Below are 57,671 nucleotides of genomic sequence, written 5' to 3'. Positions count from 1 at the left end.
TATGATATGGTCAACTGCATTCTCATATATCTGTGCACACAAGATTCGGGACAGAAAAAACATGCAGCCCAGAGAAGACTGAAAATTTAAACAATTAGAAGAAAGGTGTGCTTTTGTTGAATCAACTGATTGAAAGACGTAAGGTCATAGCTAGAAAAGAAAAACCGGATTCCGCTTCATTGGGATTTGGCAAGTACTTCACAGATTACATGTTTGTCATGGATTACGAAGAGGGGAGAGGGTGGCATGATCCGAGAATCACACCTTATGAACCGGTCCATCTGGATCCTTCCGCATCGGTTTTCCATTACGGGCAGGCCGTATTTGAAGGGCTTAAGGCTTACAGGTCAGAAGACGGACGGGTGTTGATGTTCCGTCCTGACCAAAATATAAAACGGCTGAATAAATCGTTACGGCGGATGAGCATGCCGCCTCTTGACGAGAAGCTGGCGCTGGAAGCATTGATACAATTGGTGGAGCTGGAGCAAGAATGGATACCGATAGAAAAAGGAACCTCTTTATATATCCGTCCGTTTGTGATTGCGACTGAGCCTTCTTTAGGCGTCCGGCCTTCAAAGCGTTACAAGTTCATGGTTGTTTTGACGCCGGTCGGTTCGTATTACGGCGATCAGCTGAAACCGATCCGTATTTATGTGGAGGATGAGTATGTGCGCGCCGTCACCGGCGGAGTGGGCGACGTCAAAACGTCCGGAAATTATGCGGCCAGCTTACAGGCTCAGCGGAAAGCCGAAGAACTGGGGTATGATCAGGTGCTTTGGCTCGACGGAGTGGAAAAGAAATATGCCGAAGAGGTAGGCAGTATGAATATCTTTTTCATCATAAACGGAGAGGCCGTAACGCCGGCGTTAAACGGAAGCATTCTCGGGGGCATCACACGCGCATCTGTGATAGAGCTGTTAAAAAGCTGGGGCATCCGTGTCAGAGAAGAACAGGTCGCCATTGATGACATCTATGAGGCTGCAATGAGAGGCGAGGTGTCGGAGGTATTCGGTACGGGAACCGCGGCCGTCATCTCGCCGGTCGGCGCGCTGCATATTCACGGAGAAACGATTGAACTGAATAACGGTTTGATCGGTGAAGTGTCAGAAAGGCTCTATGAAACGATTGCCGGCATCCAAGTCGGGAAGGTGCGGGATTCGTTCAGATGGGTCGTTGAAGTATAAATGAAAAAGAACCCTTGCGCCGCAGGGTTCTTTTTTTGGTTATTGGGATTTTACGGCTTGCACGCGGGCTCTGCTTTTCCGGTTTTTCAAGTAATAAGCGGTGTAGCAAACGGCCATAAATACAATTCCGCAATAAAGGGCGATGGCCTGGTTCGGATCAAAAGCGATGCCGATACAGGAGGCGAGGCATAGGAGAAAGGCCGCTATCGGTACGGCCGGATATCCCGGCGTCCTGTATTTCAAGTCTGAAAGCTGGTGCCCTTCTTTAAGAAACCGTCTTCTGAACAAAAATTGCGATGCGGCGATGCTCATCCACACAGCCACTACCGCAAATCCTGAGACGGAGACGAGAACAAGATAGACTGTATCCGCTGCAAATACGCTTGACAACAACGACAGAATGCCGCCGATCATACTGAAGATCAGAGCGTTAAAAGGAATGCCTTTAGAGGTCAGCCTGGCAAAGGCGGGATGAAGCTCCCCTTCTTTAGACAGGGACCACAGCATACGTGATGACGCGTACAGCCCTGAATTGGCCGCGGACAGAAGCGCCGTTAAAATGACGAAATTCATCAGATCGGCCGCATAAGGCACGCCGACTCTGTCAAATACCGTGACAAACGGGCTTTCAATCACACCGGCTTCCTTGATGGAGATCATCCCTGACAGCACAAAAATCGTTCCGATAAAGAAAAGCGCCAGCCGCCATACTGTGGTCTTAATGGCGCGCGGAACGGTTTTTTCCGGATCGGCGCTTTCCCCGGCGGCGATTCCGATCAATTCCGTCCCTGAGAAAGCAAAGTTTACTGAAAGCATCGTCATCAGTATCGGGAAAAAGCCATTTGGAAAAAGGCTGCCGCCATCCGTAAAGTTCGACAGCATAGGGGCGGCCTCACCGCTTTTCATCGGGACGAGGCCGAACATCGCCGCTCCGCCCAATAAAATAAACAGTAAGATGGCTAAGACTTTAATGCTTGAGAACCAAAACTCCGATTCAGCAAAAAATTTCACGGAGAAGGCGTTTAATAAAAAGATGAAAAGAGCGAATACCGCACTCCACATCCAAACTGAAGTATGCGGGAACCAGCGCTGCATGAAGAGCCCGGCCGCCGTGAATTCAGAGCCCAGCGCCACCGCCCACGTCAGCCAGTACAGCCATGCGACCGTAAAGCCCGTCGCGGGCCCGATATAGGTCTTCGCATAGGTGTGGAATGCGCCCGTCACCGGCATGGCCACTGACAGTTCACCGAGGCAAAGCATGACAAGATAGACGATGCCCGCGCCCAAAAGGTAAGCGAAAATGGTGCCCGCCGGACCCGCCTGATGAATGGTATACCCAGAGCTTAAAAACAGCCCCGTTCCGATCACACCTCCGAGTGATAGCATAAAGAGGTGTCTGCTTTTCATACTTCTCTGAAAATTCGTCTCGTTCTTGTTGTTCATTGTTTTCCAACTTTCTGCGAGGGCCGTTCTAATAAAAAATCTCATGCCGGCGAACGGCACGAGATTCCGGCGAACCGGCTTTTTGAATAGAATATACAAACTATTCCGATTAGTCAAGTTGTTTTTAAGGTCTTGGCCCAATCGGCAATGGCTTGGATGTCCGCGGGTTTCGTCCGGCAACAGCCTCCGATCAGGCTCACGCCGTTTTCGTACCAGCTTTGCGCGCTTTTTCCGAAATGGTTTTCGCACGCTGCGCCTTTCCAGGTTTTTGTCACCGGGTCATATTGTTCGCCGGAGTTCGGATAGGCGATAATCGGTTTGGATGCTGCCTGTTTGATTTCTTCTATCAGCGGCGGAATATATTCGATCGGTGTGCAGTTGATGCCGATCGCTGCGATTTGGCTGCAGGAGTCAAGCAGGGCCGCGCATTCGGAAATAGGCGTGCCTTCGCTGATATGCCGCCCGTCTTTGGCGCTGAAGCTGATCCATGCGTAAGTGCCGGGGAATTCCTCCAGCAGCCTTGTGATCGCTTTTGCTTCTGACAGGCACGGAATGGTCTCACAGGCCAAAAGATCGGCGCCGGATTCTATGAGGGCTTTCATCCGGGGGCGGTGAAAGCTGATCAGCTCATCTTCCGTCAGTCCGTAATGCCCGCGATATTCAGAGCCGTCAGCGAGGCTCGCGCCGTAAGGTCCGATAGAAGCGGCGACCAAAGGTTTGGGCCGGTGTAAACGGTTTTCTTCATGCGCCCAAAATTCATCGCGTGCTTGTGCGGCAAGTTCAACAGATGTCTGAATGAGACGTATCGCATCGGTTTCCGGGATGCCGCGCGCTGCAAATCCTTCAATTGTTGATTGATAACTGGCGGTGATCGCGCAATCAGCGCCGGCGGCAAAATATTCTGCATGCACCTGTTTGATCAGTTCGGGTCTCTCCAAAAGAATTTTGGCCGACCACAGATCGTCATGTAAATCACAGCCCATCCGCTCAAGCTCGGTTGCCATCGCGCCGTCTATGATCATAACCGGGTATTCATTTAATATTTGTGTAATGGGATTCATAGGCCTTCCTTTCTGACTTTACTGAAAATATATAAAAAGGGTAATGGACGCTATTCTCTTTGTCAATGAACCGGCGGAAAAAAGGTGTTCAGGACGCTGCCCGAACACCTTTTGTTTAGGAAATGTTTTTGCCTTTCGCGCTTTTCGCGATATCTGAATACTCCCAGCATTCGATCCCGTCATCATCAGGGAGCACATCTCTGTAAAAGACGGGGTCCTTTCCGGCTTTCTTTTGCCGGGCATAATCGCTCAAAGCGGCAAACGCTTTTTTCGACAGAAGGAAAATCGCGATTAAGTTCACGACCACCATTAAACCCATGAACAAGTCAGCCATATCCCACACAAGCTGGACTTTGGAAATACAGCCGAACAGTACCATTCCGAGCACGCAGATGCGGTAAATGAACAGCCACTTTTTGTTCTGGCTTAAAAATCCGATATTGGTTTCTCCGTAATAATAGTTGCCCATCAGAGCGCTGAAGCCGAACAAAAGCATTAAGACGGCAAGGAAACCTGACGCCCACGCGCCGACATGATCGCTCAAGGCGGCCTGAGAAAGCGCGATGCCGCTCAGTCCCGGCTGGTGATAAGCGTCTGAAAATAAAATGATAAGTGCCGTGCTTGTACAAATGACGAGCGTATCCGTCAGGACGCCGAATGCCTGAATGAGCCCCTGTTTCACCGGGTGGCTCGTCGTAGCTGTCGCCGCCGCGTTCGGAGCGCTTCCCATACCCGCTTCATTTGAGAAAATCCCGCGTCTTACACCTTGCATCAAGGCCGCACCTAAAGCGCCGCCCGCTGCCTGATCAATGCCGAACGCATTTTTTACGATTAGCGACAGAACGCCGGGCAATTGGGTGATATTCGTCAGAATGACAAAGAAAGCGACACCGATATATAAAACGGCCAAGACGACTACGATGTATTCCGCCATTTTCGCAATTCGTTTGACGCCGCCGAAGATTACGCCGCCGAAAACCAAGATTAAAATAATGCCCAATGTAAGCCGGCTGGTGCCGAACGCGTTTTGAAAGGCGACGCTGATCGTATTGGATTGAACGGAATTAAAAACAACCCCGAATGACAGTGTGATTAATACGGCGAACAGCGCGCCCATCCAGCGTTTCTTCAGGCCTTTTTCCATGTAATAGGCCGGGCCCCCGCGGAATCCGTTTTGATCTTTTACTTTATAAATTTGGGCCAGCGTGCTTTCAACAAAGCTTGAAGCCGAACCGATGACTGCGATGATCCACATCCAGAAAATAGCGCCCGGACCGCCGAGTGCGATCGCAATGGCGATTCCGGTAATATTCCCGGTTCCGACACGCGCCGCCATACTGATGCAAAATGCCTGAAACGGGGAAATGCTGTTTTTTGTCCGGGCGGCCGCGCCTTCCTTCAAAACCCGGATCATTTCCTTCAGCATGCGGACTTGCAGACCCTTTGATCTGAACGTAAAAAACAGTCCCAGAGAAAGAAGCAGTACGATTAACAGTTTTGACCATAAAAAATCATTTGCCGAGCCGATTACATTTTCAAGGAATTCCTGCATCCAATCACCTCTTGGTTCATTTGATTAAAAAATACTGAGCTCCCACTCCTGTGCGATATGTTTCAGCAGCATGCCGCCGGTCAGGCTGTTGCCGTATTCATCAATGGCCGGACCGTAAATGCCGATGCCGCAGCCGTTATGAAAAGGCTGCTCTCTTCTGGCGCTTGGGGGAACCAATGCCATGATGCCGCCGGATACCCCGCTTTTGGCCGGGACGCCGACGAAAGCCGCATATTTGCCTGACGCATTGTACATCCCGCACGTCAGCATCAGGGCTTTGGCGAGTTTCGCGACATCTTTCGGAATGACCTGTTCCCGTCGGATCGGATGGTAGCCGTCATGGGCAAGTATCAATCCGATTAAAGCGATGTCCTCGGTTGTACCCTCCATGGCGCACTGCTTTAAATACACTTCAAGCGTTTCTTCCACATCCGCCTCGAGAAAGTTCGTTTCTTTTAAATAGTAGGCGAGCGCTCTGTTCCGATGCGCGGTCTGCCATTCAGAACGGAAGACCTCCTCGTGAATGTGAGGCCGTTTTCCTATTAATTTTTCAAAAACGGAAAAGAGATATTCTAATTTATTATGCGCCGTTTCACCCGGAAGCAGCGAGGCGACGGTAATGGCGCCGGCATTGATCATCGGATTGAAGGGCTTCCCGGGTTTATGGATTTCAAGCCGGATGATAGAATTAAACGCATCACCCGTCGGCTCCACGTCCACACGATCGAGCACATAAGGAATGCCTCTGGACATGCAGGCGGCAATAAAGCTGATGACTTTTGAGATGCTCTGCAATGTGAACGGCACATTCCATTCACCGGCATGAATCATTGAGCCATCCGGCTCTAATATGCAAATGCCCAGCTGAGAGTCGTTGATTTCTCCGAGGGCGGGTATATAATTTGCGCTTTTTCCATTGACGGAAAACGGTCGGTAATGCTCGACCCAATCTTGTAAAAGTGAAGCCAGTTCCTCTTTTTCAAGGCGCTCTCTGACCATATCTTTCATAACATTCCTCCTCTATTGCAAGCCTGTCCGAAGCGGAAACCGGTCTCGGAAAACGTTTTCAAAAATAGCGTGTTCCATGTTAATGTATAATGACATCTACAGAATCATACAAAATACGACAAAATCATTCTTAAAATAAGCCGATAGATTTATAAATCAGCCGGAGTGTCCCGCCATTCGGGTCTAAAGAAATTTGCGGACTGTATCGGTCTTGTTCAAAATAGACAGAAGAAGGAAGTGATTATGATCAGGCTCGACTATTTACTGAAAAAAGACGGCTATCTTTTCGCTCTTATGCTGATCACCGTGCCGCTGGCGGGGGAACTGAAATTTTACCCCCTGAATGAGGTATATCGGATCAGCTTCGGCGCCCCGGCTTTTTTCTTTTTTCTTCTGCTGCTTCGGCATGTGCCGGCGGTATTGTCAGGGCTGTTGACAGGTGCAGCCGTTGTGGCATTCCGGATCGGCCTGGCGTGCTGGGGAGGAGAGCATGCCGGATTTACGGCGGCTTTTTTCAGCCAATATCCCAGTTTCTTTTTTTACTTTACATATGCCTGTTTGTTTTATGTGCTGAAGGTCAGGCTTTTTTGGGATCGGCCGCTCATGATCGGGTTTCTCGGTTTTCTCATTGAAATGGCGTCCGATGCCGTTGAAATGACGGTTCAGTTTTCCGGCGGCAAGCAGATTATGATGCCGGACAAGCTGGCGGATATCGCGGTTATCGCTGTTTCTCACACATTTATTGTGCTGAGTTTTTTCAACGTGATGAAGCTGCACGAATCTCAGGTCAGGGAAAAACAAACGAGAAAGCAGCATGAGCACATGCTGATGATTGTGTCTAACTTATATGAAGAAACGATTCATCTGAAAAAAACGTTAAAAACGACGGAGCATGTGACGAAAGAATCCTATCAGCTGTATCGGGAAATGAGCGGGAACGACCGGGAGCTCGGGAGCCGAATGCTGCGCCTTGCGGGAGAAATTCATGAAGTGAAAAAAGACAATCAGCGAATATTCGCCGGCCTGTCGAAGCTGATTTCAAATGAGAGATTCCGGGATTACATGAAGGCCGCCGATCTGGTCGGCCTCGTTATCCGCATCAATGAAAAATACGCCGAATCTTTAGGCAAAGACATTCAATTCAAAAGCGTGATTGAAGGAGAACACCCCGATTATCACGTCTTTACCGTCCTGTCGATCTTAAATAACCTGACCGCCAATGCCGTCGAAGCCATGGGTGACAGGGGTGAGATCCGCCTCGCGCTGCGCAGGGCGGAGGGGGGGATGGCCGAATTTGAGGCGGAAGATGACGGTCCCGGCATTCCGGGAAAAATCGGAGAGGTAATCTATGATCCCGGATTTACGTCCAAATACGATGAATTCGGCACACCTTCAACGGGCATCGGGCTTTCATACGTGAAGGAAATCGTAACCGAACTTGACGGAGACATTTCCTTTCATAACAAGCCAAAAGGCGTCATATTTACGATTAAGCTGCCGGTGAAGCATTTGATTGCAGAAAGGATGAACTCATAATATGCGTTTTTTTATAGCTGATGATGACCGGGCGATCCGTTCCATTTTAAAACAGATGATCGAGGACGAGGACTTAGGAGAAGTCGTCGGTGAGGCAGAGGACGGAAGCCAGATTGAAGGGCATTATCTCCATTTTAAACAAGTCGATATTTTATTAATTGATCTGCTGATGCCGGGCCGGGACGGGATTGAGACGATCCGGCATCTTCAGGGGGCGTACAACGGAAAAGCAGTGATGATATCGCAGGTGGAGGCAAAGGAAATGGTGGGAGAAGCTTATTCTCTCGGCATCGAATACTTTATCCATAAACCGATCAACAAAATCGAGATCGTCACCGTTTTGCGAAAAGTAAAAGAGCGGATTGAACTGGAAACCTCGATCGGCGACATCCAACATTCGTTAAGCCGTCTTATTCAGCGGAATGAACCGAAAAAAAGCGGGCCGGGGGGGATGCACGAGAAATCAATCAAAGAAACAGGAAAATTTCTTTTGTCGGAATTAGGCATCGTGGGAGAAAGCGGGGCGCATGACCTCATGGCCGTCCTTCACTATTTATTTGAGGATGATCAGGCGGAAAGAAACATCCCGTCTTTAAAGCAGATGTTTACAAACGCCGCCATTCGGAAGCTGGGACCTGCGGCGGCACAAACCGAGGTTAACAGAGAAATCAAAGCCTCGGAACAGCGGATCAGAAGGGCCGTCATTCATTCGTTAAACCATTTCGCCTCATTGGGCACAACTGATTTTTCAAACCCCAAATTTGAATATTACGCCTCGAAATTCTTTGATTTCCCCGCTGTCAGCAAGAGAATGAAAGAAATGCAGGCTAAGGAAACCGTGCCGCTTTCTCCGGTTAAAGTGAATATGAAAAAATTCATTCACGTCTTTTTTTTGGAGGCGAAAGATTTACGCGAAGGATCAAAATTTGTCAGCGGAGGCAGCCGGTAAGCTGATAAATAGAGTTTACGTATATAAGGTTTTTGTGTAAAATAATGTTAACTAAGAAGGAACGGAGGGATCCTGATGGCTGATCAAATTCCGGTTTTCGCACTAATGAAATAGTGTCAAAGTCTCTGCCTTGAGCGCGGAGGAAACCGGGATTGTCTGCCTGAATAAGGAACCTGACAGTAATAGTGAGGGGGCGGCGATTATGCCGCCCTCTTTTTGGCGTCTTCACACATCTCTTTCTCCTCCGCCTAAAGGAGAAGCTCTGTGTCAGTCAATAAGGGAAATGGGGAAACAAGATGACAAAAAAACAAAGGGAAATAGAATCCGTTTTGAACATCGCAAAGGAAAATGGCTTACGGTTAAAATATGAAGGGGCGGACATAAATGAAACGGGTATGGACTTCCAAGTCGTATTTGCTGAAGATGACAGCGGCGTGACATGGGTGCTCCGAAAGCCGCGCCGTCCTGATGTTATCGAAAGAGCGGCTGCAGAAAGCGATGTTCTCGCGTTTCTCCGCAGCCATGCCGCGGTATCAGTCCCCGATTGGCGGATTCATACACCGGAACTGATCGCTTATCCGAAACTGGACGGAATACCGGCTGCCGCAATTGATCTGGATAAGAAACAGTATGTCTGGAATATGGAACACGAGCCGCCTTCAGACGGTTTTGTCGGCTCGCTTGCCGCAGCATTAGCCGGGCTGCACGGGGCAGACCCGGATGCGGCCTCCAGATCCGGAATTGAAATCATAAAACCGGATGACGTCAGGCAAAGGGCGGCGGAATCAATGGATCATATAAAAAAAGAAATCGGGGTTTCAGAACAGCTTTGGAAAAGATGGCAAACGTGGATAAATGACAGCTCGTACTGGCCTGATTTTTCTGCGCTGATCCATGGCGACTTGCATCCTCCGCATATTTTGATCGGCGAAAATCAGCGTGTGACGGGTCTCCTCGATTGGACGGAGGCAAAGGTTGCCGATCCGGCCAAGGATTTTGTCCTTTATCAAGTGATATTAGGAGAAAAAGAAACAAAACGGCTGATGAAGAGCTACGAAGCTGAGGGCGGGCGCGTCTGGCCGAAAATGCAGGAGCATGTGTCAGAATGGCAGGCCGCTTACCCTGTGGAAACGGCGAAGTTCGCGCTTCAGACGGGGCAAGAGGAGCATATGCAAATGGCGCGGGACATGCTCGGACTGTCCGATCCGAAAGGTTATTGACTTCCGCCGGATGACAGCGTATGATACATTTTAAAATCATAGAACGGATGAACAATGCTGAGGAAGAGTAAGTACGCATCAGCGCGCGGGGTTCAGAGAGTCGGTGGCCGCTGTGAACCGATCCCCGTCCGGTGCCGAATGGGCTTCTGAATTGCTGCGCTGAAATAACAGTAGGCGGTGCCGGGATTCTTTCCCCGTTATCAAGATAGGAGTATTGAAACCCTGAGTTTCTGTACTTTTTGAGAGAAGGCTTTACAGCCGTTAATAAAGGTGGCACCGCGAAAACCTCGTCCTTTGATGGAAGGGGCTTTTTTGCGTTGTTAAGGAGGTGATGGCCATGGAAAGTGACTGGAGACGGACAGACAATCAAAAAAGGAGGGATATTCATGGTGATCGCAACCGACGATCTTGAGCTCACATGTCCGCATTGTGAAGGAACCGGCGAGGAGAAAGAAGGGACGCCCTGTCCGAAGTGCGGCGCGAAGGGCGTCATATTGACCGCTCAAGGAAACACGCTGCTGCATTTTATCAGAAAGCATATGGATCAGTGAAATCAAACGAATATGTAAAGAAACAGTACAAAACAAAAAAGCTTGTAGAAAAAACATCGTTTTCTCTACAAGCTGCTTTTTCATTCTTCAAAATAAGGATTCACATGGATGAGCACTTCTTCAACATCTGAAAAGTGTCTTTTGATTTCATTTCGGATTTCCCGGGCTATATCGTGTCCCTGCTTAATCGTCAAATCATGATCCAAAGATAACCGGACATCAAGCAATTTATAGTGGCCGTGTTCTCTCGCTCGGATTTTATCGAGCCGTTTGACTTGAGGGCAATCCAAAATAACCGCTTTATATTCCTCTATCAGTTGGGGATCAACACTTTTTTCCATGAGAACGTCAACAGACGGCCTGATTAATTCCATTGAAATCTTAAAAATGAGGTACGCCACGATGACACTGGCAATTGCATCGGCGTACAACAGATAGGACCATCCGCGTGTGTTCCCGATAATCGCCAATAGGACGCCGATAAAAGCGGCAAGAGAGGCAACGATATCGCCTTTATGATCGTATGCAATCGCTATAATCGCTTTACTGTTCCATTTTTCCCCTTGTTTGATCGAATAACGATATAAGATCTGCTTAGCCACGTAGGATATCAGAGCCGCAAACAATGCGCTGTATTGCGGGATGCTTGGACCTTCAACAAAGGACGAAATCGCTTCTATCAGAATATACACGGAAACGAGCACTAATATGATTCCTACAATCGCTTCGCTGATGACCTCAGCTTTGCCATGCCCGAAAGGATGGTCTTGATCGGGCGGCTTATTAGAAATGCCGATGACGGCCAGGACAGCAATTGAAGCCACGACATCCGCTGCAGAATGTATACCGTCGGCAAAAACTGCTTCACTATCGCCTATCAGTCCAAAAAAGATCTTTCCTGCCATTAAGATCAGATTGGCTATCAATGCAATCAAAGCAACTTTTTTGCTTATTTGTTCTCTTTCACTTGTCATTTTTTCCTCCTATAAAACTGCACAAAAAAATAGGAGCGCTCTTGATTCGCTCTCCGTATCCTTTCTTGTGTAATCACTTTGCTTATCATATCAATTCAGTTTCGAGTGGGTCTATAGCAAGGTTGTTTCCTGTTTACTAATAAATAAGGTGACAGAAAAAAAGTTGGAGCAGGGCTAAATAGTACATAAACAAAATTGCGCTGAATTTAAAAATGAACTGTTGACATTTGAGTATTTATCTTTTATTATTATCTTGAATTCAAGATATTTTAATTCGAGACAATTTAATTAGAGTGCAGGATAAGAACCTGCCGATCGTTTTGTTTTTTGATCATACATTATTTGATTTTTTATACCATAATATCTCGAATTCGAGATAAAGGGGAGTGCGAGAGAAATGGCTGAATTTGTACAGCTGGTGAATGAAAGAAGATCTGCAAGCAACTTTCTTCCAGAACATCCAATCACAAGAGATGAGCTCAACGAAATGTTTGAATTGGTTGCGTTGGCTCCATCAGCTTTTAATTTGCAGCATACAAAATATGTGACGGTTCTTGACCCGGAGGTAAAAGAAAAGCTGAAGCAGGCCGCAAACGGACAATATAAAGTGTTCAGCTCATCAGCGGTTCTTTTGGTTTTAGGGGATAAGCAGGCATATCAGCAAGCGGCTGACATCTATGAAGGATTGAAGGTGCTGGGGGTATTAAATAAACAAGAGTATGATCACATGGTTCAAAACACCGTTTCGTTTTATGAAAACAGGGGAGAACTGTTTAAGAGAGATGAGGCGATAAGAAATGCTTCACTTTCTGCGATGATGTTTATGCTGAGTGCTAAGGAAAAAGGCTGGGACACCTGTCCGATGATAGGGTTTGATCCTGAAGCCGTGAAACAGATTTTGAATATAGATGATCAATTTGAGGTCGTCATGATGATTACAATCGGGAAAGAAAAAATAGAAAGCAGAAGGCCGCGCGGCTACCGAAAGCCTGTGAATGAGTTTGTGGAGTATATTTAAATATTTATAAAGGAGCGCATAAAAATGGCTAAAAAAACGATGGGAATCCATCATATTACAGCAATTGTCGGCCACCCTCAAGAGAATGCTGATTTCTACGCTGGAGTGCTGGGGCTGCGATTGGTCAAGCAAACGGTCAATTTTGATGATCCGGGTACGTATCACCTTTATTTCGGGGATGAAGGCGGGAAGCCGGGAACAATCATCACATTCTTTCCGTGGGCGGACGCCCGTCAAGGCATCATTGGAGACGGACAGGTTGGCGTGACATCTTACGTCGTGCCGAGAGGTGCTATGGCATTTTGGGAAAAGAGACTTGAAAAGTTCAACGTGCCATACACAAAAATCGAGCGTTTTGGGGAACAATATATAGAATTTGATGACCCGCATGGCCTGCATTTAGAAATCGTGGAAAGAGAAGCAGGGGAGGCCAATACGTGGACTTTCGGAGATGTAACCCCGGATGTTGCCATTAAAGGCTTTGGCGGTGCAACCCTGTTATCAGCACAGCCTGAAAAAACAGGTGAACTGCTGGAAAACATCATGGGGCTTGAGCGAGTCGGCAAGGAAGGAGACTTCGTTCGTTATCGTTCTGCCGGTGATATCGGGAATGTGATTGATCTTAAATTAACGCCGATCGGCCGCGGACAAATGGGTGTCGGCACAGTGCATCACATCGCTTGGCGGGCTCAGGATGACGAAGATCAATTAGATTGGCAAAGATTCATTGCTGCGCACGGATATGGTGTGACTCCTGTTCAGGATAGAAACTATTTTAATGCGGTTTACTTCAGAGAACATGGGGAAATCTTATTTGAGATCGCAACTGATCCGCCGGGCTTTGCCCATGATGAGTCACAAGAAACAATGGGCGGAAAATTGATGCTCCCTGAGCAGTATGAACCGCACCGGGCACAAATTGAACAAGGGCTGCTGCCGTTTGAAGTAAGAGAATTAGATTGATTTGACACATAAAAAATAAAGAAACATATAGTCAATTGATGATTGCTGGATGGTACCGTCCAGCAAAGAATCAGATGAAATCAAAGATGAGGAGAGATAAAAATGGAAGATGCAGGACTATTACTTATTCGAATCATGATTGGTGTGGTGTTTCTGTTTTATGGATCACAAAAATTATTCGGCTGGTTTGGCGGATACGGAATTAAAGGAACCGGACAATGGTTCGAGTCAATTGGAGTTAAACCAGGCAATGCCGCGGCCGCTTTATCAGGTCTCGGGGAACTCGCAAGCGGAATTTTATTTATTTTAGGTGTATTCCTCCCGCTTGGAGCTGCTATCATAACGATCATTATGTTAGGTGCCATTGTAAAAGTTCATGGAGCGAAAGGGTTTGCGAACGGTGCCGGCGGTTTTGAATATAACGTGGTGCTGATTGCAGTCTCCATCGGAGTTGCACTCATCGGTTCAGGAGCTTACGCTTTGCATTTTTAATATAAGTATCTAAGAACAGTTACTGAAAAGCGGTAACTGTTCTTTTATTTTTCAAGCACGACGTTAAGGTGCTCTGAATCGCAAAAAAGCGGATATGATCCATATAAATGTGTATAGTGAATGTACGAGTATTGATGAGCTTGGTCATGAAAGACGAGCCGATTTGAAGGAGGGTTTTGATGAAAGAGCTGACAGACTTACATTCATTAGATTCTATCGAGAATTTTATTAAGCAGCATCAATTCAGTTTTATCTACATTTCAAGACCTGCCTGTACAGTATGTCACGCTATTCTGCCGCAGCTCAGAAAAGTTTTGGATCAGTTTCCGAATATCAAATTGGGGCATACCAACGCTGACGAGGTAGAAGAGGTAGCCGGCAGATTTTCAGTCTTCACTGTGCCCGTGCTTCTTTTGTTCATTGATGGGACTGAGTTTCTGAGAGAAGCCCGCTTTGTTCATTTTGAACAGCTCGAAAAAAGGCTGAAAAGGGTTTATCAGTTATATCAAGATGTATAAAGCGTTTATACTTTACAATGCGGGAGTGCTTTTTCTGCACCTGAAATAGATGAATATGTAAAGAAACAGCAAAAAACAAAAAAGCTTGCAGAAAAAACATCATTTTCTCTACAAGCTGAAGGCCGTTATCCGGCCTTTTTTACATTATTCGGACCGGGGTTCTAAAAAACGGGACCCTCCCAAGTCTTTTCTCATCAGATAGATATGGAAAAAATATTCTCCGACGGCGATGATGACGGCGGAAATGAGAGCGGCAAACGCCAGTCTTCCTCCGGAAATGCCCATGGACAGCGGCATTCCCATCAGCCAGACAACAAGAAACGCGATTCCGAAATCAGCGGACGCCGCCGTGATATTATTCCATCTCGGAAGCACGTACAGGTCGCCCGTAAAGTAGGAAACGGCTCCCAGCACAATGGTCATCAGCAGCACGTCACCGAATGTAAAGCGAAAACCTAAGCCGAGTATCAGATACAGAATAATGATGGTCATAATGCCTTTAATGGCAAGCGCTTTAATGTGTTCCATTCGAATTCCTCCTTATGGAAATCATGTTAGTATGTTTCCTCATAACGTGAAATATAAACCCTTTTTTCGTGAACATTTGTTTTCTGGCTTTTGGCTGTCATCACTGGGCCGCTGCTGAATATGATGAAAGGAGAAAATACGGGAGGTGTCATGATGGCAGTCGTAAAAGCGTCGAGCGCCGATGTCGATCTAATGGCAAGGCTGCTCAGGGCGGAAGCGGAAGGCGAAGGGAAGCAGGGAATGCTTTTGGTCGGCAATGTGGGAATCAATCGGGTGCGGGCGAATTGTTCTGATTTTAAAGGCCTGCGCACCATCAGGCAGATGGTGTTTCAGCCGCACGCGTTTGAAGCGGTGACTCACGGATACTTTTACCAGAGACCGCGTGAATCCGAGCGGAGGCTTGCCCGCAGGAACATTAACGGAGAACGGTTTTGGCCGGCTAAGTTCAGTCTGTGGTACTTTAAGCCGCCGGGCAACTGCCCGCAGACTTGGTATGGCCAGCCGTTTGTCGCCAGATTCAGATCCCACTGCTTCTATCAGCCGACAGGTGAGACGTGCGAAAACGTGTACAATACATTTTAATCCCGGGGGCACCGTTCTTAAAATGAACGGTGTTTTTTTAATGTTTTATGAAGAAAAATAGGAAAAAAGTGCGCTTGACGGATGACAAGCCAAAAAGAAACAGAGGGGGTTTTCTTCCGGCGGGGCAAGGTTTGTCGAAACAATGTGAAAAATGTCTCCCGCCGTTCATTTTTCAGCCTTACAAACCCTTCACACTTCTTCATAGCGGTTTAACATTTCTTTTTTATAATAAGGGCGATCAATGAGACGAAAGGGGAACTGACATGACACATGACGGCCGTTTAGATGAATGGATCAAGGAATTGGAGAACAAAAGCTTTCAGAACAATACGTTTGACCGCCGCGCATTTATACAGGGCGCCGGGAAAATCGCCGGTCTTTCCCTCGGGTTAGCGATCGCGCAATCCATCGGCGCGTTTGAAGTGAATGCCGCTCCGAAATTTTCAAACTATCCGTTCACCCTCGGCGTAGCTTCCGGCGACCCGCTGTCTGACAGCGTCATTCTCTGGACGCGTCTTGCCCCTGACCCGCTGAATGGGGGCGGCATGCCGAAGCAGGCCGTGCCGGTAAAATGGGAAATCGCCGCAGATGAACATTTCCGTCACATCGTCAAACGCGGAACGGAAATGGCCAAGCCGAATCTCGGACACTCTGTCCATGTCGAGGCGGACGGGCTCAAGCCCAATAAAGTGTACTATTACCGGTTTAAAAGCGGGCATGAGCTCAGTCCCGTCGGCCGGACGAAAACGCTGCCCGCTCCCGGCGCTGACGTATCGGCCATGACGTTTGCATTTGCCTCATGCCAGCAGTATGAACACGGCTATTATACGGCGTATAAACATATGGCGAAGGAAAAGCTTGATCTCGTATTCCATCTCGGAGATTACATTTATGAATACGGACCGAACGAATATGTGTCAAAAACGGGAAATGTCAGGACGCACAGCAGCGCCGAAGTGTACACACTGTCAGATTACCGCAACCGTCACGCCCAATACCGCTCTGATGCCAATCTGAAAGCCGCCCACGCCGCATTTCCGTGGGTCGTGACGTGGGACGATCATGAGGTGGAAAACAATTATGCCAATGTTATCCCTGAAAAAGGCCAATCCGTTGAAGCGTTTGTGCTCAGGAGGGCCGCAGCTTATCAGGCTTATTATGAACACATGCCGCTCAGGCGCATGTCATTGCCGAACGGTCCTGATATGCGGCTGTACAGGCAATTTTCTTATGGCAATTTAGCATCGTTCAATGTGCTTGATACAAGACAGTACAGAGATGATCAGGCCAACGGCGACGGGAATAAGCCGCCTTCTGATGAGTGGAGAGACCCGAAGCGCACATTGATGGGGACAGAGCAGGAGCAATGGCTCTTCGGCAATTTAGCCGCCTCAAAAGCGAAGTGGAATGTGCTGGCGCAGCAAATCTTTTTCGCGCAATGGAATTTCGGAACAACCGCCAATCCGATATACAGCATGGATTCATGGGACGGCTACCCGGCTCAGCGGGAGCGGGTCATCAATTTTATAAAAAGCAAAAACCTGAACAATGTCATCGTGCTGACGGGTGATGTTCATGCAAGCTGGGCGTCAAACCTGCATACCGATTTTAATCAAACGAATTCAAAAATTTTCGGAGCCGAATTCGTCGGGACTTCCATTACATCTGGAGGAAACGGGGCGGATAAACGGGCCGATACGGATCAGATCTTAAAACAAAACCCGCATATTAAGTTTTTCAACGATTACCGCGGCTATGTCCGCTGTACGGTGACTCCTGCCCAATGGAGAGCGGATTACAGAGTGGTGCCGTACGTGACGGAGCCGGGGGCTGAGGTATCCACGCGGGCTTCATTCATTTATCAGAAAGACCAGACGGGGATTCGGAAGGTCTCTCAAGCGGCGGTTGCAGGCGGTTTAAAGCAGTCAAACGAGGTGGAAGAGGATCGTTTCTTCGCCCATAACAATGCGCATGAAAAGCAAATGAGAAAGAAACGGGCCAAAATCTCACAATAAGGAGGCACACTCATGTTTTCAAATATCGGCATTCCCGGGTTGATCCTGATTTTCGTCATCGCTCTCATCATTTTCGGACCTTCAAAACTTCCGGAAATCGGCCGTGCCGCCGGCCGCACGCTGCTTGAATTTAAAAGCGCCGCAAAAACATTGGTCTCAAATGAAGAGCCGGACAAGCAGACGGCTGAGAAAGACAAAACGGCAGGCTGAATCCTGACATGGGGGCAGACGAATCCGCTTCTGCCTCTTTCTCTATAAGGAGGATGTACGATTGGATAAAAAAGAAACCCACTTGATCGGGCATTTAGAGGAAGTCCGGCAGCGTCTCATTAAAATCGTTATCGCCTTTCTCGTGTTTTTTATCGGCGCCTGCTGGTTTGTGCAGGATATTTATGACTGGCTGATCAAGGATTTGCATGGCAGGCTGGCCGTTTTAGGGCCGAGCGAGATTTTATGGGTGTATATGATGATTGCGGGAATATGCGCCCTTATGGCAGCGATTCCGGTTGCGGCCTTTCAGCTCTGGCGTTTTACGGCGCCGGCTTTGACCCCGTTCGAACGCCGCGCCGCTTTGCTTTACATTCCGGGGCTTTCGCTTTTGTTTATTATCGGAATTTCCTTCGGGTATTTTGTGCTGTTTCCGATTGTGCTCGGATTTTTAACACAATTATCCGCCGGCCATTTTGACATGGTATTTACGGCGGACAAGTATTTTACCTTTATGCTGAATCTTACATTGCCGTTCGGATTTTTGTTTGAAATGCCTCTGGCCGTCATGTTTCTGACACGGCTCGGAATCGTGAATCCAACCCGGCTGGCAAAGGCGCGGAAGCTTTCGTATTTTTTGCTGATCGTCGTCTCGGTGCTGATTACGCCTCCGGATTTTATGTCTGACTTTCTCGTCATGATTCCGCTGCTCGTCCTCTATGAAATCAGTGTGACGCTGTCCCGCATCGTTTACCGGAAGAAATGGGCCGAGGTGTCTGCCGCTTAGTGAAGCTCGCCTCCGCCGGTCTCAATATCGTCCTCATGCGCCGCGGCGGTCACCGCGGCGATTTTGAGTGCTTTTGTCACGAGATCCAGGCTGAGGCTCGGCGCAGACTTCTGCAAGGTTTGCTCCGGAATGTACGGGATGTGTATAAACCCGCCGCGGATGTGCGGATGATGGCGGGCGATTTCATCCATCAGCCCGTAAAAGAGATGATTGCATACAAACGTCCCCGCCGTGTAGGATACAGCCGCGGGAATGCCTTCCTTTTTGATTTCCTCAACGATCCGTTTGATCGGAAGCCCGGTCCAATAGGCCGCGGGACCGCTTTGAGAAATGTTTTCCCCGACAGGCTGGTTTCCTTCGTTATCCGGTATGCGCGCCTCATTCAGATTGATCGCGACCCGTTCCGGCGTGATCTGCATTCTGCCGCCTGCCTGTCCGACACAGATGATAATGTCAGGCTGATGCTTTTTGACCGCTTCGCGCAGCACGGCAAGAGACTTATAAAAAACGGTCGGCACTTGTTCAGATACGATAGAGGCAGGGCCTTCATGGGAACCGTCCAGCCGTTTGACCGCTTCCCATGAAGGATTGACCGTTTCCCCGCCGAAGGGGTCAAAGCCTGTCAGCAATACTTTTTTCTCCATATAAAACCCTCCTTTTCTTTTTACCATACTCTATAATGGACATATATTCCTGCCGAAGGGGGAAACATGTCTTGAATTCGCCTCTGGTGCAATACCGAACTTTATTTCCGGCGCTCCGCACACATACGATGCTCGCCAGCTGCTCTCAAAGCGCTCTTGCCCTGCCGGTTTCAAAAGCGGTCAATGACTATCAGGAAAGCCTGCTTCAGCATGGCGGAAACTGGGAAGAAGCCATTGGACGTACGGAGCAGGCAAGGTGTGAATTTGCGAAATTGATCGGCGCCCAACCTGAAGAAATCGCCGTTTTACCTTCAGTAACGGCTGCTGTCTCTGCCGTCGTTTCTGCTTTACCGGATTGCCGAATGAAACAGGCGGTGTATACGGAATTGGATTTTCCGGCGATCGCCCACATTTTGAAGGCACAGACTGAGATGGAGCTTTCAGTCGTGCCGTCTGAAGATGGAATGATCCCGTTAGAGCGGTATGAGACGTACATATCGGAGCAGACGCTTTTCACCTGTGTGCCCCATGTGTCATATACGTCGGGGTTTGTCCAGGATATAAAGCGCATTGCCGAGATATCCGCAAAGAAGGGATCGCTTCTTTTTGTCGATGCTTATCAATCGGCGGGGCACATCCCGATTGATGTAAAAGAATGGGGAGTTGATATGCTGGCCGCGGGTGCGAGAAAGTATATGCTCGGCATACCGGGAACGGCGTTTCTTTATGTCAGAAAGGAACTTGCCGAACGGCTGAAGCCGAAAGTCACCGGATGGTTCGGGCAGCAGCGGGCGTCGATGCCGGATTTAACCCGTTTTTCTTATGCGGACGGAGCCAAACGCTTTGAGACCGGGACCCCGGCATTTATCAGCATATATGCGGCACAGGCGGCTTTATCTCTATTAAACGATGCCGGCACAGACCGCATTCACCAAGAAGTAAAAAAACTCAGCGCATTTGCGTATGAATACGCTTCTGAAAAAGGACTGAATCTCACAGGGCCGCAGTCTGCCGATGACAGACCCGGCATGATTTCCATACGGGATGAAAAAGCGGCGGAAACGGCTGCGCTGTTGAGGCGGAAAAACATCGTATGCGCATCCATCGGACAAATCATCCGGCTGGCGCCTCATTTCTATAACACGGCTGACGATCTGATCTATGCGATTGATGAACTGGCTGAAGCGCGCGGTATATAAAAAAACAGCAGACCCACGGGGAGCCTGCTGTTTTCTTATGAATGATTCACTTTGACCCGTTTCATAAAGAAAGCGCTGATCAAGCCGATAACGGCGACAATCATCGCGAAGATAAAGGCATGCTGGACGCCCGCAATCAGCGCGTGAGAGTATGCGGAAGGATCATTCGGGTTTTTCGCGGTGCTCATATAATTCTTCTGGCCGGCAGCCATGATGCTGACCGCCACCGCAGTGCCGATTGCGCCGGCCATCTGCTGGAGCGTATTCATAATGGCTGTTCCGTCCGGGTAAAATTCCGGCGGCAGCTGATTTAAGCCGTTCGTTTGCGCCGGCATCATGATCATGGAAATGCCGATCATCAGGCATGTATGAAGCGCGACAATCAGAAGCGCCGTAGAAGCGCCGTTAATGTTTGAGAAAAACGAAAGCACAGTTGCCGTGATGACAAACCCGGGAATGACAAGCCACTTCGGCCCGTATTTATCAAACAGACGCCCCGTCACCGGAGACATAAAGCCGTTTAAAATACCGCCCGGCAGCAGGATGAGCCCGGACGTAAACGCCGTCAGCATCAGTCCGCTTTGTAAATACATAGGCAATAGGAGCATTGTCGATAAGATAACCATCATACAGATAAACACAATCACGACACCGAGAACAAACATCGGATAGCGGAAAGCGCGCAGATTCATCATCGGCTGCTTCATTGTCAGCTGCCTGATGGAAAATAAGATGAGCGCGATCGCGCCGACAGTGAGCGAACCGATAACCGTCGGGCTTGACCAGCCGTCTGATCCTTCGCCTGCATTGCTGAATCCGAATACGATGCCGCCGAACCCGATCGTAGACAGAATAATGGAAAGCACGTCAATTTTCGGTTTTGTAATGTCAGACACGTTCTGCATGTAGGCGATGCCGAATAAAAGAGCCAACACAAGAAACGGCAGGGAAATCCAGAAAATCCAATGCCAGTTCAAATGCTCTAGCACAAGCCCTGAAAATGTCGGACCGATCGCAGGAGCGAACATAATGACAAGCCCGATCGTCCCCATCGCCGCTCCGCGCTTATGCGGCGGGAAGATGACGAGGATTGTATTAAACATCAGCGGCAGCAGCAGCCCGGTTCCTAAAGCCTGCACGATTCTTGCCGCCAAAAGAAACGGAAAGCTCGGCGCAAGCGCTGCAATCAGCGTGCCGATAATGGAAAAAACGAGTGAAACGATGAACAGCTGTCTCGTCGTAAACCATTGCAAAAGCAGACCCGATACCGGCACAAGAATACCGAGAACGAGCAGATAGCCCGTCGTCAGCCACTGGACGGTCGCAGGAGTGATATGTAGCTCCTTCATCAGATCAGTCAGGGCGATATTCAGCGCCGTTTCACTGAACATGCCGATAAACCCTGCCGTCAGCAAAGAAATCATGATCGGCATGACTTTATATTGTTTGGAAGGCTGAGCGTTTTCCAAAATCATTCTCCTCTCTTTCTATACGTAAATGTCTCTCGTATTTTATGTCTTCAGCAGGTTGGGGATTTGTTTAGAAATATGGAGGATCGGCATTTTGTCTTTTTTGGCTAAGGACACAATGATGCCGCCTTCTATCATGGCATTTAGAACAGTGCTGATTTCCGCCGCTTTCTCATCAGAAAAACCGGCTGATCTTAATTTGCCCGCGAACAGATTCTCCCATTCCTGATAAGCGTTTTGACAGGCCTGCCGGAGCTTTTCGCTCTTTAAAGCAGTCTCGGCAGCCAGTAAACCGACAGGAAACCCTTCAAAGTTCTCCGGACATGTGAATTGCCGTGATAAGTCCTGTAAAAACGCTTGAATGCTTTCCGCCGGATCAGGATGGGCATCAAGGCTTTCTTTTATTTTCATACGGATATAATGGCTCATTTCATTGACAGCCTCAATGGCGAGCTGCTCTTTGCCGTCCGGAAAATGATAGTAAAGAGAACCTTTCGGCGCACCGCTTTCTTTAATAATCTGATTCAGTCCCGTGCCGTAATACCCCTGAAGCTGAAACAGCCTGGTTGCTGCGGCGAGGATTTTTTCACGAGAATCTCCATAGCTCATAATGTTCCCACCTTACTGATTTGTGACAAATTTAAAATATAGTGACTGGTCTATTATCTTGATTTCGCATGACGGTGTCAAGGTTTTTTAACGGTTATTTTCTTCGGAAGAATGCCTGACAAGCGCGTTGACCGGTGAGAGGAAAATCATCATAAATAAAGAAAAGGAGAGAAAAGAATGAAAAAACAATTCATGCCCTTCATTACATTTATCACGGCTCTGCTCTTCATCGCGGCCGGCTGCTCCCAATCTCCTCAAACGAAAGAAACACCGCCCCAGATGGCAGCCGCAGCCTCTGCGAAAAAAGACGGACTTCCGAGTATTAAAATTCTTGCCACCGGCGGCACAATTGCAGGCGCTGCTCCTTCAAAGACGTCCGCTACGGAGTACAGGGCGGGGGCAATCGGAGTTGATGCCCTGATTCAGGCCGTTCCGGAGATAAAAGAGGCCGCGCATGTGAGCGGAGAACAGGTTGTGAATATCGGCAGCCAGAATATGAATAACGAGACACTGCTGAAACTTGCAAAACGGGTAAACAAGCTGCTCAAGTCTGATGATACAGACGGCATTGTCATTACACATGGAACAGACACACTTGAGGAAACCGCCTACTTTCTCAATCTGACGGTCAAGAGTGACAAACCCGTTGTTGTCGCCGGGTCAATGCGGCCGTCCACGGCGATCGGAGCGGACGGGCCGTCCAACTTATATAACGCGGTAAAAACAGCGGCTGCGCCTGAGGCGAAAGGCAAGGGGACGCTTGTCGTATTAAATGACAGAATCGCTTCGGCGCGTTATGTGACAAAAACCAATACAACCGCGACCGACACTTTCAAATCGGAAGAAATGGGTTATATCGGAACAATTGCTGATGACGTCTATTTTAATAACATCATCACCCGAAAGCATACGAAGGATACAGATTTCAAGATAGATAAACTTGATAAACTGCCGCAGGTCGATATTATATACGGCTATCAAAATGACGGAAGCTATCTCTTTGAAGCCGCCGTAAAATCAGGGGCGCAAGGCATTATTTTTGCAGGCCCGGGAAACGGCTCAATGTCTGATGCGGCGCTAAAAGGCGCTGTAAAGTCGGTCAAAAGCGGGCTGGCGGTCGTCCGCTCCACAAGGACGGGAAACGGGGCGGTAACACCGAATCGAGAGTATGAAAAAGACCATTTGACAGCTTCAAACTCTCTCAACCCTCAAAAAGCGCGGATTCTTCTCATGCTCGCGCTGACAAAAACGCAAGATCCTAAGCGGATTCAAACCTATTTCAATGAGTACTAGGAGTAGAGAACCGGGTGTTCTCTCCTTTGTCGGTATGCCGTATTAAAGCATAAGCGTGCTTTCGGGAAAGGGGCGTCTTTCTCATTTTTCCGCTCTTTTTTAATTGTTGAAAACAGTAAAAAATACACTATTTTTTCCTTTTCTTCTCTAATAGAATGAAAACTGCAAAAATATTACATAGCAGGAGGAAAGTTCATGAAACATATAAAAAGCAAAATCCTAGTCATCCTTACAGTTTGTATGCTGTCCGTCATTTCCGTATTTGCCTTCCAGCCGACCGTATCGAAAGCCTCCTCAGGGCATAACCCTGTTGTCATGGTTCACGGAATCGGCGGGGCGTCTTTTAACTTTGCGGGAATTAAAACATACTTGGCATCCCAAGGCTGGTCAAGAAAAGAGATGTACGCTATTGATTTCTTAGACAAAACCGGAAACAACAGACACAATGCGCCGAGACTGTCCAATTACGTGAAAAAAGTGCTCAGCGAAACAGGTGCGAAAAAAGTCGATATCGTCGCGCACAGCATGGGCGGCGCTAACACGCTCTATTACATTAAAAATCTTGACGGCGGAGACAAAATCGCCAACGTCGTCACACTCGGCGGAGCGAACGGCCTTGTGACCAACCGGGCGCTTCCAGGGACTGATCCGAACCAAAAGATTTTATATACATCGATTTACAGCTCAGCGGACTTGATCGTTCTGAACCCGCTGTCACGACTGATCGGCGGGAAAAACGTGCAGATTCACGGTGTCGGACACATCGGACTTTTGATGAACAGCCAAGTAAACGGGCTGATTAAAGAAGGTCTGAACGGCGGCGGACAAAATACAAATTAACAGTTTCAAAGCCCCGGAGAATGAGAATATCCCGGGGTCTTTTTTTCTTCCATATTCTTTTTTCGCCGTAAACCAAGCCCTCTGAAGTTATTTTTGTTAAAATAATAAAGTTATATCAGAATTCGGAGGGTTTATTGTGGGAAAAGTGAAAAGAAATGCCCCTTGCCCATGCGGCAGCGGGAAGAAATATAAAAAATGCTGCGGAAGCAAAGAAGCTGCCATTCCGGCAGACATCGCGGCAAAAGAAGCGAAACAGATTCAGGAAAGCTTAATGGAGTACGCCTTTACAGCACATAGAGACGGCATATCATCATTTATTAACCAGCATGAGTTCATTACGGAGCTGGACAGACAGACTAAAGACATCGGAGTCTTCAACCTCGGTATCTGGGGAATTTTCTTCCGTCCGCTGGCAGGCGGCAAGACGATTTTTGAAGAATATCTTCAGAAAAAAGCCGGCGGCATCAACCGTCCGAAAACACGGGAAATCGTTGAATCATGGAAAAGCATGACACCAGCGGTTATGGTGCTTGAAGATGTGAAAGAAGGAATGATTCACTTTGAAGATGTGATGACAAAGAAACAATTCAAAGTGGAAATGGACGTCAGCCAGCAGGATCTTCCGCCGGCGGGAAGCCTGATTCTCGGCTATCCGATCCACGAAGCGGAAAAAGCGGAGTTCTTCATGCAGTTTACGATCTTCCCTGTGAAGCGGACCGAAGCTCTAATCAGCAAAGTGAAAAAGGCGGCTGCCCCGGCCCTTGCGGAAGGAAAATCGCCTGAGCGCTTTATGCAGGAGGACTTCGACACTGTGCTGGCCGCTCTTTTAGGAACGGCGGAAGAGCCTGAGCAGGCTGCTGAAGAAAAACAGACGGAGTGGGCGAACGACATGGAGAAGGAAACGGCGGACGCTATTGAAAAAGGCCTGAGCGGGGGTGAATACCCGGCTGAGCTGGTTCCGGCCGTTATTGACCTGTGGAAAACGTTCTGTGTCAAAAAAACACCGACGATCAGAAAGCCGGAAGCTTTCGCGGCGGCGGTCGAATATTACGTAAACAGTATTTCTCTGAACGGCGCGTCCGTTTCTCAGGCTAAGCTGGCGAAGAAGTACGGCGTCAGCGCCTCAACGATTTCCAGCCGCTATAAGGAAATCGAAGGTGCTCTCACAGATGAAGCCGAACGCTTCGCCGCAGCTCTGACATCTTAAGACACAGCCAAAAAACCTTGAAGGGCACATGCTTTTCAAGGTTTTTTCTGCAGAAATGCTCTCGGGGCAGGATAATTCTTACCGGTTATCTAATACTAAACAGAGCGATAAAAGGAAGGGAGCCTGAGCCATGGATGAGACACGTACGCTGGGCAGGACGGATTTACGGGTAAAGCGTATCGGCTTTGGCGCTAATGCGGTCGGAGGACATAATCTGTTTCCGAATCTTAATGATGAAACGGGAAAAGAACTCATCCGCACAGCGTTGGACGGCGGCGTCAATTTTATTGATACGGCGTTTATATACGGTTTGGGGCGTTCCGAAGAGTTAATCGGTGAAGTTGTCGCAGAACGCGGCGTGCGGGACAGCCTCGTGATTGCGTCAAAAGGCGCGCACAAAGAGGTCAACGGACAAATCGAGCTGGACAACAGCCGTGAATTTCTCCGTAGTGAGGCGGAAAACAGCCTGAAGCGGCTGAAAACAGACGTGATTGATTTGTATTACGTCCACTTCCCTGACGGCAAAACACCGCTCTCCGAAGTGGCGGGCACGCTAAAAGAACTGAAGGACGAAGGGAAAATCAGAGCAATCGGCGCGTCCAATCTCAGCTTCGGGCAATTGCAGGAGTTTAACGCCGACGGTTATTTAGAGGTTTTTCAATCAGAATATTCACTGATTCAGCGTGAGGCGGAGCATGATCTGCTGCCTTATTGTGAAAAGAACGGTATTTCTTTTATTCCTTATTTTCCGCTTGCTTCCGGCTTGCTGACGGGAAAGTTTACAAAAGACACAGTCTTTGAGGACAGCCGAAAAAACAGGCCGCCGTTTCAGGGAGAAGCTTTTCACCAAAACCTGGAGCGAGTGGATAAGCTTCGGGCCGTTGCGGAAGAAAAAGGGGCGCAGACAGCGCATATCGCACTCGCGTGGCTTCTGTCGCAGCCGGCGGTGGATGCGATCATTCCCGGAGCCAAACGCCCCGGCCAGCTGAAACACAATCTGGGCGCGCTTGATGTGCAATTGACCGAGGATGAGGTTCAATATATCAGTGACATCTTCAAGTGAAAATAAAAAAAGGAAATAGCCTGCGCTATTTCCTTTCTTGCTGTCAGGACGTTTTTAAAAACGCTTCTGTCAATCCTTCCAGATCGGCGTCTGTATCCAGATACCACTGGCCGCGGGCGTTTTTCTTCATCTCGATTTCTCTTGTTACGGAAGAAGAAGCCGGTTTCAGGCGCATAAACTCTTCCGGATAGACAGAAAGCAGGTGGCTGACAATTTCGTTTTCATCAGCATCGGGGTGCTTTCCGGCATAGTCTTGCACGCGGTCTTGCAGCTGGCCCGCGAGCGGAGACATATCAAGCGGCGTCACTTTTGCTTCAAGGACGGCTTTTTTGCCTGACATGGATTTGGTATGCACCTTGAGCTCTGTGTTATCCCGAAGCGCTGATGACATGGCGTCAATAATAGCGGAAATGGCTTTTGAATCCGCCTGTTCTTGTGAAATGCCTGCAGAAGCGATAAAGCTGGCTTTCGCCGATTCCTGATATGCGGCGGCCGTCATTTTTTCATTTACACCGGTCAGGCGGGTGAAATCTTTATTGTGCTTGCCGTACAGCATCACATCAATGTATGCGGATAATGCGTCCGCCGGGTCAGGTTTTGCGTTTGAGGCTGTGCCTTTGACTTTCAGTTTATAAGATAAAGGCTTCGCGTCTTTTGCCTGCGGCTGATATACCAATTCATATGATTTGCCTTCGTCAGCCGTGAAGTACAGATTGCCCGTCACTGTCTTGCCCGCATGAAGCGTGCCGCTCTGCATCTGGTCATCCTTATCGGCCGCCGCTGTTTTCGCGTCATCCTGATAAAGCGAGAAGTCGCTGCTTTTGACGGTAAGCGGGTCTTTGCCCGTATTTTTGACGGTGACCGTTACTTTCAGCGCGGCCGGATGTTCAGTATCGTCTGAAGCGGCCCATGCCGTCTCTTTTATTTTCACTTTCGCCGTGCTGCTTTCCTGGCCGCCGCTCGTTTCGCTGCTGCATGCGGCGGTAAATGCCGTGAGAAGCAGTATGAAAAACACGGCGCTCATTTTTTTGATGGACATCTGGTTTACCCCCTGTTGTTATAATGATTAATTCAATAGTCATGAAGACAGACAGGTTAATTATACTAGTTTTGTATAAAAGAGTCTTGGTAATCATCAATCTTTTTGGAAGAAAAGGAAGTGTTATGATGAAAAAAGAAGAATTGAAACAGCTGGCTCTCCGGATCGGTAACGTACCTGCCCGCTACGAGAGTAATGTGGAAGAATACCAAGAAGATGAGGTTTTGTTTTGGTGGGAAGATAAGAATGATCCGGAAGCCGGCATCATGGTCGAATTGGACCGGGACGGAAAACTGAAATCCTTATCCCGTCCGGCTTTCCGGACTGATCTGCCGGCTCTTTCGGAATCGGACATAGAAGAACGGATGCGGGTGTTTGTAGAAACCCATCGTCCGGGGGCATTGGCTGAGTTCGAATTGGAAAACAGCGGCTCCGCAAATGATGGTGATGTGAGATATTCCTATGTTCAGATGGCTGACGGTCTGCCGCTTCCGCTGACCGGGTTTTACGCCGACCTGTCTTTGACAGGGGAAGTAACCGGCTTTTCTTACCATGGGAAGGCTGATAATCTCTTAAGACCCGGAACAATTGCGGACAAGCGGGAAGCATTGGCTCACTTTATCAAACATATTGAAGCGGAGCTGTTGTTCACCGTACTGCATCAGTCCGTCTATGTGCAGGGGGATGACAAGCCTCATCTCGTCTATGAAATCGTGTCTCCGACGCGGCCGATATCGGCTGACCTGAAGGAAGAGAATGCAGAAATAGACGAATATGAAGGGCTGGAAGACGACATGCTGCCGTATGTCCCGATTTCACGCCCTGCACCTGAAGCGGAAAAGATGAGCATCAATGACATGATCGGGCTGCACGACGGTTTTTATAAAGAGAGGGAAACTGATCTTGGAGACGGCCGCATCGGCATTGCATGGCGTCCTGAAAAAACAAAATCCGTCCGGAAAGATAAAAGCTTAGAAAGTCTGTTTAAAGAACGGAATGAACATGTATTGAAAACAATGCATGATAAAGAATCGGGCCGGCTCGCCGGAGTGATGTCATTTATACATAGTGAAGGCGAACCGGAGTTTTCCGAGGAAGAATGCCATCACATGGCCATCCGCTTTTTATTCGCCATGTTTCCGGAAGCGGATCAGTATTTCCGGGTTCAATATGATGAGCCGGATGATGAAGGAGAAAACGTGGGACTTACATATAAGGCTTGTTCGGGCGGCGTTGATTTGCGATTCGGAGAGGGGAGAATCTGTGTCAGCAAAAAGACGGGTCTTGTCACTGTATATATGCCGCCGGAAATTGATCCGAAAGAGCTGGAGGAAATCGATCCCGTTCCTTCATTGACAATGGAAGAGGCGAAGGACGCGATCCGCCGGGCCATCAAAGCCGAGCTCGCTTGGGATCGTTGTTACGATGACGGCAGCTGCGGAAAAGTGTACAGGCTCGTATACAAGCCGGTTTTCCCGCGGTTTATTGAGGCCCATACGGGAGAAGTGATCACGAGTTTAATAGGCTGAAGGTCATGGGCGTTCGTCCCGGGTCTTTTGCGGGAAGTGTGACTATTGTATGAAAAACAGCCGCTCTGAATACGGCTCTTTTCCCTCTTTGCTAAAAATAGACACATAAAAGGCACTTTCTTCCCTTTAAAAGGATAAGGACGTTTTTATATAATTAAAAACAGTTCTTTTTTATACACTCTTCTGAAAGGATGACCCCATTGCTGAAAGAACATCTGAGAAAAAAAGCGCTGGAGATCGGGAACATACCGCCGCACTATGAGCTTGAAATAGAAGATTATGATGAAAAACAAAAAACGAGAGCCTATTATATATGGAAAGATCGTAACCATCCGGATAAAACGGTAACGATTGAGCTGGGCGACGACGGATCTTTGCTTACCTATTCACGCAACGACTGTCCGGGTTCAGACATGCAGCTGTCAGACGCCGAATTAAAGCTGACGGCTCTTCGGTTTGCGGCGAGACACCGCCCGCTTACTTTTATGAATTTCATCTTTCAGGCGAGGGAAGAACGCAATGGGTGCATCCGATTTATCTATACAAAAAAAGTGCTCGGCCGGCCGCTTCCCGATTCAGGTTTTTTCGTTGATGTAACCAGGAGCGGCTTCGTCGTGCAGTTTATCTATTACGGGGATAAGGGTGAAGCGCCCGTCCCGGAAACATTCGTCGATCGGGAAAAAGTCGTCTCGCATTATATGAGTGTGCTGACATTCAGTCTCGTCTATGATGTGGTCAATTTTGAGAAAATACCGCGTCTCGTCTATGAACCGATTCTGCCGGCTTACAGCTATCCGGCCGGTGAAGATGATATCGTGCCGGATCAGCAGCTTTGCGAAGACAGGAATGAGCCGGCAAAACCGATTCCCTCGTTTGAACATAAACGGGAAATCAGCCTGGATGAATTGATGGGGTTTACCTCGGATATGGTTCAGACGCGCCGGCGCGATCTCGGGGATGAGATCGGAACGACATGGCGGAAAGGGTCGGTTCCGGAACGGAAAGATTTGAGTATCGAAAGCTATTTTGAAACCAGCAACAAAAATACAATGAAGATGAAAACGGACAAAAAGACAGGGAAAATGACAGCCTTTAAATCTTTTATTGAGCATCAGGGCCCGGCCTTTTATTCTGCGGAAGAGTGTGAGGCCGTCGCGCTTCAATTTTTATACAAGCTTTATCCGAGAGCGGACGAGTTTTTTAAAATGAACCCGCTGAAAACGGACGGAAGGGGCAGGTTCCGCTTCCATTTTTCCGTATGGCATCAGGATATTCCGCTGCGGTTCGGCGCTGCGAGAATACTTGTCAGTCCCGTAACGGGGCTTGTGGAAGCTTATATGGCGCCTGACATTGACCCGGAGCAGCTGGAGAAGATCAATCCGGTGCCGGCCGTTACTCCCGAAGAAGCAAAGGCCGCTTTTTTATCCGATTTCCATCTGCGGCTGGAGTGGCAGCGCGATTTTACGCCGTCCGGCAATGAAGGATATAAGCTTGTGTACAGGCCTGTCTATCCTCCGTACATTGATGCGCAGAAGCGAAAAAAGAAAAGGTTTTATTAGTCAGGGATCATTTGTAAATGAGGATAATCTTTAAAGCCTCTCCAATCGCCTCCCCAATCAAAACCGAGCGTTTTGGCAATCGATACGACCTCAAGCCAATCGGGCGTGCCGTTTCGGTTTCCGTCGTACGTCATATCCCAAATCAGGCTTCCATCCTTTTTTTGCAGGGCGAAGTCGATCGCAAGGCCGTAATTGTGGTAAGATTCCCCGCCTTTTGCGTAGGTGACGATATTTCCTTTTTTTGAACGTCCTTGACGGTAAAATTCGTTTTGTTCCTCAATTGATCTGAAACCCTCTGTGATAACGACGGTGATGCCTTTTTTCAGAGCGGCCGTCCGCAATAGCTCCGCATTCTGTTTCACGAGCGGATGAAGAGCGCTTGGAATGGCTCTATCTTGTAATGCCGTCTGCGGCCTCAATTCTTTTTGCACATAGGAAAAACATAGGTCTGCAGAAAAGAAGAGGATCAGAAGCAGCGAAATTCTGACTGGTAGTTTCATGGTGAATTCTCTCTTTCTTTAATTGATTAAAATCTTTGTTTGCTCACTGCCATAAATTTGCTATGATAAAATATAACATAATTAGTAGCCGGAGGAAGGAGGCAAATCTATGAAATCCAAGATTCCATCTGAAGAAGTGGCCGTAAAGATGAATGAATGGTATAAGCTGATCCGCGCGTTTGAAGCCGATAAAGCTGAAGCGCTGAAGCGGGAGATTCAATATGAACTCGAAGATATGGAAGAAAATCAGGATTTATTGTTGTATTTTTCATTGATGGAATTTAGGCACCGCATCATGCTGGATAAATTAAAACCCATGAAAGACGGCGACTGCCAGCCTCCGTTCTCTGAAATGCTCACTGAGATTGAGATGAACCAGCAAAAGCTGACCGGCTTACTGGAATATTATTTTTACTATTTCAGAGGAATGTATGAATTTAAGCAGAAAAACTTCATCTCAGCGATTTCTCATTATAAGCGGGCTGAGGAAAAGCTTGAATATGTGGAAGATGACATAGAGAAAGCCGAGTTTCTGTATAAAATTTCTGAGGTGTACTATCATATCAAGCAGACTTTCTTTTCGATGAATTATGCGGGACAGGCGCTTGATATTTACAAGAAATATGAATTATACGGAATGAGAAGGGTGCAGTGCAAATTTATCATTGCCGGAAATCTGATGGACGCCCAGCAGCATAAAAAAGCGCTGGAATACCTCGAATGCGCCTTGGAGCACGCGGAGCGGCTTGATGATCAATATATGATTGCTGCGGCCTATTATAATATAGGGCACTGTATGTACAGTCTGGGTGACTTTTGCAAGGCGGCGGAGGATTTTGAACGGGCGGCTGCCGGATTTGAAGCACACAGCTTCCGGCAGGTCATCCAGGCTGTTTTTTCACTCACGCATATCTACTTTAAAACGGAAAAATACAGTGAAGCCGCCGCCAGCTGCGCGCGGGGCATGAGAAGCGCGGCGGAGTGGGAAGATGAGATCTATATGACGAAATTCCGTCTGATTAAAGAGCTTTATCAGGGGGAAGGCGGACAGGATTCGCTCAAAGAGTATTTTGACATCCTGGAATCAAAGGAGCTGTTGGCTGACACAGAGGAACTGCTTCAGGACGCGGCTCATTTCTTTCATAAACGGGAGAACTACAAAGCGGCATCTTATTTTTTCAGCAGGCTTGTCGGCGTGCAAAAAAGGCTGCAAATGAACAACTACGCATAATGAAAAAAAGAACGAGGGAGCTTCGGTTTCATCGTTCTTTTTATGATTCCTTTTGTTTTCAGCCGATTAAAACCGGGTACATGCTCTGTATTAACATCAGGGAGGAAATGAGACAATGTATCAGGATTTACAGGGAAAAACAGCGATTGTAACAGGTTCTTCGAAAGGAATCGGAAAAGCCATTGCCGAACGCTTCGGCAAGGAGCGGATGAATGTGGTTGTGAACTACCTCGGTGATTCCGCCGGAGCGGAAGAAGCGGCGGACATCATTGAGAAAGCGGGAGGCAGAGCCGTCACCGTAAAAGCCGATGTATCCTCAGAAGAAGGGATTCAGGCGCTGTTTAATGCCGCGCAGGAGCATTTCGGGGGCGTGGACGTGATGGTCAACAATTCCGGCTTTAACGGAGCCGAAGCGATGCCCCATGAAATGAGCCTGGAGGATTGGCAAAGGGTCATCGACGTCAACGTGACCGGCACCTTTTTGGGGGCGAAAGCGGCACTGAAACATATGCTCGAGCACGGCAAAAAAGGAACGGTCTTAAACATATCGAGCGTTCATCAGCAAATACCGCGTCCTGAAAACGTGCAGTACTCGGCATCCAAAGGCGGGATCAAAATGATGACGGAAACGATGGCGCTCAATTACGCAGACAAAGGCATCCGGGTGAATGCCATCGCTCCCGGCACGATCGCCACGGAGTCCAATAAGGATCTGGAAGATGAAACACATAAACAGGCCCAGCTGAAAAAAATTCCGATGAACGCCTTCGGAAAACCGGAAGAAGTCGCCGCGGCCGCCGCATGGATGGTGTCGGAAGAAGCGAGTTACGTAACCGGAACGACACTTTTCGTAGACGGAGGCATGACGCTTTATCCGTCCCAGCTGGAAAGATAAAAGAGGAGGGGAAACCTTCTCTTTTTTGTTTAGAGAAGGGTCATAAAGGAAATGGTTCTCTAAAAAACAGGAGGGCCGCAAGATGGCGAATGACTGGTGGAAAGACGCCGTTGTCTATCAAATCTATCCGCGAAGCTTCCAAGATACGAACGGCGACGGCATAGGCGACCTGCGGGGGATTATCGCGCGTCTCGATTATATAAAAGAGCTTGGCGCCGATGTGATATGGATCTGCCCGATTTACCCGTCGCCAAACGTCGATAACGGCTACGATGTGACGGATCATCAAGCGATTATGGAATCATACGGAACGATGGAGGACTTTCACGATCTGCTTACAGAATGCCGCAGCCGCGGATTAAAGCTTGTGATGGATTTCGTTTTAAATCATACATCCACGGAGCATCCTTGGTTCAAAGAGGCGGAAATGAATCCGGACAGCAAATACCGCGATTATTATATTTGGCGGCCGGGCACCGCGGAGGGCCCGCCGACCGATTGGGTGTCGGATTACGGACAATCCGTCTGGCAGTACGAAGAACATACGGGCGAATATTACCTGCATATGAACGCCGTTAAACAAGCCGATCTGAATTGGGAAAATCCCGAGGTTCGGCAATCAGTATACGAGATGATGAGATTTTGGCTCGATAAAGGCGTGGACGGATTGCGAATAGACCAACTTCATCTTCTGTCAAAAAAAGAATACTTGCCGCCATATGAAGATTACATCGCCCGCCGGGCCGATCCGAAGCCTTTCCGGCCAAACGGAGCACGGATACATGATTACTTAAAGGAAATGACGAAAGAGGTATTTTCCAAATATGACGTGATGTCGGTCGGCGAGGCCGGATCAGTGACGCCTGAGGAGGGGCTGGTTTACACGGGAACCGATGAGCATGAACTGAATATGATTTTTCATTTTCAGCATATGGAGCTTGATCAAAAGCCGGGCCAAGAGCATTGGGATGTAAAACCGCTTGAGCTGTCCGATTTGAAGAAAGTGCTCACAGACTGGCAGGAAAAACTGGAACATCAAGGCTGGAATACGCTGTATTGGTGCAATCATGACCAGCCCCGGATCGTATCCCGCTTCGGAGACGAAGGCAAATACCGAAAGGCATCAGCCAAAATGCTTGCCGCCCTGCTTTATTTCATGAAAGGCACGCCGTACATTTATCAGGGAGAAGAACTCGGCATGACAAACGCCCCGTTTGACAGAATAGAGGACTATCAAGATATTCAGACCGTCAATATGTATCACAAAAGGGTATTTGAAATGGGCCGCAACAGGGAAGAAGTCATGGCGTCCATTATGGCGAAAAGCCGGGACCATGCCCGTACACCGATGCAGTGGGACGGCAGCAAGAATGCCGGATTTACGGAGGGCGAACCGTGGCTGAAGGTCAACCCCAATTACAAAACCGTCAATGCGGCCGAGGCTCAGGATGATCCCGATTCTATATTGAACTTTTACAAAAAACTGATCCGCCTGCGAAAACAGTATGCTGATATCATAAAAGGCAGCTACACGCTGCTGTTTCCCGATGACCCGCAGCTGTTTGTGTATGAAAGACAGGCAAACGGACAAAAAATCATATCCATCAGCAACGTATCGAAAGAAGAAGCCGCCTTTTATTGGCCGGACGGCTCCGAATCTGAAAGGGCCGAGCTGCTTCTCAGCAACTATGAAAATAACGGCGGCACGGAATCCCGCATCACGTTCCGCCCTTACGAAACAAGAGTTTATCTGCTTGCCTGATATGTGTGTGATACGACGCCCCCGTCCATACATGGCGGGGGCTTTTTAGGTAAATCGGTTATCAATTTAGAAAAAAATTACTTGCAAAACGTAATTACTTCGTTTTATTATGGTATAGGTAACAAATGAACGAGAAAGTACGCTTTGGAAATCGTCATCATTCTGATTTACAGAACAGGGGGAAACGGCTTGTTTAAAAAATGGAGCGGAATCATTGTCATTGCGGCATGCTTTTTAATCGCGGCGGGCTGCGGCAATTCATCTTCAAAAGGTTCGTCAGGTTCTTCGAAAAGCGGCAAACTGCACGTCGTGACGACCTTTTATCCTATGTACGAATTCACGAAACAAATTGTCAAAGACAAAGGCGATGTAGACATTCTCATCCCGTCTTCGGTCGAACCCCATGATTGGGAGCCGACGCCGAAGGATATCGCCGGCATTCAAAACGCCGATCTTTTCGTATACAACAGCGAATATATGGAGACATGGGTTCCTTCAGCGGAAAAAAGCATGAGCTCTGATCATGCGAAGTTTGTAAAGGCGTCGAAAGGAATTGACTTGCTCGAAGGTTCGGATGAAGAGGAAGAGGAACATGGACACGGCGGTCATGACCACAGCCGCAGCATGGACCCTCACGTGTGGCTCAGCCCGGTTCTTGCGCAAAAAGAGGTCAAAACCATTACGGCGCAGATCGTAAAACAGGACCCGAAGAATAAAGCATACTATGAGAAAAATAGTAAAGAATATATTGCAAAACTGCAGGATCTTGATAAACTATACCGTACAACATTAAATAAAGCGTCGAAAAAAGAATTGATCACACAGCACGCGGCATTCAGCTATCTCGCCAAAGAATACGGCTTAAAACAAGTCGCGATTGCAGGCCTTTCTCCTGAAGAAGAGCCGAGTGCGGCCAAACTGGCGGATCTCAAAACGTTTGCCAAAAAGCATGATGTGAAGATCATCTATTTTGAAGAAGTTGCATCGCCTAAAGTTGCAGATACACTTGCCGGTGAAATCGGCGCGAAAACGGAAGTGCTCAATACACTGGAAGGTTTAAGCCAAAAAGAACGGGATAAAGGCATCGGTTATATCGACATTATGGAGAAAAACCTTGATGCACTGAAAGATTCGCTATTGGTTAAATAACATAGTGTGCGCCGCGGGGTGCACACTATTTCTATGCGGGAAAGGAAGGTCAGCATGAATCTCGTTACATTACAGGATATCGTTTTTGGTTATTCGCATACACCCGTGCTTGACGGTGTGTCGCTGGAAATCAAAAGCGGCGAATTCGTCGGCATTACAGGACCGAACGGCGCGTCAAAATCGACGCTGATGAAAGTCATGCTCGGCATGCTCAGACCTTGGGAAGGAACGGCCGAGATCAGTAAAAAAAACGCTGCCGGAAAACGCCTGACAATCGGCTATGTTCCGCAGCAGATTTCTTCATTTAACGCAGGATTCCCAAGCACGGTTCTGGAGCTTGTGCAATCAGGCCGTTATACGAAAGGAAAATGGTTTAAACGATTGAACGAAACGGATCACCACGAGGTGGAAAACGCGTTGAAGATGGTGGAAATGTGGGATTTCCGCCACCGGAAAATCGGCGATTTATCCGGCGGACAGAAGCAGAAAATCTGCATTGCGAGAATGCTTGCAAGCAATCCGGATCTGCTGATGCTTGATGAACCGACAACCGCGGTTGATTATGAGAGCAGACAGGGTTTCTACGAATTTATGCATCATCAGGTGAAAAATCACAACCGCACCGTCGTCATGGTGACACACGAACAAAATGAAGTACAGCAGTATCTGGATAAAGTCATACGGCTTGAGAGGGGGGAAAAAGGCGGATGGAAATGTTTGACTTGGAATTCATGCGACGAGCTTTTCTAGCGGGAAGCATGATCGGAATTATGGCGCCGATATTAGGCGTATATCTCGTGCTGAGAAGACAGGCGCTGATGGCGGATACGCTGTCTCATATTTCATTGTCGGGCGTGGCCATCGGTTTTTTTCTCAGTACCAATATTACGGCGGCGAGCATCGTTGTCGTCACGATCGGAGCGATCGGCATCGAATATATGCGGCGGGCATACCGTACATATTCAGAGGTATCCATCGCAATCTTAATGGCGGCCGGGCTGTCGTTTGCGATGTTTCTGATCAGCCTGTCAAAAGGCGGCGCATCGATGAGCATCGATCAATATTTATTTGGATCGCTTGTCACGGTCAGCCAGCAGCAGGTCTATATTATCGGAGGCATTACCCTGCTGATCCTGCTTTATTTCATTATATTAAACAGACCGCTCTATCTCCTTACCTTTGACGAGGCGACGGCGAAGACATCAGGTATTAACACAAACCTCCTGTCAATGTCATTCAGCATCGTGACGGGGCTGGCGATTTCGGTCATTATTCCGATTATCGGCGTGCTGCTTGTTTCCGCGCTCCTCGTACTGCCCGCGGCTTTTGCAATCCGTATCGCCAAAGGGTTTAAATGGGTGTTTGCGGCGGCCATTATTATTTCTCTTTTCAGTGTGTTCATGGGGCTGACGTCTTCGTACCAGCTCGGAACGCCTCCGGGGCCGTCAATCACTTTACTGTTAATCATTCTGCTTCTGCTCGGCTTTATGCTGCAGGGGATTTGGAATGCGTTTAAAAAAGGAAAAGAACGAAAAAACCGCCGTTAAGCGGTGCAGCAGTCTCATCTGCTGCGCCGTTTGACGGCTTTTTTTACAGAAATATATCAGCAAGACGCTCATATGACTCTTTTTTTGCTTCGAAATCAAAGACGTTGCACAGCACCATCATCTCTTTTGTCTGATAACGTTCGGAAAGTTCAAGCAGACGGCGTTTCACTGCGGCAGCAGAGCCGATCACCATCCGCTTCCTATTTTCTGCAATCTGTTTACGGTCCTCCGGCGAATACGGATAAGCCTTCGCTTCTTCCACACTCGGCACGCGGCTGTCGGCGCCTTTTCCGATACGAAGAAGCCATAAATCCTGGCTTAAGGCGAGTTCTTCCGCTTTCTCATCCGTAGCTGCGCATATGACGAAAATGGCACAGAGTGAGGCCGGAGCGGAAAAATGGGAGGAGGCCCGGAAATGGTCCCGATAGATCTGAAAGGCTTTTACCCCGCGTTCCGGATTAATGAAATGGCCGAAGACATAGCCCGCACCTTGAAGAGCGGCGCGTCTGGCGCTGTTTTCCCCGAGGCCCAGCACCCAAAGCTGCGGGGCTGTTTCAATCAAAGGCGCTGTTTTTATTCCGGCATAAGCATGGTCCGAGGGAACCGAATCTGTCAGAAAGGATGATAAATCCTGAAGCTGCCTGTTGAACTCGGTCATACTTTTCTTTACCCCGTCTGTGAGGGCGAGCCGGATTTTCGTCGTGCCGCCCGGTGAGCGTCCGACCCCAAGGTCAATCCGGTTCGGATGCAGCGCCTCAAGCTGACGGAAAGTTTCCGCGACTTTATAGGGGCTGTACTGCGGCAGCAGCACGCCGCCTGATCCGACACGGATGGACGTTGTGGCTGCGGCGGTATGAGCGATCATAATTTCCGGCGAAACGCTTGCGAGCCCTCTTGTGCCGTGATGCTCGGCAAACCAGTACCGCTTATAGCCCCATCCTTCGCTGAGGCGGGCGAGCTCCGCTGAACGGCGGAGCGTCTCGTGCGGCCCGTTTCCTTTGGATACGGGCGCCTGATCAAGTATGCTTAAATCAATCACTCGTCTGCCCCTTTCCTGACATGTATTGATACAAGGATAGGAAAAATGTTCAGTCCCCGTCAATTTCTTTGTTTTCTCTATTCTCTCCGGAACGAAGGAGAATATAGGAAGTAATTTTTCGCCGTTTTTCGCCAAAAATTCTTATGTTTTATGAAACTTTGATATAATAAAAGACGTATAACTTAATAAACACCGGGATTCTTGTCCCGGAATTTAGTAAAAATGCGCACTTGCGGCGTGCTTAGCGGCACCCTTACAGAATAGGAGTGAATCATATGGCGATCTCTTTACAAAAAGGACAGCGGATTGATTTAACAAAAGGAAAAGCCGGCCTGTCAAAACTGCTGGTCGGACTCGGCTGGGACCCTGTATCATCCGGCGGCTTTTTCGGAAAGCTGTTCGGCGGAGGCGGTGCCAATATCGACTGTGACGCTTCCGTACTGATGCTTGAAAATGATAAAATGACAGACAGCAAAAACGTCATCTATTTCGGCAATCTGAAAAGCCGGTGCGGCGGTGTCGTACATACGGGTGACAACCTGACGGGTGAAGGCGACGGCGATGATGAACAAATTCTCATCGATTTGGCGAAAGTGCCCGCTCAGATTAATAAACTTGTGTTTGTCGTCAATATTTACGACTGCGTCAGACGAAAACAGGACTTCGGCATGATTCAAAACGCGTTCATCCGCGTCGTTGATCAGGCTAATCGCGAAGAACTGGTGACTTACAATTTAAGAGATAACTATTCAGGCAGAACGAGCCTGATCGCGGCTGAAATCTACCGCGAGGACGGCGAGTGGAAATTCGCCGCAGTAGGAGAAGGCACAAACGATACAAAAATCGGCGATATCGTTAACCGATACGCCTAAACGATAAAAAGGAGAGTGCACACATGGCAATTTCATTGGCAAAAGGACAAAAAGTAGATTTGACTAAAACAAATCCGGGTCTTTCTAAAGTCGTTGTCGGCCTTGGCTGGGATACAAACAAATACGATGGCGGACATGATTTTGATTTAGATTCCAGCGTCTTTCTATTAAATGAAGCAGGAAGATGCGCGTCGCCCGATGATTTTATTTTCTATAATCAGCTTGAAGGCGGAAACGGCTCTGTCGCACATTCAGGCGACAACCTCACAGGCCAGGGCGAGGGCGATGACGAAAGTGTAAGGGTCAACCTGAGCGCGGTGCCTGCCGCTATTGATAAAATTTCATTCGTCATCACGATTCATGAAGCGGAAGCGCGCGGCCAAAACTTCGGACAAGTTTCCAACGCGTTCGTTCGCATTGTCAATGAAGAGACAAATGAAGAGCTGATCCGCTACGATCTGGCTGAAGATTTCTCAATTGAAACAGCCATTATCGCAGGAGAGCTTTACAGACATAACGGCGAATGGAAATTTTCCGCGATCGGCTCAGGCTATCAAGGCGGACTGGCCCGTATTGCGACAGATTACGGCCTGCAAATCGGCTAAAACCATATCAAGCACAGAAGGGAGAGACGGCACATGGCTATTCAATTGGCGAAAGGACAGCGTGTTGATCTGACAAAAACGAACCCCGGTCTTACAAAAGCGGTGATCGGCTTAGGCTGGGATACGAACAAGTACTCCGGAGGGCATGACTTTGACCTTGACGCGTCGGCTTTTCTTGTCGATGCCCATGACAACTGTGTAAATGATCTTGATTTTGTTTTCTACAATAACCTGGAACACCCGAGCGGCGGCGTCATCCATACGGGAGACAACCGGACGGGCGAGGGAGAGGGAGACGATGAACAAATTATCGTCGATTTCTCAAAAATACCCGCAAATATTGAAAAGATCGGCATCACCGTCACGATTCATGATGCGGAAGCGCGCGGCCAAAATTTCGGACAAGTTTCGAACGCGTTCGTGCGCGTCGTCGATGAAAACAGCCAGAATGAACTGCTTCGTTTCGATTTAGGGGAAGACTTCTCGATTGAAACGGCGGTTGTCGTTTGTGAGCTTTACCGCCATGGGGCTGAATGGAAGTTTAACGCCATCGGCAGCGGGTTTTCCGGCGGTCTGGCATCACTTTGCCGGAATTACGGCTTGCAGGTGTAAGCAGGAAATTACCGTTTTACTAAATAGGAGGAAAAAACTTGGATTTTCTACATCATATTATGTCGACCTACGCTTCCTTTTTTGATTGGAAAATGTGGGGCGAGGTGCTGACTGACCCTGTATCATGGGGGCTGATCGGTTCCTTGGTTCTGCTGGAGGGGCTGCTGTCGGCCGACAATGCGTTAGTGCTTGCGGTTATGGTAAGGCATCTGCCTGAAAAACAGCGGAAGAAAGCATTAACATACGGATTGTTCGGGGCATATATTTTCCGTTTTATCTTTATCGGAATCGGGATGCTGCTCATTAAGTTCTGGTGGATCAAAGTGCTCGGCGCGCTGTACCTGGCTTGGCTCGTCATTAAGCATTTCTGGATCGGAGAAGGTGATGACGATACGGAAGGCATGAAGAAAAATTCATGGATGGTCCGTACGTTCGGAATTTTCTGGGCCACTGTCGTTTCAGTTGAGTTAATGGATCTGGCCTTCTCTGTTGACAGCATTTTAGCCGCGTTTGCGGTATCGGAAAAAGTGTGGGTGCTCTTGATCGGCGGTATGCTCGGCATTCTCATGATGCGTACAGTCGCAAAAGTATTCCTTGTGTTAATTGATAAAATCCCTGAGCTTGAAAACACGGCTTTTGTGCTGATCGGGATTATCGCCGTGAAAATGGCGGCGAGCGCCTTTGATTATGAAATGCCGCACGTGGTGTTCTTCGGAATCATCATCGCTGCATTTGTGGTCACGTTTATTATCCACTATTTCAACAAACAAAAGCAGGTTCAGGAGCAGACGGCTGCATCTAAAGAAGAATAAAACAAAAAAGGAGGGAGAGTTCATTTCCTTCCTTTTTTGTACCGATTATCATGAAGAGAAAGGAGGAAAATGATGAAGCAGGAAGAATTGGTGATCCGAAAGGCCGAGCCGGAAAACGATGACTGGGAAACGTTTCTGATGCGGCCGCTGCCGGAACGTCCCGGTTACGAGCGGGAAAACGGGCTGGCGTTTACCCGGCTTGCCGTCCGGATTTTGGGCACTCCTTATGATGAGACGGAGTATTACAGTAAGCTTTTCGAGCTGTCTTCTCATGAAAACATCCATGTGTTGAGCGAGACGCTGGATAAGACCATCGCGCCGGAAACGTTTCAGGCGCTGCAGCACATTCATTCGGTCAATCAAAAAGAGAAAGGGCTTTCGGTTTCCAGGTTTGTCGCGTTTCTCGATGGGGGCAGGCTGCTTGCCAAACACGCTGATCCGCTTATGCACCGCCGACTGAGGACCGCGTTTATGACGCTTTTGGAAACCTTTGCGGACCGGCATGAAAACGGGCTGAATCATCCCGATTTCCGGCGTGTGCTCTTGGATGTGTCAAAGTTTTCGCTGAACCACCTGAATCCATGGCTCGAACAAGCCGATATAGAGCGTGAGATGCCGAAGGTGGTGTGGTATGGAGACGCGACCAAAAGCCAGCTCTATTTTCTCTATTATCTCATGCTGATCGGCTGTGATGTCCTATTGTTTCATCCGGCTGCGGAAGATCCGTTCAGCTTGATTGATCCGGATGAGGAGCTCAGCTTTGTGATAAAGCTCCCCGCGACAGGCGGTCTTGAGCCTTTTCCGAAAGAAAAGCCGGACAGAACGTCCACGACGGCCTACCGGTCAACGAAAGAAATTGAGCATGTGCTGAACCATGAGGAATCCATGATGTATAAGCCTTGGCAGTTCAGGGAGCACACCCCGCAGTCCGTGACCTTAAAAACGACGTATGATGAGTTATTTCTCATTGCGAAGGAGCGGGCGTTTATCCGGCCGCAATTTAAAGCGGACAGGGAGCGGGTGGCCGTTCCGAACCTTTTTGCTAAAGTGATGGGGGTTTCCAAAGATACGAAAGAATATTGGAACAGACTCCATACCGCCGCGGACTATCAGGAGACACACATGATCCGCAGTTTTCCGTTTACGGAAGAGCTGAAAGCCAACTACCAGTATCACTACAGTCAGGTTTTAAATGAAAAAGGAGAGATTGACGCGGACAGGCTGAAAAGAAGCAACATCTGGCAGTACAAGCATCTGCCTTCAGGTGTGCAGAGCGCCATCGCCAATGTGATTTCTGACATGTGCAGAAACCCAGGGCTGAAGGCTTTGCCCGGGGAGCAGTCAAGGGATGCCGCAATCTATTTGTTCCGCCAGGCGACGAATCTGCCCGCTTCGCTGCTGCAATTGATTCAGACGTTTGATTACGCCCAAACCGTTCCGAAACTCGTTTTATATCATACGGAACAAAATGGCGAACTCACACGTTCTGATGCCGCCGCTCTTTTGTTTTTAAATAAATTCGGCGTCGATATCATCTTGTATAATCCGCCGGGCCATCAGGACATTGAGCATTATATTGAAGAAAGCCAATTTGATGTCCATTGGCTGGAGGACATGGTGTTTCGGCAGGAATATAAGGAGCCGTCACTCGTAAGAAAGCTGTTTAGAACCATTACGCAAAAGCAGGGAGAGTAAATAAATATGACAGAAAATCAAAATCCGCTTGTTCTTGATAAAAATGAAGAGATTTCTGAACAAAAAGCAGATGACATCAGGGCGCAGCTGCGCCAAGACCCTGAGGTGCAGCGCATTTCGCAGCAGATTGACGTGAAAAACCAAATGGAGCTGCTTGAGTACGGAAAAGAACCGGCAGTTGAAATCTCGAAGTTCTCCGACCGCATCTTAAATATGATGAAAACAACAAGTGTCACGGATTCAGGCACAATGCTGACGCAGCTCGGAAAAATCATGGACCGTTTCGACAAAAATGATTTCGATGAACCAAAAGGATTTCTCGCTAAAATGTTCAAACGCGGCAACAGCATGATTGAAAAGATTTTTCAAAAGTACCGCACCTTGGGCGGAGAAATTGAAAAAATCCACGTCGAAATTTCGAAATACAAAGATGAAATGGCAAAGACGAACCATACGCTTGAAGAGATGTATGAAAACAACATTAACTACTACATGGAGCTTGAAAAATATGTTGTCGCCGGGCAGATGAAGCTTGAGGAAATGCAGGCGCTCATTCCTTCTTATGAAGAAAAAGCGGCCGGCGGAAACCAGCTTGCGCAAATGCAGCTTGATACGCTGCGTGACGGGTTTCAGGCGCTTGAGGAACGTGTCTATGATTTAGATATGGCGCGGATGGTGGCGCTGCAGACAGCGCCGCAGATCCGCCTCCTTCAGCGCGGAAATACGAAGCTCATCGGAAAAATCAATTCCGCTTTCGTCATTACGATTCCGATTTTCAAAAACGGCATCATTCAGGCTGTCACAGTCAAACGGCAAAAGCTTGTGGCTGATTCAATGAGCGAGCTGGACCGCCGCACGAATGAAATGCTGAAGCGCAACGCTGAAAATATTTCAAACCAAAGCGTGGAGATTGCCCGTATGGCAGGCCGTCCGAGCATTGACATTGAGACGATTGAAACGTCTTGGAATACGATTGTCAGCGGTATGCAGGAAACGAAACAGATCGAGGAAGAGAACAGACGTATCAGAGAAGACGGAGCGAAACGGATTCAACAGCTTCAGGATAATATTAAAAACGCAGTCTTAAAGAATTAACACACACCCCGCTTGCTTACGGCAAGCGGGATTTTTTTGTGAAAAAGATAATGACAATGTGTAAAGACAGGTGTAAACTTATACGGTAATCATTTTCGATTTGAGGTGCTGCTTATGAACAAACAACCTGCCGTCACTCCGCGAAAACTTCTGGCGATTGCCGGAATGGGCTGGCTGTTTGATGCGATGGATGTCGGAATTTTATCGTTTATTATCGCCGCGCTTCACACTGATTGGAATTTAACACCCGATCAAATGAAATGGATCGGAAGCGTCAATTCCATCGGTATGGCAGCGGGCGCCTTTGTATTCGGAATGCTGGCCGACAGGATCGGCCGGAAAAAAGTGTTTATGATCACGCTGTTATTCTTTTCTGTCGGAAGCGGCATATCCGCTTTCGCAACGGGATTGACGGTTTTTCTCATATTGCGTTTTCTGATCGGAATGGGGCTTGGCGGGGAACTGCCTGTCGCCTCGACGCTCGTGTCAGAAGCGTCCGCTCCCGAAAAGCGGGGACGGATCATCGTGCTGCTTGAGAGCTTTTGGGCAGCGGGCTGGCTTCTTGCGGCGGTGATTTCCTACTTTGTCATACCGTCATTCGGCTGGCAGGCCGCACTGCTCTTAACGGCGCTGGCCGCGTTTTATGCGCTGTACTTGCGGAAAAGCCTTCCGGAATCACCGGCGCATCAGGCATTGACGCAGAAAAAAAGCATACGCGGGCAGGCGGGAAGTGTCTGGACGAAACCGTATATCCGGCCGACGGTGCTGCTGTCTGTCGTTTGGTTCTGCGTCGTCTTTTCTTATTACGGCATGTTTTTATGGCTGCCGAGCGTGATGCTGATGAAAGGCTACAGCATGATTGAGAGCTTCGAATACGTCCTTCTGATGACGCTTGCCCAGCTTCCCGGATATTTCTCAGCGGCGTGGCTGATCGAAAAAGCGGGGCGGAAGACCATCTTAGTCATCTATTTGCTCGGAACGGCGGGCAGCGCTTATTTCTTCGGTGCCGCGGATTCATTGGCCATGCTGCTCACGGCCGGCATGCTGCTGTCCTTTTTCAATCTCGGCGCATGGGGCGTGCTTTACGCCTATACACCGGAGCAGTACCCTGCGGCGATCCGCGCGACCGGTTCCGGAACAACCGCGGCCGTCGGCAGAATCGGCGGCATTTTCGGTCCGCTTCTCGTCGGATCGCTTGCAGCACGGAACGTTTCGTTTACAGCTATTTTCGCTGTCTTTTGTGCGGCCATCCTGATTGCCGTCATCACCATTATTATTCTCGGAAAAGAAACGAAACAGACAGAGCTTGCGCAATGAGCACCCTTTTGGGGTGCTTTTTTTAGTGAGCTGTCTGTTGGCAGACCTATATTTTTCCTTAAAATCCCTTATTTTCAGGAGGCGAAAACTTCTTTTTCCGGGACAATGTCGCAAAAAAATTCTTGTATTTGTAAAAAAAGGATAGGAAATCAGTTTGCAGCACATTCGATGGAAACGTTCTCAAGCCTGATAAAAGCCCGATTTCCTTTATAATTTATCCTCAATAAGGAGGATTAGAGAGTATTTAGAAGCATACCAGAGGAAAATAAGACACAGGGATGTTTTTAAAGTAATGATACAAAATAAACGGGATTATGATGTTTGTTTGACTTATTACAAACGTGTTACGGTATTAAAGATTGCTTATTATGGAGGGAAAATATGAATTTGGATGAGAAACCAATTAAGATAAAAGTCGAAAATGTATCTAAGGTTTTCGGAAAACAGACAAAAAAAGCCATTCAGATGCTGTCCAGCGGAAAAAACAAAAAAGAGATCCTGAAAGCGACCGGATCAACCGTTGGTGTCAATCAAGCAAACTTTGATGTATATGATGGGGAGATATTTGTCATCATGGGTCTATCGGGGAGCGGTAAATCAACTTTAGTTCGGCTGTTAAACCGGCTTATTGAACCGACTGCCGGGAATATTTATATTGATGGTGACATGATAACAAATATGTCAAAAGACCAGCTCCGGGAAGTGCGCCGGAAAAAAATCAGCATGGTCTTTCAAAAATTTGCGCTGTTTCCGCACAGAACGATTCTTGAAAATACGGAATACGGGTTGGAACTCCAAGGCGTCGACAAAAAAGAGCGTGAGCAAAAAGCGCTTGATTCGCTTAAACTTGTCGGTCTTGAAGGCTTTGAACACCAATTCCCAGATCAGCTCAGCGGAGGAATGCAGCAGCGTGTCGGACTTGCCCGCGCATTGACGAATGATCCTGACATTCTTCTGATGGATGAAGCTTTCAGTGCGCTTGATCCGCTGATCCGCAAAGACATGCAGGATGAGCTTTTAGACCTTCATGACTCTGTCGGCAAGACGATCATCTTCATCACGCATGATCTTGATGAAGCATTGCGCATCGGCGACAGAATCGTGCTGATGAAAGACGGTAACATCGTTCAGATCGGGACGCCTGAAGAAATTCTGATGAGCCCGTCCAATGAATACGTTGAGAAATTCGTTGAGGACGTTGACTTATCCAAAGTTCTGACAGCGGGCCACATCATGAAGCGCGCTGAAACCGTGCGGATTGACAAAGGGCCTCGTGTAGCGCTGCAGCTCATGAAGAATCTCGGTATTTCTTCTATTTACGCCGTTGATAAACAGAAACAGCTTCTCGGCGTCATTCACGCGGCGGATGCGAAAAAAGCGGTGGAATCCGACTTATCGCTTCAGGATATTTTAAATACTGAATTTACGACTGTGCATGAAAGCACATACTTGACGGAAATTTTCGATGTCGTGTCTGATGCGAATATTCCGATCGCCGTCACGGACGATAAGGACCGCATGAAAGGCATTGTCGTAAAAGGCGCATTAATCGGCGCGCTTTCAGGAAATAACGATTATATAAATGTTGAAGATTCTGCTGAACAAGCTCAGGATTCTTCTGTTCAGGGGGTGAAGTAAATGGACAGATTGCCTAGAATTCCGTTAGCAGATATCGTTGACCGGTTTGTTGACTGGCTTACCATGACGTTCGGAGGTTTCTTTGACGGAATCTCAAACGGTTTGGCCGCTTTCGTAAACGCGATTGTGAGCGGTTTGGGTTTCATCCCGTCTATTTTATTGACTGTTATTTTTGCAGCTCTCGCTTGGTGGATCAGTACGAGAGGAATTGCACTCTTTACGTTAATCGGATTCCTTGTTATTGATTATTTGGGTTATTGGTCGCCGATGCTGCAAACGTTGGCGCTTGTCGTCACATCTGTTTTGATTTCCATTATTATCGGGGTTCCGATCGGCATATGGGCGTCTCAGAAAGAAACAGTCCGCCGCATTGTCACACCGATTCTGGATTTAATGCAGACCATGCCGGCTTTCGTATACCTGCTGCCTGCAATTTTCTTCTTTAATATCGGGGTTGTGCCAGGCGTTGTGGCATCTGTTATTTTCGCGATGCCTCCGACGATCCGCATGACAGTTCTCGGTATTAAACAGGTTCCGGCTGATCTGATTGAAGCGACGGAAGCATTCGGTTCAACGACGTCTCAGCGTCTGTTCAAGGTGCAGCTTCCGCTTGCCACAAAAACAATTCTTGCCGGTATTAACCAAAGCATCATGCTTGCTTTGTCAATGGTCGTTATCGCGGCCATGGTCGGTGCGCCGGGCCTCGGTTCTGAAGTATACAGCGCCGTGACACAGTTGAAAACCGGTGTCGGAGTGGAAGCGGGTATCGCGATCGTTATCGTAGCGATTACACTCGACCGTATCACGCAAAACATTAAAGTGAAGAAGAAGAGCAGGGGGAATGCCTGATGCTTAAGAAAATCATCGGTGTCGGCGTTACCGCTGCGCTGGCTCTTTCTTTGGCTGCCTGCGGTTCGCAGACTGATGATAAGGCAACGGCTGCGGACCAGGTGAACAAAACCATTATCGGTATCGATCCGGGATCGGGGATCATGGCCCTGACGGATGAGGCCGTGAAGGATTACGGATTGAAAGACTGGAATGTCATCACGGCGTCAAGTGCCGCCATGACGGCGACATTGAAGAAATCATATGACCGGAAAAAGCCGATCATCGTAACGGGCTGGACGCCGCACTGGATGTTCTCCAGATACAAGCTGAAGTTCCTTGATGATCCGAAAAAAACGTACGGAACTGCCGAGCAGATTCATACGATTACAAGAACCGGCTTCAGTAAGGAACAGCCTAACGCGGCCAAAGTTCTCAGCCAGTTCAAATGGACGCAGGACGATATGGGAGAAGTCATGATTGCCGTTGAGGAAGGCGAAAAGCCGGCCAAAGCCGCAGCTGAATATGTGAAAAAACATAAAGACCAAGTGGCTCAATGGACAAAAGGCGCCCATAAAGTCAAAGGGGATAAAATCAACCTGGCTTATGTGGCATGGGACAGTGAAATCGCAAGTACGAATGTAATCGGAAAAGTATTTCAAGACCTCGGCTATGACGTGAAGCTGACGCAAGTGGAGGCAGGACCGATGTGGACTGCGATTGCGACAGGCAGCGCGGATGCGTCATTGTCTGCTTGGCTTCCGAATACCCATAAGGCATATGCGTCTAAATATAAAGGCAAATATGAAGATGTAGGAACGAGTCTGACAGGCGTCAAGATGGGTCTGGTCGTTCCTCAGTACATGAAAAACGTCAATTCAATTGAAGATCTGAAGAAGTAATGAAAAAAAGCAGCCCTGTAACGGGCTGCTTTTTTTTATGCTTCAAACGATTTGAGGACGGCGGCCGTTAATATCTCAGCGCCAGTAAAGATGGCGCTTCGGTCAAATGTCATTTGGGGATGGTGAAGTCCAGGCTCCAGACCGCATCCTAGGCCGAGCATCGTCGTTTTCAAGTTCGGCACCTTTAACCCGTAAAAGTGAAAATCCTCTCCTCCGGTTGTCACAAGAGGTTCATCCACATGTTCTTCTCCGAGAATGCTGCTGATCGCAGATGTCATGATGGCTTCCGCCTCCTTGTTTCGCTCGGCTGCCGGGAGGCTGTGTTCTTTTTGCAGTTCGATTTTTGCGCCGAATGCGGCAGCCGCCGCCTCACAGGCTCTTTCGGTTTCGGCGGTTAATTTCTCCATGGCGGCATTGGTTTGTGCGCGGAGATCAAGGCTGAACGATGCTTTTCCCGGAATGATATTGGAACTTTCTCCGCCTGCCTGAAGCTTTGTCATCTTCACGGAATGCGGGATGCCGGGATCAAGATGAATGAAGCTGAGTTTTTGGACGAGAAGAGCGGCGATTTCGATACTGTTAAGCCCGAGATGCGGTCTCGCGCCGTGGGCTTCTTCTCCGATAATCAGGCCTTCTATATGCCGGCTTGAGCCATGCAGAATGGACGGTGCGCATCGGCCGTTTGCCGTTTCCTGTACGGGGCGCACGTGCACGCCGTATAAGAAGTCAACATCATCCAGTACGCCTTTTTCAATCATTTTCAGCGCTCCGCCGCCTTTTTCTTCAGCCGGCTGAAAAATAAAGCGGATGGTGCCCTTCGGAAGCTTCGGCTGACTCTTTAAAAGCATCATCGTGCCGAGCGCCATCGTCATATGTGAATCATGTCCGCATGAATGGTTCGCCTGAAAGACACCGTCCACTTCCTGCCACAGCGCGTCAATATCCGCCCGGACAGCCACAACGGGCGAGCCTTCTCCGATTTCGCCGACAACACCGGTGCAATCATCAAACGTACGGATTCGGCAGCCGGCCTCTTTCAGTTTTTCAGTCAGATATTCAGTTGTTTGATATTCTTTCCAGCTTACTTCGGGGTTGGCGTGCAGGTGGTCAAAAATGTCCATAATGACTTGCTTTTCATGCTCTGTGAGTCTGTTCATGCCGTAAGTCCTCCTTCAAAAGCTGTCTGTTTTTTATTTTTGATATTGAAAACAGGCAATCGGTCTGTATATAATATAGCACATATCTGTATTTTCTGAATAGTTTATAAATTCAAAGCGGGATGGTGATGTTATGGCTGTGCCGAAGGCCGAACCTGTATTGAAAAAGAAAAAATTGTTTGTGATGCCTGATGCTTATGTGCTGCTGTTCATTGTCGCTTTACTATGCGCGATAGCATCATACATCGTTCCCGCGGGGGAATTTGACAGGGTGACAAAGGGCAGTGTGACGTCCGCCGTCCCGGGAAGTTATCATTCTTTAGACCAGTCTCCTGTCAGCCCGATCGCTTTTTTTACCGCGATTCAGGAAGGGATGACAAGTTCCGCGCCGATTATTTTTTTAATCCTGTTTACGGGCGGCACCATTGCGATTTTGGAGAAAACGGGCGCCATCAATGGATTGATCAGTAATGTCATCAGTACGTTCCGCACCAAACAGCTGCTGTTTATTGCAATTGTCGGATCTCTATTTTCGATCCTCGGCACAACCGGCATCGTCGTTAATTCCGTGATCGGTTTTATTCCGATCGGCCTGATCGTCGCCCGTTCGCTGAAATGGGACGCCGTGGCCGGAGCGGCCGTCATTTATATCGGCTGTTATGCCGGGTTTAACGCGACGATTTTATCACCTTCACCGCTCGGGTTATCACAAAGCATCGCGGAGCTGCCGCTGTTTTCCGGCATCGGCCTGCGGATTGCCGTCTACATTTGTTTTCTGCTATCATCTATTTTATATATTTATCGGTATACGAGAAGGCTCAGAAAAGCAAAGGACGCCAGTCTGCTGGGGAACGATTGGTTTCCGGCGGCAGGTTCAATCCCGCAGGCTTCAGATCCGGAGGACAAGCCAGTCCCGTTTACCGTCCGCCATAAATTGATTCTGGCTGTCGCGGCTTTGTCGCTTGCCGGCTTTTTATACGGCGCGCTTACTCTTGGCTGGTCTGATTCAGAGATGGCCGCCGTGTTCATTTTTATCTCAATCGTGTCAGGCCTGATTGCGGGAATGGCGGCAAATGATATCGCAAAAACGTTTATTACAGGCTGTCAGGGCCTCGTTTACGGCGCGCTGATCGTCGGAATGGCGAGAAGCATTTCCGTTATTCTGGAACACGGAAAGCTGCTTGATACGGTAGTCAATGGACTTGCGTCACTGCTGCACGGTTTCAGCCCGATGGCAGGCGCAATCGGAATGTATATTTCCAGCGCCCTGCTTCATTTTCTGATATCATCGGGCTCAGGGGAGGCGGTCGTATTTATTCCGATTTTGGCGCCGCTTGCCGATCTGATGGGCATCACGAGACAGGTCGCGGTTGAAGCGGTCATGCTTGGGGAAGGCGTCGTAAACTGTGTCAATCCGACTTCCGGCGTTCTGATGGCCGTACTGGCTGCCAGCGGCATTCCGTACGTAAAGTGGCTTCGCTTCATGATTCCGCTGGCGCTGATTTGGTTTGTCATCGGCCTTGTGTTTATCTGCATAGGCGTCCTGATCAATTGGGGTCCTTATTAACATTTTTGTCAATGATATTTCGGTTTATCATTATGAATCGGCAAGATATAATGGGAGTTGTAAGCCATTCTTAATAGTACGGGAGGAAGTCATGAATCAGCGTCGGAACAGACTTTCAAACGTGAATGGAAAGAGTGAGAGTGTGAAAGAGAAAGAACGAATGATTTGGTCAGAAGTCGGAATGCTTGTGGGCACACTGTCTTTGCTTGACATCATCGTACGCGGACTTGTTCTGAACTGTCCGTTTAGGGAATGGGCCGGAAGCTTGGCGGTTTTCTTCATTATAATTGTTTATTATTGCATCAGGGCGGGAGCGTCGGGAATGCTCATGCCGAGAATAGACACCAAAGAAGAACTGAAAAAGCGGGTGAAGCAGCAGCGGATAGATTCAATTGCGGTCACTTTTGCGGTGGCGGCGCTTACGATGTACGACAGGGGGGTTCCCCATACATTCTTTGCTTGGCTGAAAATGATCTTTCTTTTTATCGTCTGCGGAGGCATTCTGTTTTTGCTTCGGTATGTCATTGTGAAGCTGTCTTACAGAAGAGCGATAAAAGAAATAAAAAAGAAATCATCTTGACAGGTGGTTTCTTTTTTTGTTTGAAAGCGGGAAGTCTTTTTAATTGATAGGAATATAGATTTGAATTCACTCTGCCGCGTTGCTTTGATAGAGAGAGTGTGATAAGTTGAAATGTAAGCGTTAACATAATTCTCCAGTCTTCACAACAGTTGAAAGGAGCTGAAGAAAGAGTAAGAGGAATTTTTGACTCCGCAGTCAGTCTTCAAAAATGAAATAAGGAGTGTCAAAAATGTTTGAAAAACGATTCAAAACCTCTTTACTGCCGTTATTCGCCGGATTTTTATTGCTGTTTCATTTGGTTTTGTCAGGCCCGGCGGCTGCAAACGCTGAAACTGCAAACAAATCGAATGAGGTGGCCGCGTCATCGGTCAAAAACGGGACCATCCTTCATGCCTGGAATTGGTCGTTCAATACGTTAACACAAAATATGAAAGAGATTCGTGATGCGGGCTATGCAGCCATTCAGACGTCTCCGATTAACCAAGTAAAGGAAGGGAACCAAGGAGATAAAAGCATGAGGAACTGGTACTGGCTGTATCAGCCGACATCGTACCAAATCGGCAACCGTTACTTAGGCACTGAACAAGAATTTAAGGACATGTGTGCAGCCGCGGAAAAATATGGCGTAAAAGTCATTGTTGATGCGGTTATCAATCATACCACCAGCGATTACGCCGCGATTTCTGACGAGATTAAGCGTATTCCAAACTGGACCCATGGAAACACACAAATTAAAAATTGGTCGGACAGGTGGGACGTCACTCAAAATTCATTGCTTGGGCTGTATGATTGGAATACACAGAATACTGAGGTGCAAACCTATCTGAAAGGTTTCTTGGAAAGAGCATTGAATGACGGAGCGGACGGGTTCCGCTATGATGCCGCCAAGCATATAGAGCTTCCGGATGATGGGAATTACGGCAGCCGATTTTGGCCGAATATCACAAATACATCGGCGGAGTTCCAATACGGAGAAATCCTGCAAGACAGCGCGTCCAGAGATACTGCTTATGCGAATTATATGAATGTGACGGCTTCTAACTATGGGCATTCCATCAGATCCGCTTTAAAGAACCGTAATCTGAGTGTGTCGAATATCTCCCATTATGCATCTGACGTGTCTGCGGACAAGTTGGTCACATGGGTGGAATCACATGATACGTATGCCAATGATGAGGAAGAGTCCACATGGATGAGTGATGACGATATTCGTTTAGGCTGGGCAGTGATTGGTTCCCGCTCAGGAAGCACGCCTCTTTTCTTTTCCAGACCTGAGGGCGGAGGAAATGGGGTGCGATTTCCCGGAAAAAGTCAAATAGGAGATCGCGGGAGCGCCTTATTTAAAGATCAGGCGATCACTGCGGTCAATCAATTTCACAATGTAATGGCCGGGCAGCCTGAGGAACTCTCGAATCCGAATGGGAACAATCAAATATTTATGAATCAGCGCGGCTCAAAAGGCGTTGTGCTGGCTAATGCGGGATCGTCTTCTGTCACCGTCAATACTTCAACGAAATTGCCTGACGGCAGGTATGATAATAGGGCCGGCGCCGGTTCATTTCAAGTAGCGAACGGCAAACTGACAGGTACGATCAATGCCAGATCCGCGGCTGTTCTTTATTTGGAAATGCGCCTCAGGTCTTTCTTGAGAATTACCAAACGGGGGCAGTCCATTCTTTCAATGATCAGCTGACGGTCACCCTGCGTGCAAATGCGAAAACAACAAAAGCCGTTTACCAAATCAATAATGGGCAGCAGACAGCATTTAAGGATGGAGACCGATTAACGATCGGGAAAGGAGATCCAATCGGCACGACATACAACATCAGGTTAACCGGAACGAACGGCGAGGGTGCAGAGAGAACTCAAGAATACACGTTTGTCAAAAAAGACCCGGCCCAAACCAACATCATTGGCTATCAAAATCCGGATCATTGGGGCCAGGTAAATGCTTATATTTACAAACATGATGGAGGCAGGGCCATAGAATTAACCGGATCGTGGCCGGGGAAAGCAATGACTAAGAATGCAAATGGAATTTACACGCTGACGCTGCCTGCGAATGCGGATACGGCCAATGCCAAAGTGATTTTTAACAATGGCAGCGCCCAAGTGCCCGGGCAGAACCAGCCCGGATTTGATTATGTGCAGAATGGTTTGTATAACAACTCCGGTTTAAACGGTTATCTTCCGCATTAATGGATAGGGCTATCATCACATCAAACCCTTGCTTCGGTTAGGAAAGGGACAGCACGTCTTCAATCACGCTGAAAAGATACAACATCCTAAAACGGTTCCGTTTTAGGATGTTGTCAACAATCTGGAAACCATCATCGATATTTTTTGTCCAAAAATCAAACTTTTCTCTTGCGAAAGTTTGTGAAGTATTGCACAATATAAATGTGAAATACTTCACAAGTTAAAAACAGACACCACGAAACACTGGAGGATGAGCATACATGATGAACGAACGAGTGAACAAAGTAGCATTAATCGGAGCAGGTTTTGTTGGAAGCAGTTATGCATTTGCGTTAATTAACCAAGGGATCACAGATGAGCTTGTGATCATTGATGTAAATAGAGAAAAAGCCATGGGTGATGTCATGGATTTAAATCACGGAAAGGCATTTGCACCTCATCCGGTGAAAACGTCTTACGGAACATATGAAGATTGCAAGGATGCCGATATCGTGTGCATCTGTGCCGGAGCCAATCAAAAACCGGGCGAAACGAGACTTGAGCTGGTCGAAAAAAATCTCGCCATTTTCAAAGGCGTTGTCGGTGATGTAATGGCAAGCGGATTTGACGGCATCTTCCTCGTTGCCACAAACCCGGTCGACATTCTCACTTATGCGACATGGACATTCAGCGGTCTGCCGAAAGAACGCGTCATCGGCAGCGGCACGACACTGGATTCTGCGCGATTCCGTTATATGCTGAGTGAATATTTCGGCGCCGCTCCGCAAAACGTACACGCCCACATTATCGGCGAGCACGGCGATACCGAGCTTCCTGTATGGAGTCACGCCAATATCGGCGGAGTGCCGGTGCAGCAATTGCTGGAGAAAAATGCAGCTTACAAACAGGACGAGCTGGATCAGATCGTGGACGATGTGAAAAACGCCGCCTATCATATTATTGAGAAAAAAGGCGCGACATATTACGGAGTGGCGATGAGCCTCGCCCGCATCACAAAAGCGATTTTGCGTAATGAAAACAGCATTTTAACCGTCAGCACATATCTGGACGGCCAATACGGTGTAAACGACGTCTTTATCGGCATTCCGGCTGTCGTCAATCGGAACGGCATCGCCGGTGTGACGGAACTTGAGCTGAATGAAACAGAACAGCGTCAATTCAACCATAGCGCAAACGTGCTGAAAGACATTCTCGCTCCGCATTTCGCGGAGTAAACAAAAAAGCAGTACATGGCAAATTCCATGTACTGCTTTTTTTAATTCGCTTTTTTCGCCATTTCCTGAGAGGTTTTTACTCTCGCTTTTCCCATAAACAAAATGGTAACGGCCGCAATGACGATCGGCGCCAGCGCAAGCGTGAATACATATGTGATGCTTTGCGACATGGCGTCAATAATGCGATCCAGAATGTGCGGCGGAATATGGGCGCGCGTGCCGGCCTGGAAAATCTCCTGCGGATTTCCGATGTTCTGCATCGCGCCGCCCGCTCCTTTCATGCCGCTGAATGAATCTGTGAGCTTGTTGGTAAACACATTCGTCTGGATGGTCCCGAAAATCGTCACACCGAGCGTCATACCGAATGATCTCAAAAACGAGTTTGTTGAGTTGGCGCTTCCGCGGTAACGCGGCTCCAGATCGTTCATGGACGCAGCCGGCAGCAGTGAGAAGTTGAAGCCGACGCCGAATCCTGAGATCAGCATGAATACCGTCAGCATCGTACGCGCCGTATCCGGTGTCATATTGGAAAGCAGCAGCATTCCGATAAAGAAAGCGACCACGGAAATCAGCATTAAATTGCGGAACCGCACTTTCGTCTGGAAAATTCCGCCGATCATACTTCCGATAACAGAACCGATCATCATCGGTGTCAAAATAAAGCCCGCGCTCGTCGCGGTGCTGCCGTACACAGCCTGAACGAAGATCGGGATAAACACCGCTAAAATCACAAATGTGGCTCCGTAAAGGAACGCCAGAATCTGTGCCGTGGCAAATAAACGGTTTTTAAACATCCAAAATGAGATAATCGGTTCTTCCGCTTTTCTTTCCACGATAAAAAAGGCGATAAAGAACACGGCGAACACAGCGAACAGACCGATGATCTGAACGGAGTTCCAATCATACGTTTTTCCGCCGAGCTCAAGAGCGAACATCAGACCGACAATGGAAACCACCAGCGTAATCGCGCCGGCCCAGTCGATTTTCTGTTTCTTGTGTTCAAGGGATTCTTTATAATAACGAAGAATGAAAAACAATGATAAAATACCGATCGGCACGTTGATGTAAAACACCCAGTGCCAGCTGATGGAGTCGGTAATGAGCGCGCCTAAAAGCGGCCCGAGAACGCTGGACAGTCCGAAAACGGCACCGAACATGCCCGACATTTTTCCGCGTTTTTCCGGCGGAAATAAATCAAAAATGATCGTGAAGGCGATCGGCATCAGCGCGCCTCCGCCGATTCCCTGAATGACGCGGTAAATAATGAGCTGATCCATTGTTTGGGCGATCCCGCATAATGCAGATCCGATTAAGAAAAGAATAAGACCGAATAAAAAGAAACGCTTGCGTCCGTACATATCGGACAGTTTTCCGTAAATCGGCATACCGGCCATAACGGCTACCATGTATGATGCT

Annotated in this window: 53 protein-coding genes, 1 pseudogene and 1 other annotated feature (1 of these 55 running past the window's edge); of the genes and pseudogenes, 40 read left to right on the top strand and 14 right to left on the bottom strand. The window is 48.2% G+C overall.

All coding sequences use genetic code 11. From position 1 onward, the window contains the following. The first annotated feature begins 116 nt into the window (after positions 1-116). On the top strand, positions 117-1,184 hold the full coding sequence (locus C5I45_RS18255) for a branched-chain amino acid aminotransferase (protein WP_107994559.1): 1,068 nt from the start codon (positions 117-119) through the stop codon (positions 1,182-1,184). 39 nt (positions 1,185-1,223) lie between these two features. On the opposite strand, the gene C5I45_RS18250 is transcribed toward C5I45_RS18255, so the two are convergent. The 4 genes from C5I45_RS18250 to C5I45_RS18235 all read right to left on the bottom strand — a co-directional run bounded on the left by C5I45_RS18250 (position 1,224) and on the right by C5I45_RS18235 (position 6,248). Further along, the gene (locus tag C5I45_RS18250) at positions 1,224-2,627 is read right to left on the bottom strand and encodes an amino acid permease (protein ID WP_024084846.1); all 1,404 of its coding nucleotides are present in this window, start codon (positions 2,625-2,627) and stop codon (positions 1,224-1,226) included. A gap of 113 nt (positions 2,628-2,740) precedes the next feature. After that, the gene (gene mmuM, locus C5I45_RS18245; protein WP_107994558.1) at positions 2,741-3,688 is read right to left on the bottom strand and encodes a homocysteine S-methyltransferase; all 948 of its coding nucleotides are present in this window, start codon (positions 3,686-3,688) and stop codon (positions 2,741-2,743) included. A gap of 115 nt (positions 3,689-3,803) precedes the next feature. After that, a complete protein-coding gene (locus C5I45_RS18240; RefSeq protein WP_014304265.1) occupies positions 3,804-5,240 on the bottom strand; it encodes an alanine/glycine:cation symporter family protein in 1,437 nt (478 codons plus the stop codon). A gap of 24 nt (positions 5,241-5,264) precedes the next feature. Continuing rightward, positions 5,265-6,248, bottom strand: coding sequence for a glutaminase (locus C5I45_RS18235; RefSeq protein ID WP_003156697.1), 984 nt, complete (start codon positions 6,246-6,248; stop codon positions 5,265-5,267). 243 nt (positions 6,249-6,491) lie between these two features. On the opposite strand from C5I45_RS18235, the gene C5I45_RS18230 reads away from it, so the two are divergent. The 4 genes from C5I45_RS18230 to C5I45_RS18215 all read left to right on the top strand — a co-directional run bounded on the left by C5I45_RS18230 (position 6,492) and on the right by C5I45_RS18215 (position 10,504). Beyond that, positions 6,492-7,784, top strand: coding sequence for a two-component system sensor histidine kinase GlnK (locus C5I45_RS18230; protein ID WP_046559311.1), 1,293 nt, complete (start codon positions 6,492-6,494; stop codon positions 7,782-7,784). A gap of 1 nt (position 7,785) precedes the next feature. After that, entirely contained in the window at positions 7,786-8,733 is a 948-nt protein-coding gene (locus tag C5I45_RS18225; RefSeq protein WP_046559312.1) for a glutamine utilization two-component system response regulator GlnL, read from the top strand. Between the two features lie 296 nt (positions 8,734-9,029). Beyond that, positions 9,030-9,953, top strand: coding sequence for a macrolide 2'-phosphotransferase (locus tag C5I45_RS18220; RefSeq protein ID WP_024084850.1), 924 nt, complete (start codon positions 9,030-9,032; stop codon positions 9,951-9,953). 48 nt (positions 9,954-10,001) lie between these two features. After that, positions 10,002-10,251 (top strand) — a binding site (T-box leader). Positions 10,252-10,339: 88 nt separating this feature from the next. Next, on the top strand, positions 10,340-10,504 hold the full coding sequence (locus tag C5I45_RS18215; protein ID WP_015388747.1) for a tryptophan RNA-binding attenuator protein inhibitory protein: 165 nt from the start codon (positions 10,340-10,342) through the stop codon (positions 10,502-10,504). 80 nt (positions 10,505-10,584) lie between these two features. On the opposite strand, the gene C5I45_RS18210 is transcribed toward C5I45_RS18215, so the two are convergent. Then, entirely contained in the window at positions 10,585-11,478 is an 894-nt protein-coding gene (locus tag C5I45_RS18210; RefSeq protein ID WP_003156692.1) for a cation diffusion facilitator family transporter, read from the bottom strand. A 397-nt stretch (positions 11,479-11,875) separates the two neighbouring features. Here C5I45_RS18210 and C5I45_RS18205 point away from each other — a divergent pair, with 397 nt between their 5' ends. The 4 genes from C5I45_RS18205 to C5I45_RS18190 all read left to right on the top strand — a co-directional run bounded on the left by C5I45_RS18205 (position 11,876) and on the right by C5I45_RS18190 (position 14,469). Next, positions 11,876-12,496: a nitroreductase family protein gene (locus C5I45_RS18205; protein WP_003156691.1), complete on the top strand. Its 621-nt coding sequence runs from the start codon at positions 11,876-11,878 to the stop codon at positions 12,494-12,496. Between the two features lie 24 nt (positions 12,497-12,520). Further along, positions 12,521-13,459 carry a ring-cleaving dioxygenase gene (locus C5I45_RS18200; protein WP_044053421.1) on the top strand — a complete coding sequence of 313 codons (939 nt, stop codon included), beginning with the start codon at positions 12,521-12,523 and terminating at the stop codon, positions 13,457-13,459. 102 nt (positions 13,460-13,561) lie between these two features. Beyond that, on the top strand, positions 13,562-13,951 hold the full coding sequence (locus tag C5I45_RS18195) for a DoxX family protein (RefSeq protein WP_003156689.1): 390 nt from the start codon (positions 13,562-13,564) through the stop codon (positions 13,949-13,951). Positions 13,952-14,130: 179 nt separating this feature from the next. Beyond that, positions 14,131-14,469: a thioredoxin family protein gene (locus C5I45_RS18190; RefSeq protein WP_107994557.1), complete on the top strand. Its 339-nt coding sequence runs from the start codon at positions 14,131-14,133 to the stop codon at positions 14,467-14,469. 144 nt (positions 14,470-14,613) lie between these two features. Here the strand turns inward: C5I45_RS18190 and C5I45_RS18185 are convergent, their stop codons facing one another. Next, a complete protein-coding gene (locus tag C5I45_RS18185; RefSeq protein WP_003156684.1) occupies positions 14,614-14,997 on the bottom strand; it encodes a DUF2512 family protein in 384 nt (127 codons plus the stop codon). A 153-nt stretch (positions 14,998-15,150) separates the two neighbouring features. On the opposite strand from C5I45_RS18185, the gene C5I45_RS18175 reads away from it, so the two are divergent. The 4 genes from C5I45_RS18175 (at position 15,151) to tatC (ending at position 18,588) form a co-directional block, all read left to right on the top strand. Next, positions 15,151-15,579, top strand: a complete 429-nt coding sequence (locus C5I45_RS18175) for a cell wall hydrolase (RefSeq protein ID WP_003156683.1) — start codon at positions 15,151-15,153, stop codon at positions 15,577-15,579. Between the two features lie 263 nt (positions 15,580-15,842). Further along, positions 15,843-17,594, top strand: coding sequence for an alkaline phosphatase D family protein (locus C5I45_RS18165; RefSeq protein ID WP_014304274.1), 1,752 nt, complete (start codon positions 15,843-15,845; stop codon positions 17,592-17,594). A 12-nt stretch (positions 17,595-17,606) separates the two neighbouring features. Continuing rightward, on the top strand, positions 17,607-17,804 hold the full coding sequence (locus tag C5I45_RS18160; protein ID WP_003156681.1) for a twin-arginine translocase TatA/TatE family subunit: 198 nt from the start codon (positions 17,607-17,609) through the stop codon (positions 17,802-17,804). 61 nt (positions 17,805-17,865) lie between these two features. Next, a complete protein-coding gene (tatC, locus tag C5I45_RS18155) occupies positions 17,866-18,588 on the top strand; it encodes a twin-arginine translocase subunit TatC (protein ID WP_107994556.1) in 723 nt (240 codons plus the stop codon). Here the strand turns inward: tatC and pcp are convergent. Then, on the bottom strand, positions 18,585-19,232 hold the full coding sequence (gene pcp, locus C5I45_RS18150) for a pyroglutamyl-peptidase I (protein WP_003156679.1): 648 nt from the start codon (positions 19,230-19,232) through the stop codon (positions 18,585-18,587). The two genes, tatC and pcp, sit on opposite strands and share 4 nt — an antisense overlap. Before the next feature lie 71 nt (positions 19,233-19,303). On the opposite strand from pcp, the gene C5I45_RS18145 reads away from it, so the two are divergent. After that, positions 19,304-20,431, top strand: a complete 1,128-nt coding sequence (locus C5I45_RS18145; protein WP_107994555.1) for an aminotransferase class V-fold PLP-dependent enzyme — start codon at positions 19,304-19,306, stop codon at positions 20,429-20,431. Positions 20,432-20,466: 35 nt separating this feature from the next. Here C5I45_RS18145 and lmr(B) read toward each other — a convergent pair whose 3' ends face one another. Both lmr(B) and C5I45_RS18135 read right to left on the bottom strand, forming a co-directional pair. Further along, complete coding sequence (lmr(B), locus tag C5I45_RS18140) at positions 20,467-21,906, bottom strand: lincomycin efflux MFS transporter Lmr(B) (RefSeq protein ID WP_032857817.1); 1,440 nt, start codon at positions 21,904-21,906, stop codon at positions 20,467-20,469. A 36-nt stretch (positions 21,907-21,942) separates the two neighbouring features. Next, positions 21,943-22,509: a transcriptional regulator LmrA gene (locus C5I45_RS18135; protein ID WP_003156676.1), complete on the bottom strand. Its 567-nt coding sequence runs from the start codon at positions 22,507-22,509 to the stop codon at positions 21,943-21,945. 177 nt (positions 22,510-22,686) lie between these two features. Between C5I45_RS18135 and C5I45_RS18130 the strand changes: the two genes are divergently transcribed. From C5I45_RS18130 to C5I45_RS18115, 4 genes are all read left to right on the top strand, one after another. Then, positions 22,687-23,802 carry a type II asparaginase gene (locus tag C5I45_RS18130; protein WP_107994554.1) on the top strand — a complete coding sequence of 372 codons (1,116 nt, stop codon included), beginning with the start codon at positions 22,687-22,689 and terminating at the stop codon, positions 23,800-23,802. Between the two features lie 195 nt (positions 23,803-23,997). Next, positions 23,998-24,642, top strand: coding sequence for a lipase EstA (locus C5I45_RS18125; RefSeq protein WP_003156672.1), 645 nt, complete (start codon positions 23,998-24,000; stop codon positions 24,640-24,642). Positions 24,643-24,778: 136 nt separating this feature from the next. Then, positions 24,779-25,849 carry a helix-turn-helix domain-containing protein gene (locus tag C5I45_RS18120; protein ID WP_095318543.1) on the top strand — a complete coding sequence of 357 codons (1,071 nt, stop codon included), beginning with the start codon at positions 24,779-24,781 and terminating at the stop codon, positions 25,847-25,849. A 130-nt stretch (positions 25,850-25,979) separates the two neighbouring features. Next, entirely contained in the window at positions 25,980-26,912 is a 933-nt protein-coding gene (locus tag C5I45_RS18115; protein WP_046559324.1) for an aldo/keto reductase, read from the top strand. A gap of 43 nt (positions 26,913-26,955) precedes the next feature. On the opposite strand, the gene C5I45_RS18110 is transcribed toward C5I45_RS18115, so the two are convergent. Continuing rightward, positions 26,956-27,951 carry a DUF5105 domain-containing protein gene (locus tag C5I45_RS18110; protein WP_014304282.1) on the bottom strand — a complete coding sequence of 332 codons (996 nt, stop codon included), beginning with the start codon at positions 27,949-27,951 and terminating at the stop codon, positions 26,956-26,958. A 128-nt stretch (positions 27,952-28,079) separates the two neighbouring features. On the opposite strand from C5I45_RS18110, the gene C5I45_RS18105 reads away from it, so the two are divergent. Next, entirely contained in the window at positions 28,080-29,480 is a 1,401-nt protein-coding gene (locus C5I45_RS18105; RefSeq protein ID WP_107994553.1) for a YcdB/YcdC domain-containing protein, read from the top strand. Between the two features lie 200 nt (positions 29,481-29,680). Continuing rightward, the gene (locus C5I45_RS18100) at positions 29,681-31,039 is read left to right on the top strand and encodes a YcdB/YcdC domain-containing protein (RefSeq protein WP_043866809.1); all 1,359 of its coding nucleotides are present in this window, start codon (positions 29,681-29,683) and stop codon (positions 31,037-31,039) included. On the opposite strand, the gene C5I45_RS18095 is transcribed toward C5I45_RS18100, so the two are convergent. Continuing rightward, complete coding sequence (locus C5I45_RS18095) at positions 31,036-31,539, bottom strand: peptidoglycan L-alanyl-D-glutamate endopeptidase CwlK (protein ID WP_044053426.1); 504 nt, start codon at positions 31,537-31,539, stop codon at positions 31,036-31,038. The two genes, C5I45_RS18100 and C5I45_RS18095, sit on opposite strands and share 4 nt — an antisense overlap. A 109-nt stretch (positions 31,540-31,648) precedes the next feature. Here C5I45_RS18095 and C5I45_RS18090 point away from each other — a divergent pair, with 109 nt between their 5' ends. The 6 genes from C5I45_RS18090 to C5I45_RS18065 all read left to right on the top strand — a co-directional run bounded on the left by C5I45_RS18090 (position 31,649) and on the right by C5I45_RS18065 (position 38,123). Beyond that, positions 31,649-32,770 carry a response regulator aspartate phosphatase gene (locus C5I45_RS18090; RefSeq protein ID WP_003156660.1) on the top strand — a complete coding sequence of 374 codons (1,122 nt, stop codon included), beginning with the start codon at positions 31,649-31,651 and terminating at the stop codon, positions 32,768-32,770. 115 nt (positions 32,771-32,885) lie between these two features. Continuing rightward, the gene (locus tag C5I45_RS18085; protein WP_015388737.1) at positions 32,886-33,665 is read left to right on the top strand and encodes a glucose 1-dehydrogenase; all 780 of its coding nucleotides are present in this window, start codon (positions 32,886-32,888) and stop codon (positions 33,663-33,665) included. An 82-nt stretch (positions 33,666-33,747) separates the two neighbouring features. Next, complete coding sequence (locus tag C5I45_RS18080) at positions 33,748-35,427, top strand: glycoside hydrolase family 13 protein (RefSeq protein WP_043866811.1); 1,680 nt, start codon at positions 33,748-33,750, stop codon at positions 35,425-35,427. A 189-nt stretch (positions 35,428-35,616) separates the two neighbouring features. Further along, complete coding sequence (locus tag C5I45_RS18075) at positions 35,617-36,576, top strand: metal ABC transporter substrate-binding protein (protein ID WP_003156656.1); 960 nt, start codon at positions 35,617-35,619, stop codon at positions 36,574-36,576. Positions 36,577-36,630: 54 nt separating this feature from the next. Continuing rightward, on the top strand, positions 36,631-37,326 hold the full coding sequence (locus C5I45_RS18070; RefSeq protein WP_003156655.1) for a metal ABC transporter ATP-binding protein: 696 nt from the start codon (positions 36,631-36,633) through the stop codon (positions 37,324-37,326). Continuing rightward, positions 37,284-38,123, top strand: coding sequence for a metal ABC transporter permease (locus C5I45_RS18065; protein ID WP_003156653.1), 840 nt, complete (start codon positions 37,284-37,286; stop codon positions 38,121-38,123). Before C5I45_RS18070 ends, C5I45_RS18065 begins: the two co-directional genes overlap by 43 nt. 43 nt (positions 38,124-38,166) lie before the next feature. Here the strand turns inward: C5I45_RS18065 and C5I45_RS18060 are convergent, their stop codons facing one another. After that, complete coding sequence (locus tag C5I45_RS18060; protein WP_015388735.1) at positions 38,167-39,162, bottom strand: LLM class flavin-dependent oxidoreductase; 996 nt, start codon at positions 39,160-39,162, stop codon at positions 38,167-38,169. A 275-nt stretch (positions 39,163-39,437) separates the two neighbouring features. On the opposite strand from C5I45_RS18060, the gene C5I45_RS18055 reads away from it, so the two are divergent. From C5I45_RS18055 to C5I45_RS18010, 10 genes are all read left to right on the top strand, one after another. Further along, positions 39,438-40,034, top strand: coding sequence for a TerD family protein (locus C5I45_RS18055; RefSeq protein WP_003156649.1), 597 nt, complete (start codon positions 39,438-39,440; stop codon positions 40,032-40,034). A gap of 23 nt (positions 40,035-40,057) precedes the next feature. Beyond that, complete coding sequence (locus C5I45_RS18050) at positions 40,058-40,639, top strand: TerD family protein (RefSeq protein ID WP_003156648.1); 582 nt, start codon at positions 40,058-40,060, stop codon at positions 40,637-40,639. A 33-nt stretch (positions 40,640-40,672) separates the two neighbouring features. Then, positions 40,673-41,251 carry a TerD family protein gene (locus C5I45_RS18045; protein WP_003156645.1) on the top strand — a complete coding sequence of 193 codons (579 nt, stop codon included), beginning with the start codon at positions 40,673-40,675 and terminating at the stop codon, positions 41,249-41,251. A 38-nt stretch (positions 41,252-41,289) separates the two neighbouring features. Next, entirely contained in the window at positions 41,290-42,063 is a 774-nt protein-coding gene (locus C5I45_RS18040) for a TerC family protein (protein WP_003156644.1), read from the top strand. A gap of 72 nt (positions 42,064-42,135) precedes the next feature. Further along, a complete protein-coding gene (locus tag C5I45_RS18035; protein WP_025853796.1) occupies positions 42,136-43,758 on the top strand; it encodes a YceG family protein in 1,623 nt (540 codons plus the stop codon). A gap of 6 nt (positions 43,759-43,764) precedes the next feature. Then, positions 43,765-44,853: a toxic anion resistance protein gene (locus C5I45_RS18030; RefSeq protein ID WP_025853795.1), complete on the top strand. Its 1,089-nt coding sequence runs from the start codon at positions 43,765-43,767 to the stop codon at positions 44,851-44,853. 114 nt (positions 44,854-44,967) lie between these two features. Then, positions 44,968-46,170 (top strand): MFS transporter, encoded by a 1,203-nt coding sequence (locus C5I45_RS18025; protein WP_003156641.1) that lies wholly within the window; start codon positions 44,968-44,970, stop codon positions 46,168-46,170. Positions 46,171-46,551: 381 nt separating this feature from the next. Beyond that, positions 46,552-47,808: a glycine/proline betaine ABC transporter ATP-binding protein OpuAA gene (gene opuAA, locus C5I45_RS18020; protein ID WP_003156640.1), complete on the top strand. Its 1,257-nt coding sequence runs from the start codon at positions 46,552-46,554 to the stop codon at positions 47,806-47,808. Next, entirely contained in the window at positions 47,809-48,657 is an 849-nt protein-coding gene (opuAB, locus tag C5I45_RS18015; protein ID WP_003156639.1) for a glycine/proline betaine ABC transporter permease subunit OpuAB, read from the top strand. Next, complete coding sequence (locus C5I45_RS18010; protein WP_003156637.1) at positions 48,657-49,538, top strand: glycine betaine ABC transporter substrate-binding protein; 882 nt, start codon at positions 48,657-48,659, stop codon at positions 49,536-49,538. Before opuAB ends, C5I45_RS18010 begins: the two co-directional genes overlap by 1 nt. A 35-nt stretch (positions 49,539-49,573) precedes the next feature. On the opposite strand, the gene C5I45_RS18005 is transcribed toward C5I45_RS18010, so the two are convergent. Next, positions 49,574-50,695: a M20 peptidase aminoacylase family protein gene (locus C5I45_RS18005; protein ID WP_015388731.1), complete on the bottom strand. Its 1,122-nt coding sequence runs from the start codon at positions 50,693-50,695 to the stop codon at positions 49,574-49,576. 133 nt (positions 50,696-50,828) lie between these two features. On the opposite strand from C5I45_RS18005, the gene C5I45_RS18000 reads away from it, so the two are divergent. The 4 genes and pseudogenes from C5I45_RS18000 (at position 50,829) to C5I45_RS17980 (ending at position 56,255) form a co-directional block, all read left to right on the top strand. Beyond that, entirely contained in the window at positions 50,829-52,262 is a 1,434-nt protein-coding gene (locus tag C5I45_RS18000; RefSeq protein WP_003156632.1) for a YfcC family protein, read from the top strand. A gap of 91 nt (positions 52,263-52,353) precedes the next feature. Continuing rightward, positions 52,354-52,842, top strand: a complete 489-nt coding sequence (locus tag C5I45_RS17995; protein ID WP_063174913.1) for a DUF6773 family protein — start codon at positions 52,354-52,356, stop codon at positions 52,840-52,842. A gap of 229 nt (positions 52,843-53,071) precedes the next feature. Further along, positions 53,072-55,041 (top strand): annotated as a pseudogene (amyE, locus tag C5I45_RS17990) (alpha-amylase). A gap of 260 nt (positions 55,042-55,301) precedes the next feature. Beyond that, positions 55,302-56,255: an L-lactate dehydrogenase gene (locus tag C5I45_RS17980; RefSeq protein ID WP_107994552.1), complete on the top strand. Its 954-nt coding sequence runs from the start codon at positions 55,302-55,304 to the stop codon at positions 56,253-56,255. Between the two features lie 41 nt (positions 56,256-56,296). Here the strand turns inward: C5I45_RS17980 and C5I45_RS17975 are convergent, their stop codons facing one another. Beyond that, positions 56,297-57,671: the 3' portion of an MDR family MFS transporter gene (locus tag C5I45_RS17975; RefSeq protein WP_003156627.1), read on the bottom strand. 158 nt of this gene lie beyond the right edge of the window; only the last 1,375 of its 1,533 coding nucleotides appear in the window; its start codon lies beyond the right edge, outside the window; its stop codon occupies positions 56,297-56,299.

Origin of the sequence: Bacillus sp. ZY-1-1 (genome assembly GCF_003047165.1) — a bacterium.
Taxonomy (GTDB): Bacteria; Bacillota; Bacilli; order Bacillales; family Bacillaceae; genus Bacillus; species Bacillus velezensis.
This window is presented reverse-complemented; position numbering and strand designations above follow the sequence as displayed.

Bases quoted from the DNA above. Each gene is read 5' to 3' on its own strand.
- C5I45_RS18250 (WP_024084846.1), bottom strand. From the start codon at position 2,627: ATGAACAACAAGAACGAGACGAATTTTCAGAGAAGTATGAAAAGCAGA.
- mmuM (WP_107994558.1), bottom strand. From the start codon at position 3,688: ATGAATCCCATTACACAAATATTAAATGAATACCCGGTTATGATCATA.
- C5I45_RS18240 (WP_014304265.1), bottom strand. From the start codon at position 5,240: ATGCAGGAATTCCTTGAAAATGTAATCGGCTCGGCAAATGATTTTTTA.
- C5I45_RS18235 (WP_003156697.1), bottom strand. From the start codon at position 6,248: ATGAAAGATATGGTCAGAGAGCGCCTTGAAAAAGAGGAACTGGCTTCA.
- C5I45_RS18230 (WP_046559311.1), top strand. From the start codon at position 6,492: ATGATCAGGCTCGACTATTTACTGAAAAAAGACGGCTATCTTTTCGCT.
- C5I45_RS18225 (WP_046559312.1), top strand. From the start codon at position 7,786: ATGCGTTTTTTTATAGCTGATGATGACCGGGCGATCCGTTCCATTTTA.
- C5I45_RS18220 (WP_024084850.1), top strand. From the start codon at position 9,030: ATGACAAAAAAACAAAGGGAAATAGAATCCGTTTTGAACATCGCAAAG.
- C5I45_RS18215 (WP_015388747.1), top strand. From the start codon at position 10,340: ATGGTGATCGCAACCGACGATCTTGAGCTCACATGTCCGCATTGTGAA.
- C5I45_RS18210 (WP_003156692.1), bottom strand. From the start codon at position 11,478: ATGACAAGTGAAAGAGAACAAATAAGCAAAAAAGTTGCTTTGATTGCA.
- C5I45_RS18205 (WP_003156691.1), top strand. From the start codon at position 11,876: ATGGCTGAATTTGTACAGCTGGTGAATGAAAGAAGATCTGCAAGCAAC.
- C5I45_RS18200 (WP_044053421.1), top strand. From the start codon at position 12,521: ATGGCTAAAAAAACGATGGGAATCCATCATATTACAGCAATTGTCGGC.
- C5I45_RS18195 (WP_003156689.1), top strand. From the start codon at position 13,562: ATGGAAGATGCAGGACTATTACTTATTCGAATCATGATTGGTGTGGTG.
- C5I45_RS18190 (WP_107994557.1), top strand. From the start codon at position 14,131: ATGAAAGAGCTGACAGACTTACATTCATTAGATTCTATCGAGAATTTT.
- C5I45_RS18185 (WP_003156684.1), bottom strand. From the start codon at position 14,997: ATGGAACACATTAAAGCGCTTGCCATTAAAGGCATTATGACCATCATT.
- C5I45_RS18175 (WP_003156683.1), top strand. From the start codon at position 15,151: ATGGCAGTCGTAAAAGCGTCGAGCGCCGATGTCGATCTAATGGCAAGG.
- C5I45_RS18165 (WP_014304274.1), top strand. From the start codon at position 15,843: ATGACACATGACGGCCGTTTAGATGAATGGATCAAGGAATTGGAGAAC.
- C5I45_RS18160 (WP_003156681.1), top strand. From the start codon at position 17,607: ATGTTTTCAAATATCGGCATTCCCGGGTTGATCCTGATTTTCGTCATC.
- pcp (WP_003156679.1), bottom strand. From the start codon at position 19,232: ATGGAGAAAAAAGTATTGCTGACAGGCTTTGACCCCTTCGGCGGGGAA.
- C5I45_RS18135 (WP_003156676.1), bottom strand. From the start codon at position 22,509: ATGAGCTATGGAGATTCTCGTGAAAAAATCCTCGCCGCAGCAACCAGG.
- C5I45_RS18130 (WP_107994554.1), top strand. From the start codon at position 22,687: ATGAAAAAACAATTCATGCCCTTCATTACATTTATCACGGCTCTGCTC.
- C5I45_RS18125 (WP_003156672.1), top strand. From the start codon at position 23,998: ATGAAACATATAAAAAGCAAAATCCTAGTCATCCTTACAGTTTGTATG.
- C5I45_RS18115 (WP_046559324.1), top strand. From the start codon at position 25,980: ATGGATGAGACACGTACGCTGGGCAGGACGGATTTACGGGTAAAGCGT.
- C5I45_RS18110 (WP_014304282.1), bottom strand. From the start codon at position 27,951: ATGTCCATCAAAAAAATGAGCGCCGTGTTTTTCATACTGCTTCTCACG.
- C5I45_RS18105 (WP_107994553.1), top strand. From the start codon at position 28,080: ATGAAAAAAGAAGAATTGAAACAGCTGGCTCTCCGGATCGGTAACGTA.
- C5I45_RS18095 (WP_044053426.1), bottom strand. From the start codon at position 31,539: ATGAAACTACCAGTCAGAATTTCGCTGCTTCTGATCCTCTTCTTTTCT.
- C5I45_RS18090 (WP_003156660.1), top strand. From the start codon at position 31,649: ATGAAATCCAAGATTCCATCTGAAGAAGTGGCCGTAAAGATGAATGAA.
- C5I45_RS18085 (WP_015388737.1), top strand. From the start codon at position 32,886: ATGTATCAGGATTTACAGGGAAAAACAGCGATTGTAACAGGTTCTTCG.
- C5I45_RS18080 (WP_043866811.1), top strand. From the start codon at position 33,748: ATGGCGAATGACTGGTGGAAAGACGCCGTTGTCTATCAAATCTATCCG.
- C5I45_RS18070 (WP_003156655.1), top strand. From the start codon at position 36,631: ATGAATCTCGTTACATTACAGGATATCGTTTTTGGTTATTCGCATACA.
- C5I45_RS18065 (WP_003156653.1), top strand. From the start codon at position 37,284: ATGGAAATGTTTGACTTGGAATTCATGCGACGAGCTTTTCTAGCGGGA.
- C5I45_RS18055 (WP_003156649.1), top strand. From the start codon at position 39,438: ATGGCGATCTCTTTACAAAAAGGACAGCGGATTGATTTAACAAAAGGA.
- C5I45_RS18050 (WP_003156648.1), top strand. From the start codon at position 40,058: ATGGCAATTTCATTGGCAAAAGGACAAAAAGTAGATTTGACTAAAACA.
- C5I45_RS18045 (WP_003156645.1), top strand. From the start codon at position 40,673: ATGGCTATTCAATTGGCGAAAGGACAGCGTGTTGATCTGACAAAAACG.
- C5I45_RS18035 (WP_025853796.1), top strand. From the start codon at position 42,136: ATGAAGCAGGAAGAATTGGTGATCCGAAAGGCCGAGCCGGAAAACGAT.
- C5I45_RS18030 (WP_025853795.1), top strand. From the start codon at position 43,765: ATGACAGAAAATCAAAATCCGCTTGTTCTTGATAAAAATGAAGAGATT.
- C5I45_RS18025 (WP_003156641.1), top strand. From the start codon at position 44,968: ATGAACAAACAACCTGCCGTCACTCCGCGAAAACTTCTGGCGATTGCC.
- opuAA (WP_003156640.1), top strand. From the start codon at position 46,552: ATGAATTTGGATGAGAAACCAATTAAGATAAAAGTCGAAAATGTATCT.
- opuAB (WP_003156639.1), top strand. From the start codon at position 47,809: ATGGACAGATTGCCTAGAATTCCGTTAGCAGATATCGTTGACCGGTTT.
- C5I45_RS18010 (WP_003156637.1), top strand. From the start codon at position 48,657: ATGCTTAAGAAAATCATCGGTGTCGGCGTTACCGCTGCGCTGGCTCTT.
- C5I45_RS18005 (WP_015388731.1), bottom strand. From the start codon at position 50,695: ATGAACAGACTCACAGAGCATGAAAAGCAAGTCATTATGGACATTTTT.
- C5I45_RS18000 (WP_003156632.1), top strand. From the start codon at position 50,829: ATGGCTGTGCCGAAGGCCGAACCTGTATTGAAAAAGAAAAAATTGTTT.
- C5I45_RS17995 (WP_063174913.1), top strand. From the start codon at position 52,354: ATGAATCAGCGTCGGAACAGACTTTCAAACGTGAATGGAAAGAGTGAG.
- C5I45_RS17980 (WP_107994552.1), top strand. From the start codon at position 55,302: ATGATGAACGAACGAGTGAACAAAGTAGCATTAATCGGAGCAGGTTTT.